This window comes from Flavobacterium sp. KH_035, assembly GCF_057839565.1.
Window position 1 is genome coordinate 403,700 of sequence record NZ_CM174492.1, and the last position, 57,671, is coordinate 461,370.

Annotated in this window: 53 protein-coding genes (2 of these 53 running past the window's edge); 26 read left to right on the forward strand and 27 right to left on the reverse strand. The window is 35.4% G+C overall.

The annotated features are described in order from the left end of the window. The 3 genes from AC3IS6_RS01935 to rlmB all read left to right on the forward strand — a co-directional run. On the forward strand, window positions 1-831 hold the final stretch of the coding sequence (locus AC3IS6_RS01935; protein WP_489163147.1) for a SusC/RagA family TonB-linked outer membrane protein. 2,253 nt of this gene lie to the left of the window's left edge; the window shows 831 of its 3,084 coding nt (coding positions 2,254-3,084); its start codon lies beyond the left edge, outside the window; the stop codon is at window positions 829-831. Window positions 832-848: 17 nt separating this feature from the next. Beyond that, window positions 849-2,291: a SusD/RagB family nutrient-binding outer membrane lipoprotein gene (locus AC3IS6_RS01940; RefSeq protein ID WP_489163149.1), complete on the forward strand. Its 1,443-nt coding sequence runs from the start codon at window positions 849-851 to the stop codon at window positions 2,289-2,291. Between the two features lie 86 nt (window positions 2,292-2,377). Next, window positions 2,378-3,112: a 23S rRNA (guanosine(2251)-2'-O)-methyltransferase RlmB gene (rlmB, locus tag AC3IS6_RS01945; RefSeq protein WP_173967227.1), complete on the forward strand. Its 735-nt coding sequence runs from the start codon at window positions 2,378-2,380 to the stop codon at window positions 3,110-3,112. A gap of 146 nt (window positions 3,113-3,258) precedes the next feature. Here rlmB and AC3IS6_RS01950 read toward each other — a convergent pair whose 3' ends face one another. Beyond that, window positions 3,259-4,023: a rhomboid family intramembrane serine protease gene (locus AC3IS6_RS01950; RefSeq protein ID WP_489163151.1), complete on the reverse strand. Its 765-nt coding sequence runs from the start codon at window positions 4,021-4,023 to the stop codon at window positions 3,259-3,261. A gap of 218 nt (window positions 4,024-4,241) precedes the next feature. On the opposite strand from AC3IS6_RS01950, the gene AC3IS6_RS01955 reads away from it, so the two are divergent. Then, window positions 4,242-5,519: a replication-associated recombination protein A gene (locus tag AC3IS6_RS01955; protein WP_489163153.1), complete on the forward strand. Its 1,278-nt coding sequence runs from the start codon at window positions 4,242-4,244 to the stop codon at window positions 5,517-5,519. A gap of 14 nt (window positions 5,520-5,533) precedes the next feature. On the opposite strand, the gene AC3IS6_RS01960 is transcribed toward AC3IS6_RS01955, so the two are convergent. The 4 genes from AC3IS6_RS01960 to AC3IS6_RS01975 are packed head-to-tail and all read right to left on the reverse strand — an operon-like array spanning window position 5,534 to window position 8,133. Beyond that, window positions 5,534-6,280: a hypothetical protein gene (locus AC3IS6_RS01960; protein ID WP_489163155.1), complete on the reverse strand. Its 747-nt coding sequence runs from the start codon at window positions 6,278-6,280 to the stop codon at window positions 5,534-5,536. Window positions 6,281-6,282: 2 nt separating this feature from the next. Next, entirely contained in the window at window positions 6,283-6,969 is a 687-nt protein-coding gene (locus AC3IS6_RS01965) for a YjjG family noncanonical pyrimidine nucleotidase (protein ID WP_489163157.1), read from the reverse strand. Between the two features lie 3 nt (window positions 6,970-6,972). Then, a complete protein-coding gene (gene radC / locus AC3IS6_RS01970; protein ID WP_489163158.1) occupies window positions 6,973-7,662 on the reverse strand; it encodes a RadC family protein in 690 nt (229 codons plus the stop codon). Between the two features lie 3 nt (window positions 7,663-7,665). Further along, the gene (locus AC3IS6_RS01975; RefSeq protein WP_489163160.1) at window positions 7,666-8,133 is read right to left on the reverse strand and encodes a GNAT family N-acetyltransferase; all 468 of its coding nucleotides are present in this window, start codon (window positions 8,131-8,133) and stop codon (window positions 7,666-7,668) included. A gap of 127 nt (window positions 8,134-8,260) precedes the next feature. Here AC3IS6_RS01975 and AC3IS6_RS01980 point away from each other — a divergent pair, with 127 nt between their 5' ends. After that, on the forward strand, window positions 8,261-8,890 hold the full coding sequence (locus AC3IS6_RS01980) for a DUF1287 domain-containing protein (RefSeq protein WP_489163162.1): 630 nt from the start codon (window positions 8,261-8,263) through the stop codon (window positions 8,888-8,890). Between the two features lie 75 nt (window positions 8,891-8,965). Here AC3IS6_RS01980 and AC3IS6_RS01985 read toward each other — a convergent pair whose 3' ends face one another. Next, a complete protein-coding gene (locus AC3IS6_RS01985; RefSeq protein ID WP_489163164.1) occupies window positions 8,966-10,327 on the reverse strand; it encodes a UDP-N-acetylmuramate--L-alanine ligase in 1,362 nt (453 codons plus the stop codon). A gap of 212 nt (window positions 10,328-10,539) precedes the next feature. On the opposite strand from AC3IS6_RS01985, the gene AC3IS6_RS01990 reads away from it, so the two are divergent. Then, window positions 10,540-16,878, forward strand: coding sequence for an alpha-2-macroglobulin family protein (locus tag AC3IS6_RS01990; RefSeq protein WP_489163166.1), 6,339 nt, complete (start codon window positions 10,540-10,542; stop codon window positions 16,876-16,878). A 164-nt stretch (window positions 16,879-17,042) separates the two neighbouring features. Here AC3IS6_RS01990 and AC3IS6_RS01995 read toward each other — a convergent pair whose 3' ends face one another. From AC3IS6_RS01995 to hpt, 5 genes are all read right to left on the reverse strand, one after another. Beyond that, window positions 17,043-19,187, reverse strand: coding sequence for a S46 family peptidase (locus AC3IS6_RS01995; protein ID WP_489163168.1), 2,145 nt, complete (start codon window positions 19,185-19,187; stop codon window positions 17,043-17,045). 174 nt (window positions 19,188-19,361) lie between these two features. After that, window positions 19,362-20,363 carry a GTPase ObgE gene (gene obgE / locus AC3IS6_RS02000; protein ID WP_173967217.1) on the reverse strand — a complete coding sequence of 334 codons (1,002 nt, stop codon included), beginning with the start codon at window positions 20,361-20,363 and terminating at the stop codon, window positions 19,362-19,364. Between the two features lie 101 nt (window positions 20,364-20,464). After that, window positions 20,465-21,739 (reverse strand): hemolysin family protein, encoded by a 1,275-nt coding sequence (locus AC3IS6_RS02005; RefSeq protein ID WP_489163171.1) that lies wholly within the window; start codon window positions 21,737-21,739, stop codon window positions 20,465-20,467. 213 nt (window positions 21,740-21,952) lie between these two features. Further along, window positions 21,953-22,525, reverse strand: coding sequence for an adenylate kinase (locus tag AC3IS6_RS02010; RefSeq protein WP_264525365.1), 573 nt, complete (start codon window positions 22,523-22,525; stop codon window positions 21,953-21,955). A 74-nt stretch (window positions 22,526-22,599) separates the two neighbouring features. Continuing rightward, window positions 22,600-23,130: a hypoxanthine phosphoribosyltransferase gene (hpt, locus tag AC3IS6_RS02015; RefSeq protein ID WP_173967214.1), complete on the reverse strand. Its 531-nt coding sequence runs from the start codon at window positions 23,128-23,130 to the stop codon at window positions 22,600-22,602. Window positions 23,131-23,315: 185 nt separating this feature from the next. Here hpt and AC3IS6_RS02020 point away from each other — a divergent pair, with 185 nt between their 5' ends. The 7 genes from AC3IS6_RS02020 (at window position 23,316) to AC3IS6_RS02050 (ending at window position 30,562) form a co-directional block, all read left to right on the forward strand. Beyond that, on the forward strand, window positions 23,316-24,590 hold the full coding sequence (locus tag AC3IS6_RS02020) for a PQQ-dependent sugar dehydrogenase (protein ID WP_489163174.1): 1,275 nt from the start codon (window positions 23,316-23,318) through the stop codon (window positions 24,588-24,590). Between the two features lie 162 nt (window positions 24,591-24,752). Beyond that, window positions 24,753-25,307: a hypothetical protein gene (locus AC3IS6_RS02025; protein ID WP_489163176.1), complete on the forward strand. Its 555-nt coding sequence runs from the start codon at window positions 24,753-24,755 to the stop codon at window positions 25,305-25,307. A gap of 277 nt (window positions 25,308-25,584) precedes the next feature. Then, window positions 25,585-26,733: a 5-(carboxyamino)imidazole ribonucleotide synthase gene (locus AC3IS6_RS02030; protein WP_489163178.1), complete on the forward strand. Its 1,149-nt coding sequence runs from the start codon at window positions 25,585-25,587 to the stop codon at window positions 26,731-26,733. 95 nt (window positions 26,734-26,828) lie between these two features. Continuing rightward, entirely contained in the window at window positions 26,829-27,047 is a 219-nt protein-coding gene (locus AC3IS6_RS02035) for a hypothetical protein (protein ID WP_489163180.1), read from the forward strand. 70 nt (window positions 27,048-27,117) lie between these two features. Next, window positions 27,118-27,600, forward strand: coding sequence for a 5-(carboxyamino)imidazole ribonucleotide mutase (purE, locus tag AC3IS6_RS02040; RefSeq protein WP_489163182.1), 483 nt, complete (start codon window positions 27,118-27,120; stop codon window positions 27,598-27,600). Between the two features lie 130 nt (window positions 27,601-27,730). Beyond that, a complete protein-coding gene (locus tag AC3IS6_RS02045; RefSeq protein WP_489163184.1) occupies window positions 27,731-29,758 on the forward strand; it encodes a M3 family metallopeptidase in 2,028 nt (675 codons plus the stop codon). A gap of 144 nt (window positions 29,759-29,902) precedes the next feature. Next, the gene (locus AC3IS6_RS02050; protein WP_489163186.1) at window positions 29,903-30,562 is read left to right on the forward strand and encodes a SanA/YdcF family protein; all 660 of its coding nucleotides are present in this window, start codon (window positions 29,903-29,905) and stop codon (window positions 30,560-30,562) included. A 110-nt stretch (window positions 30,563-30,672) separates the two neighbouring features. On the opposite strand, the gene AC3IS6_RS02055 is transcribed toward AC3IS6_RS02050, so the two are convergent. The 12 genes from AC3IS6_RS02055 to AC3IS6_RS02110 all read right to left on the reverse strand — a co-directional run bounded on the left by AC3IS6_RS02055 (window position 30,673) and on the right by AC3IS6_RS02110 (window position 42,333). Beyond that, window positions 30,673-32,142, reverse strand: a complete 1,470-nt coding sequence (locus tag AC3IS6_RS02055) for a hypothetical protein (RefSeq protein ID WP_489163188.1) — start codon at window positions 32,140-32,142, stop codon at window positions 30,673-30,675. A 167-nt stretch (window positions 32,143-32,309) separates the two neighbouring features. After that, on the reverse strand, window positions 32,310-32,723 hold the full coding sequence (locus AC3IS6_RS02060; RefSeq protein ID WP_281922791.1) for a DUF1842 domain-containing protein: 414 nt from the start codon (window positions 32,721-32,723) through the stop codon (window positions 32,310-32,312). Between the two features lie 28 nt (window positions 32,724-32,751). After that, a complete protein-coding gene (locus AC3IS6_RS02065) occupies window positions 32,752-34,581 on the reverse strand; it encodes a hypothetical protein (RefSeq protein WP_489163190.1) in 1,830 nt (609 codons plus the stop codon). 257 nt (window positions 34,582-34,838) lie between these two features. Continuing rightward, entirely contained in the window at window positions 34,839-36,038 is a 1,200-nt protein-coding gene (locus AC3IS6_RS02070) for a phenylacetate--CoA ligase family protein (protein ID WP_489163192.1), read from the reverse strand. 9 nt (window positions 36,039-36,047) lie between these two features. Continuing rightward, the gene (locus tag AC3IS6_RS02075) at window positions 36,048-36,962 is read right to left on the reverse strand and encodes a glycosyltransferase family 2 protein (protein ID WP_489163194.1); all 915 of its coding nucleotides are present in this window, start codon (window positions 36,960-36,962) and stop codon (window positions 36,048-36,050) included. Between the two features lie 7 nt (window positions 36,963-36,969). Continuing rightward, on the reverse strand, window positions 36,970-38,196 hold the full coding sequence (locus AC3IS6_RS02080; RefSeq protein WP_489163196.1) for a hypothetical protein: 1,227 nt from the start codon (window positions 38,194-38,196) through the stop codon (window positions 36,970-36,972). 49 nt (window positions 38,197-38,245) lie between these two features. Further along, on the reverse strand, window positions 38,246-39,058 hold the full coding sequence (locus AC3IS6_RS02085; RefSeq protein WP_489163198.1) for a hypothetical protein: 813 nt from the start codon (window positions 39,056-39,058) through the stop codon (window positions 38,246-38,248). Window positions 39,059-39,115: 57 nt separating this feature from the next. Further along, the gene (locus tag AC3IS6_RS02090; RefSeq protein WP_489163200.1) at window positions 39,116-39,694 is read right to left on the reverse strand and encodes a hypothetical protein; all 579 of its coding nucleotides are present in this window, start codon (window positions 39,692-39,694) and stop codon (window positions 39,116-39,118) included. A 1-nt stretch (window position 39,695) separates the two neighbouring features. Continuing rightward, the gene (locus AC3IS6_RS02095) at window positions 39,696-41,126 is read right to left on the reverse strand and encodes a radical SAM protein (RefSeq protein WP_489163202.1); all 1,431 of its coding nucleotides are present in this window, start codon (window positions 41,124-41,126) and stop codon (window positions 39,696-39,698) included. 77 nt (window positions 41,127-41,203) lie between these two features. Then, entirely contained in the window at window positions 41,204-41,377 is a 174-nt protein-coding gene (locus tag AC3IS6_RS02100; RefSeq protein WP_017495080.1) for a DUF1843 domain-containing protein, read from the reverse strand. Between the two features lie 73 nt (window positions 41,378-41,450). Next, a complete protein-coding gene (locus AC3IS6_RS02105; RefSeq protein ID WP_173967198.1) occupies window positions 41,451-41,627 on the reverse strand; it encodes a DUF1843 domain-containing protein in 177 nt (58 codons plus the stop codon). Window positions 41,628-41,676: 49 nt separating this feature from the next. Beyond that, window positions 41,677-42,333 carry a hypothetical protein gene (locus tag AC3IS6_RS02110; RefSeq protein ID WP_173967197.1) on the reverse strand — a complete coding sequence of 219 codons (657 nt, stop codon included), beginning with the start codon at window positions 42,331-42,333 and terminating at the stop codon, window positions 41,677-41,679. 332 nt (window positions 42,334-42,665) lie between these two features. Here AC3IS6_RS02110 and AC3IS6_RS02115 point away from each other — a divergent pair, with 332 nt between their 5' ends. The 7 genes from AC3IS6_RS02115 (at window position 42,666) to AC3IS6_RS02145 (ending at window position 47,595) form a co-directional block, all read left to right on the forward strand. Then, window positions 42,666-43,169, forward strand: a complete 504-nt coding sequence (locus AC3IS6_RS02115; RefSeq protein WP_489163205.1) for a GbsR/MarR family transcriptional regulator — start codon at window positions 42,666-42,668, stop codon at window positions 43,167-43,169. A 67-nt stretch (window positions 43,170-43,236) separates the two neighbouring features. Beyond that, window positions 43,237-43,575, forward strand: a complete 339-nt coding sequence (locus tag AC3IS6_RS02120; RefSeq protein WP_489163207.1) for a hypothetical protein — start codon at window positions 43,237-43,239, stop codon at window positions 43,573-43,575. Beyond that, the gene (locus AC3IS6_RS02125; protein ID WP_489163209.1) at window positions 43,572-44,309 is read left to right on the forward strand and encodes a YqjF family protein; all 738 of its coding nucleotides are present in this window, start codon (window positions 43,572-43,574) and stop codon (window positions 44,307-44,309) included. The genes AC3IS6_RS02120 and AC3IS6_RS02125 overlap by 4 nt, the downstream gene beginning before the upstream one ends. A gap of 29 nt (window positions 44,310-44,338) precedes the next feature. Next, window positions 44,339-45,157 carry a thiol-disulfide oxidoreductase DCC family protein gene (locus AC3IS6_RS02130; RefSeq protein WP_489163211.1) on the forward strand — a complete coding sequence of 273 codons (819 nt, stop codon included), beginning with the start codon at window positions 44,339-44,341 and terminating at the stop codon, window positions 45,155-45,157. A gap of 104 nt (window positions 45,158-45,261) precedes the next feature. After that, entirely contained in the window at window positions 45,262-46,170 is a 909-nt protein-coding gene (locus tag AC3IS6_RS02135) for a TIGR01777 family oxidoreductase (protein ID WP_489163212.1), read from the forward strand. Window positions 46,171-46,434: 264 nt separating this feature from the next. Beyond that, a complete protein-coding gene (locus AC3IS6_RS02140; protein ID WP_489163213.1) occupies window positions 46,435-47,133 on the forward strand; it encodes an SRPBCC family protein in 699 nt (232 codons plus the stop codon). Between the two features lie 63 nt (window positions 47,134-47,196). Further along, window positions 47,197-47,595 (forward strand): DUF1090 family protein, encoded by a 399-nt coding sequence (locus tag AC3IS6_RS02145; RefSeq protein ID WP_489163215.1) that lies wholly within the window; start codon window positions 47,197-47,199, stop codon window positions 47,593-47,595. A 68-nt stretch (window positions 47,596-47,663) separates the two neighbouring features. Here AC3IS6_RS02145 and AC3IS6_RS02150 read toward each other — a convergent pair whose 3' ends face one another. Continuing rightward, window positions 47,664-48,476 (reverse strand): UbiA prenyltransferase family protein, encoded by an 813-nt coding sequence (locus tag AC3IS6_RS02150; protein ID WP_489163217.1) that lies wholly within the window; start codon window positions 48,474-48,476, stop codon window positions 47,664-47,666. Between the two features lie 135 nt (window positions 48,477-48,611). On the opposite strand from AC3IS6_RS02150, the gene gcvP reads away from it, so the two are divergent. From gcvP to AC3IS6_RS02180, 6 genes are all read left to right on the forward strand, one after another. Further along, window positions 48,612-51,461, forward strand: coding sequence for an aminomethyl-transferring glycine dehydrogenase (gcvP, locus tag AC3IS6_RS02155; RefSeq protein ID WP_489163219.1), 2,850 nt, complete (start codon window positions 48,612-48,614; stop codon window positions 51,459-51,461). A gap of 324 nt (window positions 51,462-51,785) precedes the next feature. Next, window positions 51,786-52,844 (forward strand): 3-oxoacyl-ACP synthase III family protein, encoded by a 1,059-nt coding sequence (locus tag AC3IS6_RS02160; RefSeq protein WP_489164906.1) that lies wholly within the window; start codon window positions 51,786-51,788, stop codon window positions 52,842-52,844. A gap of 216 nt (window positions 52,845-53,060) precedes the next feature. Next, the gene (locus AC3IS6_RS02165) at window positions 53,061-53,588 is read left to right on the forward strand and encodes a methyltransferase (protein WP_489163221.1); all 528 of its coding nucleotides are present in this window, start codon (window positions 53,061-53,063) and stop codon (window positions 53,586-53,588) included. 92 nt (window positions 53,589-53,680) lie between these two features. Next, window positions 53,681-54,529 (forward strand): glycosyltransferase family 2 protein, encoded by an 849-nt coding sequence (locus AC3IS6_RS02170; RefSeq protein WP_489163223.1) that lies wholly within the window; start codon window positions 53,681-53,683, stop codon window positions 54,527-54,529. Between the two features lie 80 nt (window positions 54,530-54,609). Further along, on the forward strand, window positions 54,610-55,359 hold the full coding sequence (locus AC3IS6_RS02175; protein WP_489163225.1) for an MlaE family ABC transporter permease: 750 nt from the start codon (window positions 54,610-54,612) through the stop codon (window positions 55,357-55,359). Beyond that, window positions 55,356-56,117, forward strand: a complete 762-nt coding sequence (locus AC3IS6_RS02180) for an ABC transporter ATP-binding protein (RefSeq protein WP_489163227.1) — start codon at window positions 55,356-55,358, stop codon at window positions 56,115-56,117. The genes AC3IS6_RS02175 and AC3IS6_RS02180 overlap by 4 nt, the downstream gene beginning before the upstream one ends. 101 nt (window positions 56,118-56,218) lie before the next feature. Here AC3IS6_RS02180 and AC3IS6_RS02185 read toward each other — a convergent pair whose 3' ends face one another. The 3 genes in view from AC3IS6_RS02185 to AC3IS6_RS02195 are tightly spaced (at most 58 nt apart) and all read right to left on the reverse strand, a layout consistent with a single transcriptional unit that may run on beyond the window. After that, the gene (locus tag AC3IS6_RS02185; protein ID WP_489163229.1) at window positions 56,219-56,815 is read right to left on the reverse strand and encodes a SprT-like domain-containing protein; all 597 of its coding nucleotides are present in this window, start codon (window positions 56,813-56,815) and stop codon (window positions 56,219-56,221) included. A gap of 58 nt (window positions 56,816-56,873) precedes the next feature. After that, window positions 56,874-57,551, reverse strand: a complete 678-nt coding sequence (locus AC3IS6_RS02190) for an SDR family NAD(P)-dependent oxidoreductase (protein ID WP_489163230.1) — start codon at window positions 57,549-57,551, stop codon at window positions 56,874-56,876. A 35-nt stretch (window positions 57,552-57,586) separates the two neighbouring features. Further along, window positions 57,587-57,671, reverse strand: the 3' end of a protein-coding gene (locus AC3IS6_RS02195; RefSeq protein ID WP_489163232.1) for a M20/M25/M40 family metallo-hydrolase. The gene runs 893 nt beyond the window's last position; only the last 85 of its 978 coding nucleotides appear in the window; the start codon falls outside the window, past its right edge; it ends in the stop codon at window positions 57,587-57,589.

Below are 57,671 nucleotides of genomic sequence, written 5' to 3' on the forward strand. Positions count from 1 at the left end.
GCTACAATTATCAATAGTGGACAAACTAGCTCTAAAGGTTTTGAAGTTATGTTAAGAACAACGCCTATTCAAACAAAAGATTTCAAATGGGATGTGTCTTTCAACTTCAGCAGAATTAGATCACATGTTGACGAAACTTTTCCAGGTGTAGACAGAATTTTCCTTGGTGGTTTTGGCGGAAACCCTGCAATTTTTGCCGTAAAAGGAGAAAGATTAGGTACTATAGTTGGAACAGGGTACGCAAGAGATGCAAACGGAAAAGTATTGGTAGATGACGATGGAATCCCTTCTGTATTAGATGGTCAACTTCTTGGACATACTGAAGCAGATTGGACTGGTGGTCTAAGTACTGCCATTAACTACAAAAATATTTATTTTACAGCACTTGCCGACATAAGACAAGGTGGTTATTTATACAGTGGAACTGGTGAATTGTTAGATTTTTATGGTGTTAGTAAAGAGACATTAAATCGTAACGATGACTATATTTTCCCAGGAGTAAATGCTACTACAGGAGCCCCAAATGATGTCGTGGTGAAACGTGATGCAAACTGGTATGGATTAGGCGCTTATCCAAACGAACAATATGTTTACGAAAACAATTGGGTTAAACTAAGAGAAGTTACTCTTGGATACTCTTTCAAGTTAAAAGACAAATATATTCGTTCTCTAGATTTGGGAGTATATGGTCGTAATTTATTTATCTGGACAGATGTTCCTCATATCGATCCGGAATCAAGCTCTTTTGGAACTGGTAATGCACAAGGTGTTTCCAGATTTGCATTCCCAACTACAAGAACTTTTGGTTTCAATCTAAAAGCGCAATTCTAATACTAAAATTAATGAAAATGAAAAAAATTGACAACAAATATTTTAAGCGAATATTTCATATCGGCTTAATTACATTGGCGGCGGTATTTGTATCTTGTGAAAATGAGTTAGACATAAACAATGACCCAAACAATCCAACGGTAGTGCCATTTGCAACATTATTATCAGCTGCCGAAGTTAACTTAGCTTATACTCTTGGCGGAGACGGTACAAGAATGCCTGCAAGTATTGTACAGCATTATTCCGGACATAGAGGGCAGCCTTTAAATTTTGGACAATACAACATTACATCAGGAGATACTGATGGTTTATGGGCAAGCATCTATGACATATTAATCGATTTAAGATCAATTGAAGATCAAACTAAAATTTCAGGGGACAACATTTACCTTGGAGCTTCCCAAATTCTTCAAGTTTACACTTTCAGTGTAGCAACAGATCTTTTTGGAGACATTCCTTACACCCAAAGTTTAAAGGGAGCATCAAACATTACACCTGCTTATGACAAACAAGAAGCAGTCTATACTTCTTTACTTACAATATTAGATCAGGCAATCGTAAACGTAAAAAGTAATACTGGCGCCAAACCAGGAACGGCCGACTTATTATACAACGGTGATGTTGCGAAATGGGAAGCCTTTGGAAACTCTTTAAAACTAAGATTATTAAATCACCTTAGTAAAAGAAATCCAGGACAAGCGTTGACATTTTTACAAACTAACCCAAAACTAATTAGCTTAAATTCTGGCAATGCAAAAGTACCGTTTGGAAACATTGCAACTAATGCAAATCCAATTTACCAATTTGATGTTTTATCAGGTAGAAAAGATCAGGCAGTATGTAGCACAATTGTTAACAACATGAAAGCTTTAAGCGACCCTAGACTTACTCTATACTTCTCACCTGTTAAAAACAACGGATCAGGTTTACAGGGGCAATACTTAGGTAACCTTCCGGGTCAGGATTTAGACGATTCAGGAGAAAGTCTATTCTCTCGTGTAGGATCAGCTTACGCTTCAATTAACTCTCCTGTTACTCTTATTAGTGCTGCAGAAGTTGAATTCATCAAATCTGAAATCTATTTCAGAGCTAATGATCTGGTAAATTCAAAAATAGCTTATGATAAAGCTATAGTAAACGACTTTACTGCAATAGGCGCTGCTGACGTAGCTACTTACACTGCTAACCCATTAGTTGCTTACAATAATACATTACAAAGAATCATGACCCAAAAATGGATCACGATGTATCAAGCATCATATGAATCTTTTGTAGACTGGAGAAGAACAGGATTCCCAGTTTTAACTCCACCTACAACCAACCGTACTAGCGGAGTTACTCCAAGAAGACTACCATATCCTCAAAAAGAAATTAATGTTAACGGTGCTTCTTTAGCTGCTGGACCTGGAGTTCCGATTCCTTATGTTACATTAACAACAAAAGTGTGGTGGGATAATTAATTCTCAACATTTATAAGCATATTAAAACCACTCTGTTCAGTCAGAGTGGTTTTTTTTTATCCCAACATTATGCCTATATTTGTCCCATGGAAAAAGAACATCAAATATTTGGAATTAGAGCCATTATAGAAGCCATTCAGGCAGGAAAAGAAGTTGATAAAGTATTTATTCAAAAAGAGATTTCCGGAGAACTAATGAAAGATCTAATGAAAGTGATGAAACGCGCTAACATTAATTTCTCTTATGTACCTGTAGAAAAACTAAATCGTCTAACTCCCAATAATCACCAGGGAGCAGTAGCAACCATCTCCCCTATTGGTTTTATAGAATTGGAACATTTAGTTGAATCAACAATCGAATCCGGATCAAAACCTTTATTTTTAATACTGGATCAAATTTCAGACGCAAGAAATTTTGGTGCCATTATCAGAACTGCTGAATGTACGGGCGTAAACGGAATCATTGTACAGAAAGCAGGCTCGGCTCCGGTAAACGGAGACACTGTTAAAACTTCGGCAGGAGCAGTATTTAATGTTCCTATTTGCAAAGTTGAACACATTAAGGATGCAATTTTTTATCTTCAGGGATCAGGAATCAAAACGGTTGCGGCAACTGAAAAAACGGATCAGAACATATACGACATTGCATTAAATGAACCGGTAGCTATCATTATGGGTTCTGAAGACAGAGGTATAAATCCTTCTGTGCTAAAAATTGTAGACGAAAAAGCAAAATTACCTATGTTTGGATCAATTGGATCTTTGAATGTTTCTGTTGCCTGCGGTGCATTTTTATATGAAGCTGTTCGCCAGAGAAGTTAAATAATACAAAGAATTGAGAATTATGATGACAAATTAATGTCTTCAAAATATACTCCTAAAATATTCTTTCTTAAACCTGTAGCTTAATTGTATTATTGTTAATTACAAACTTAAGCTACGGGTAAAATAAACATTATCACCCAACACTACCTATCCTCCTCTACCTCAGACTTTGTCAAAATATAGTTAACTGAAACATCCGAATTAAAATAAGTCACTAATCCTTCCTGCTCTTCCTCTACAATCTCTGTATTTACGAAATTTCCATTTTCATCGAAATGCTTCATGAAAGGATCTTCTTCAGGATTAAAATCCGGCTTCTGCCATTCATAAACAACAGGCTTTGCGTACTCCGGAGTTTTATACATTAAGGACATTGCAAATCCGGTAATAAAACCTGCCAAATGTCCTTCCCAGGAAATGGTTTTATCTACCTCCGGAAACACGTACCAAATCATTCCGCCATAAAGCAAAATAACAGATAACGAAAGCGCTACCAGTCGATAATACCCTGTTTGAATTCCTTTAAAGAAAATAAAACTTACCAAAACATAAATCAATCCGCTCGCGCCTATATGAAAGTTTTCGCGACCAATAATCCAAGTTATGAATCCTGAAAACAATATACCATAAGCGATAACTGCAGAGGATTGCTTTGGATAAAAAAATTGCAGTGCAGCTAATAATACAAGAAGCGGTATGGAATTGTTGTATAGATGACTCAAATTTTCATGAATAAAAGGACTGAACAAGACACCTTGCAGACCTAAAAAATCCCGGGGATAAATGCCGTATTGATAAAAGTCAAAATCAAAGCGTATCTGAACCCAGTAAACAATCCACAAAAAAAGAACAAAAAATACCGGAAGTGCTATAACTGCAGTCGTAAATTTAAAGTGGTTGTCGTTCATAATTTATCAGTTAATTTTAAATGATGACATCAAAAAACTATCCAATTACAATTTACTGATAATTTGTCAGTTGACAAGAACATTCTCAAATGCCTTTTTAGCCCTGATGGAAGCGGTATTCTTTTGTGTCCGCCGCGGTGGACGCAAAAGATAAAGCAGACCGCAGGAATAGCTTCTAAAAACTATAAAATTAAAACTGAAAATAGTAATTTTACAAAATGGAAGCACCTTTAGCCGAGCGTATTCGCCCACAACATTTAGAAGATTATATCAGTCAGAATCATTTGGTTGGACCAAATGGGTCCTTAACGCAGCAAATTTCAAAAGGAATAATCCCATCATTGATCTTCTGGGGGCCACCGGGGACGGGAAAAACTACTTTGGCACAAATCATTGCGCAAGAATCGAAGCGTCCGTTTTATATCCTGAGTGCCATCAATTCAGGTGTAAAAGACATTCGTGATGTAATCGAAAAAGCCAAACAAAGCGGCGGATTGTTTACGGCTAAGAATCCTATTTTATTTATTGACGAGATACATCGTTTCAGCAAGTCACAGCAAGACTCCCTTTTGGCTGCTGTCGAAAAAGGCTGGATTACACTTATTGGCGCGACGACAGAGAACCCAAGTTTTGAAGTCATTCCTGCATTATTGTCACGTTGCCAAGTCTACATTCTAAATGCTTTCACAAAAGCCGACTTAGAGGCTTTACTGTACCGTGCCATAAAAACAGACACTTATTTAGCTTCTAAAAACATTACCCTAAAAGAAACCGAGGCTTTACTTCGACTTTCTGGAGGAGATGGACGAAAACTACTCAATATTTTCGAACTTGTTATTAATGCTTCAGCCGGTGATGAAATTATTATTACCAACGATCGCGTTTTCGAATTAGTTCAGCAAAATACTGTATTGTATGACAAAAGCGGAGAACAGCATTACGATATTGTTTCTGCTTTTATAAAATCTATTCGCGGAAGTGATCCGAATGGGGCTGTTTATTGGCTGGCCAGAATGATTGAAGGTGGTGAAGATGTGAAATTTATTGCCCGAAGAATGCTTATTCTCTCCAGTGAGGATATTGGAAATGCTAATCCGACTGCCTTTATCATGGCTAACAATACCTTTCAGGCAGTAACGACAATTGGATATCCGGAAAGTAGAATTATACTGAGTCAATGTGCCATTTATCTGGCAACCTCTCCTAAAAGTAATGCCTCGTACATGGCTATTGGCAATGCACAGCAATTGGTAAAACAAACCGGAGATTTACCAGTTCCCATTCACTTAAGAAATGCACCAACCAAACTTATGAAAGAACTTGGCTATGGTGACGATTATAAATATTCGCACGATTATGCCAATAATTTTGCCGAGCAGGAATTTTTACCTGATGTGATAAAAGAAACGGTTCTTTACAATCCGGGGCACAATTCAAGAGAGAACAGCAACCGCGAATTTTTAAAGAACCGTTGGAAAGATAAATACGGCTATTAAAACCATATCATATTTTAGAATTTAACTGAAATTTTTTCAGAAACTAACTGATCATTTTTATAGTACTCAAAAAACCATTGATTGTCTTTTGCATTCAAAGATCCCTGAATACCATCTTTTATAGCAATAAACGAGTCAGGACGTGATGTTTTTAACAACTTCATAACTACTTTTGGTGTTTTATCAATTAACTGATAACCATTTTCTGTTGGCTGAGCATACAACAAATTAGGATCTTTCATATCGGCTACCGGAGCTGCTTCTACAACTTTCGTTGTAACAGCTGATGCTGTTAGCGGAGTAGCAGGAATCGAAGTTTTTGCTGTATTGACACTTTTACCGCTATATTTATAACGCAAAGCGTTTATCGAAACAAATGCAAGATCAAGACACTCTCTATAAGCCGTTTCATACTCTTTCTCTTTACTTTTTCCTATTGCTGATGTAAAAATTACTTTACCATAACAATCTTTAAATTCTACAAAAAGCTTAGTGATTAAAAATCCACTTTCTTTCTTCACATCGGCATATAAAAGATCACAACGATCACCAAAGCCTTCCGGCAACACCTCATTAGCATAAAAAGCCTGAAAACCGGCTTTGTTTAAATTTGCCTTTGTCATTGTTGACGTTCTATACTGGTTTTCTGTTTTAAGAAAATCATATTTTAGCGGCACAATAACAGCTTTGTAATCATTAACCGATTGTGAAAATCCGATAACTGATGTAAGAAATGCAAGCAACAAAAATTTTATTCTCATAATTATAAATATTTTTTAAGTTCTAATAAATGATTCACTTGTTTGATATTTTGCGGAGCTTCGATTCTTTTTTCATTAAAAAAAATAGCATCCAGACCCGCATTTAATGCGCCATTGACATCGGCATCAAGACAATCACCAATCATAATGCTACTGTCTTTCGAAGCTTTTGCAATGTTTATCGCATAATCAAAGATAATACTATTTGGTTTTTTCACACCCGCCAGTTCAGAATTTGTTATAGTTTCAAAATAACCTGAAAGTGCCGCATTATTAATTTTCTTATCCTGAACATTTGCAAAACCATTCGTAATGATGTGTAATCTATATTTTGGCTTTAGATATTCTAAAACTTCGATTGCTCCTTCGAAAAGATAATTATTGTCGGTTAAAAACTCAATATAATCATTAGCAATTTCATTGATACTTTCATCTGATATAACATAATCCAAAGCATCAAAAGAAAACTTCAATCTATTGTAACGCAGCTCCAGATGCGTTATTTTATCGTTTTGATAAAGTTTCCAGCATGCTTGATTTATTGGAGCATACTTCTCAATAAAGTCCTGTGTTTTAATCTCGGGGTATTTACTTTTAAAAATTCGATCAAAAGCCATTTCAGAGTTTTTATCAAAATCCCAAAGTGTGTGATCTAAATCAAAAAAGACATCAGTAATAGTGGTATTCATAATTTATAAAATTCCTTGATCTACAAAACTATAATATTTTGTTTCAGTAATAATCAAATGATCCAAAACTTTAACATCTAAGCTCTCGCCTGCTAATTTTATTTTTTTTGTAATCTTTTTATCGGCATCACTCGGCTCCAAATTTCCAGATGGGTGATTGTGACACAAGATCAATCCGGTAGCACCAATTTCAAGTGCTAATTTAAAAACAATACGCACATCGACAATAGCCCCCGTAATTCCACCTTTACTTAACTGGGATTTAGAAATTACTTTATTTGAATTATTCAGAAAAAGCACCCAAAATTCTTCGTGCGGTAACTCTCCAATTATGGGCTGCATAATATCAAAAACTATTTTGCTGGAAGTGATCGTTAAGTACTCTTCTATTTTTTCAGCTCTTCGGCGTTTCCCCAGCTCTAAAGCAGCAATTATCGTAACAGCCTTAGCTTCCCCTATCCCTTTAAAATTCATTAGTTGGGTAACTGACAATTTAGCTAAAGAATTCAAACTTTTTGCACTTGCCAAAATACGCCTGCTTAAGTCAACAGCAGATTCACTGCGACTCCCAGAACCTATTAAAATAGCAATCAGCTCAGCATTACTTAACACCTCTTTACCTTTAAGCCGTAATTTTTCACGCGGTCTGTCATCTTCAGACCATTTCGAAATTGGAGAATAAGTTGTACTCATTTCTTATACAGTTGTAATAATTTTACTCATGCAAATACTATTTTCTAAACCTATATAAGGAACATAATTCTCAATAATACGAAAGCCCGCATTTTGATATAAATTTATAGCCTCGGTCTGTTTGTGAAGTGTTTCTAAAATCATAAACTCAAAGCCCTGCTTTTTCGCCTCTGCTTCCAATTCATTAATCACCAAACGAGCCAATCCTAAACCACGAGCCTCCGGTAGCACAAACATTCTTTTTAATTCTGCTGCATTTTCACTGTACTTTTTAAAACACCCACTTGCTACAACTTTTTCGTCTAAATAAACAAGAACAATATTAGGGTTAAATTCTATTACATTATTTCCCCAATACTCCTTTTTCAGCTCTGGATAACGTTCCCATAAAAAAGCATCAAATACTTTGATCAAGGATACAAAATCAGGATTTTCACTTGTTGTTTTTACAACTTTTACACTTGCATTCATTTTACAATACTCTTAGATGGCTAATATATAAAAAATAAGAAAAATCATTCATACAAAACAATATTAATCGCAAATTAATTTATTTGAACTAAGCAGATAGTTTGTCAAAATGTTTAACTTTAAATGCATGAAAATAATGTGTCTTTTTCCTATCCTTTTCTTACTCATCGCCTGTAACCAAAAAGAGCACAAAACGACTGCAACAGAAAGCTTGTCATCTGCGGTTCCAAACACTTTTTCCGAAAAATTATCCAATGCGGCATTACTAATTATTGATTCCTCAATAGACTATGACCCCGCCTACTTTTCAATAAAATACCCCAATGGAGATATTCCTTCGAACAAAGGAGTCTGTACAGATGTTATAATTCGCTCTTATCGAAAATTAAATATTGATCTACAAAAAGAAGTACATGAAGATATGGTTACAAATTTCGAAGCATATCCGTCTTTACAAAAGTGGGGACTGACTTCAACCGACACCAATATAGATCATCGAAGAGTTCCAAATTTAGAAGTTTTCTTTGAACGAAAAGGTAAAAAGCTTCCTGTCACTCAAGATGCAAATGATTATAAAACAGGTGAAATTGTCACCTGGCTAATTAACAACAAACTAGACCATATTGGAATTGTTACCAGTAAAAAATCAGCAGACGGAAAACGTAACTTAATTGTCCACAATGTTGGTAGCGGGCAAGTTCTTGAAGACTGTTTGTTTCGGTATAAAATTACCGGACATTATAGCTATTGGAAATAAACATCCGCAAAAAAAATCTAAAAAAAATGCCAACTGCAAAATTGCAATTGGCATATTATCTAATTTTCAAATTGACTAATTAATCAGCCCTTTTACGTCATCAAAATTCAAACCTCCGTAATTTCCAGAACTCATTAGCAATAATGCCGAATTTTCAAGATTCAAATTGAACAGATATTCTTTGAACTCAGCAGGATTTGTATAAATAATCAAATCTTCGCGATTAAAAGAATTTGCAATTTGTTCGTAAGTAACTTCTTCTAGTTGTTTAATTTTTACGGCATCAGGCGAATAGAATACTACCGCTACATCTGCATATTCAAGAGCTCCTTCGTATTCTTTGAGAAACTCTGCATTCAAACTGCTATAGGTATGCAATTCCAGACAAGCTACTAAAGTTCTGTTTGGATATTGCTCTTTTACTGCTTTTGTAGTCGCAGCGACTTTACTTGGGGAGTGTGCAAAATCCTTGTACGCTACTTTTCCTTTTCCTTTTCCTTCAGCAATTTTCTCCAATCGTTTTGAAGCTCCTTTAAAACTGGCAATTGCTTCGTAAAAATCAGCTTCATCAACACCCATGTTCTGACAAATCCATTTGGCTCCCGCCAGATTGTTCAAATTATGTGCTCCAAAAACTTCAATTGGCATATCGCCTTCGGGAGTTTCTAATAAAGTTACTCCATCACTTACTGTATACTTTGGTGTAGAATAGGCTAATTTTCGAATCGGGTTTGTAGCGGCTTCCGCAACACGTTTTACTTCCGGATCATTTTCGTTGTACACCAAAATACCTCCATTTGTAATTTTCCCAATAAAAATTTCGAATTGTTCAACATAATTCTCATACGTTGGAAACACATTGATATGATCCCATGCAATTCCTGAGATCAAAGCAATATTAGGTTGATACAAATGAAATTTTGGACGTCTGTCTATTGGAGAAGATAAATACTCATCCCCTTCTAAAACCATAAAATCATTCTCTTCAGTAAGATGCACCATAGTGTCAAAACCTTCCAACTGTGCTCCAACCATATAATCGACTTCAATATTATGATAATGCATTACGTGCAAAATCATCGAAGTTATTGTTGTTTTTCCGTGAGAGCCTCCAATTACCACTCGGGTTTTATTCTTAGACTGCTCGTACAAAAATTCCGGATACGAATAAATTTTCAAACCTAATTCCTGCGCTTTTAGCAACTCCGGATTATCCACTTTCGCATGCATCCCAAGGATTATGGCGTCAATATCAGCAGTAATTTTTTCAGGAAACCAACCCAGTTCAGCCGGTAAGATTCCCTTTTTTTCCAATCTTGATTTTGAAGGTTCAAAAATAGCATCATCACTTCCTGTAACCTGATATCCTTTATTGTGCAATGCAAGTGCTAAATTGTGCATGGCGCTTCCGCCTATGGCGATGAAATGTGTTTTCATTGAATACGTTAAATCGTTTGTTTGTTGAACTGTTTATTCGATAAAACGAAAATAGAATTCAACGCTTAAATCGGTTAATTATTTTTCAAAAATAAGGAATTATAAAATGTCTCATTTGCTTTTAGGGATAAATTAGTAATTTGTACAAAATTTATTTGAGTACTGTACCAACCTTTAATAAAAAACAACACTCTCTTTATTAAAACTAACTTATGAAAAATGTACTATTTGTTTTCTTACTGCTTTCAACCGCATTATCTGCACAGCAAAATGACAAAAAATGGATAAAAGTTTCCTCTTATGAAAATAATGGTAAAATCAAATCTGCTACTAAAGTTGTAAATCAGATCTATAAAAAAGCGGTTGCTCAGAAAGATGAAGTACAAATGATAAAATGTTTTTTTCATCAATCGAAGTATCTGCAGGTAGTTGACGAAAGTGCTAAAAAGAAAATTTTAACTAATCTTAAAACGGATATTAATCGTGTCTCTATCCCTTCAAAAGCAATTTTGAATTTGATTTATGCGAAATGTCTAAATGAATATTCAGATGAAGAGTATGTAGCTTTTACTGTTGATAAGACTGCAGCTATTATCGAAGAAGAAGCGTATGCTGTAGCTGATAGTGTTCTGATTCCTTCAATTGAAGACTACAATCTTCAGTCTGATAAATTGACAGCCGAAAAAGAAATCATAACCATTCTGGAAAAAACATTAGAAAATAAAAGTGTTTTAAAGGCAACTCCTTTAATAAAATATCAGGCAATTTTTGAATTTTTAACGATCGAAAAATTAAAAACTGAAAACGTGTATGATTATCTCCTGAAAGAAAACATCTATTTTTTTAGTCACAAATCTCATCCATGGCAAGCTGAAAGCAGTGAAATTGAAAACCATAAAAATGAGCTTTTAGGAAATTCCGCAGATTTTTTAAAGTTTAATTTAAATATAATAACAGAAGAAAATCTTAAAAAGATTTTGGAACTGCATCAAAAACTGGAATTAAGTAACCCATCTTTAGAAAATCAATTTGACCGAATTATTTACTGCAGTGATTTCCTGCCACAATCTAAAGATGACCTCAAAAAAGTTTTAGATAAACTTGAGAAAGAATCCAATGACATAATTCTTACACAAAAAATTTTATTAAAAAAAGCTGAAATTCTAGCTGACCAGGCATCAAAAGAATTACATCCTGATTATAATATTGAAGCTGTAAAAATATATGATAGCATTATAAAACTAAATAGCGAAACTAATACGGCGCAATCTGCTTTGGACGAAAAGCGAAACATTACCTCAAAATCACTAAGCGTTGAACTTCAAAAATACAGTTACAACAATGAGAACACAAGAGCATCAATTACTTACAAAAACATAGATCGTTTAAATATCTCTTTTTATAAAATAGATCAGAAAAAGATAAAAGAATTAACAGCCGAATCTCAATACAACCAGGATAGTATCAGTGAAATAATTATAAAGAACAAAAACAAAATTGCGTTTAGAGAATATCAGCTTCAAAATAAAAAAGATTATTTTCAATACACCACAGAAGTCCTTTTACCAAATCTGGAAACAGGCAGCTATTTAGTTTATTTTGAAAGTAATTTAAATACCCTGGATGAAAAAACTTATGCATTTCAAACTATTACAATTTCTAATTTAAGTATTCTCGCATCTCAGGAAGATAATAAGAAAAACTTTCAGGTTCTGGATAGAAAAAATGGAAAACCTCTTGAAAATGTAACAATCAAAACATCTCGTTACAATCTTAAAACAGATCTAAACGGATTGGCTTCTTACACAGAGACAAATATTAATTATGATGAAGATAAAGATGATGAAGAAGATGAAGAAGATGATGAATATATTGAATTTTCATTACAAAATGACACCATTACAATTGAGGAAAACTATATTCGACATACAATACAATACACCCAAAAAGAAGATAATACCTTTAATGGCAAAGTAGAATTTTACCTGGACCGAGCTATTTATCGTCCGGGACAAACCGTTTATTATAAAGGAATCGCAATTCAAAAGAAAAAAAGCAAAACAAGCACTGTCTCAAATACTACTTTTAAAATTTTAGTGAAGGATACAAATTATCAAATCTTTAAAGAATTTGAAATTATTACTAACGAATTCGGTTCATTTTCAGGAGAATTCATACTACCTAAAAACAGTTTGACAGGTAATTTCAATATTTATGCGGTTAAACCTGATGAGGCTACAAAGGAAGATATTGATTTAAAGAACAAACCAAATTTAACCTTTTGGGATAGCGTAATTCTTGAAAGCTCACAAACTAATTTTAAAGTCGAAGAATACAAACGTCCAAAATTTAAAGTAGATTTTGACCCTAAAAAAGAAAACTATCAGGTCAATCAATCTATTAAAGTAAAGGGAACTGCAAAAGCATTTTCCGGAAGCAATATTTCTGACTCAAAAGTTACGTATAAAGTAAATAGATTTACAAATTATTATAGAAATTATTACGGACAAGAACAAAATGAAACCATCGCAACCGGCGAAACTAAAACAGATGCTTCAGGAAAATTCGTGATTGAATTTATTGCAAAACCTTCACAAAATGCGATAAAAGAACAATTACCCATTTTCAATTATAGAATTACTGCTGATGTTACTGATGTTAATGGCGAAACTCATACTTCTGAAACAATCATTAAAGTAGGGTTTCATGACTTGATTATTAATGCGAACATTCCAAGTCAAATTGAAACAAAAAACAAAAATGAAGTTACACTTACGAGCACTAATTTAAACGGAGAATTTTTAGCAGCAAAAGGAGACTTTAAATTATACTTTCTAAGTCCGTTGTCTACTAAATTCAAGGAACAAATCTGGTTCAAACCAGAAATAGAAACCATTTCAGAATCTGATTTTGAAAAACTATTTCCATATGAAATTCGCGAGACTAAAACAGATAAAACAAACGAAACTTTATTGTTTTCAAAAAAAGTAGATACAGAGAAAGACAAAAAAATAACTCTTGATTTTATTTCAAATTACAAATCAGGGAATTACAAAATTGTTTTCTCTGCAAAAGACACCTTTAATAATCCGATAGAATCGGTTTCTACTTTTGAAGTCAAGCAAAGCAAAGACAAATTTAATCCAAGTAAATTATTTACTGCAGAACAAATTAACGCTGATCCTAAAAAAGATGGCTTTGTCGAAATTAAGCTCTCTTCTGTAATTCCCGATTTATATATTATTACAAGCGGAAATTATGGTAATCTAAACTATTTCGAAAACACATATCATATAGAAAATAATGAACTAACGATCAAAGTTCCTTTAAAGAAAGAATTCGAAAAATCGATTCGCTTAAGTTTTCAAAGCATTTTTGAGAACGAAATTTTTAATGATGAGCTGGAAATACTTTTAAAAACAGAAGAATCTAAACTAGAATTGCTAATAGAAAGTTTTAGAAATAAAATTGAACCGGGAAGTAATGAAACGTGGTCGTTTCAATTAAAATCAATTAACACAAAAACTGAGGCCGAAGTACTAGCCTCAATGTATGATAGTTCACTAGATCAATTTACTAAAAGAGACTGGAATATTTTAAATTTAAATAATTACCGATACAATACATCAAACATAAAATCAGGTTTAGGTTTCGAAAAAATGCATTCTTATTTAAAAAACATGAATAGAGTACTACATACGCATAAATACTTTCAGGAAGACACACAATTAAACTGGTTTGGTTTTGGCTTCAATAATAGTCGATACGGAGATTCGCTCCAAATAACCGGAGTAGAGATTAAAGACAAAAAAATAGGGACCGAAACGATTAAGGGAGATCCTGATGCTGTTTTAACCATTGATGTACCTGTAGGAGCGGGAGCTCCCGTTGCTATTCTTGCAGAACAATCGGTTAAAATTGACCAAGTAAAATTTATAAAACCAGAATATTCTCAAACCAATAAAACTAAATTTATTACTGGAAAAAAAACAATAAAAGGGTTGACATCTTTGGCTATGGGTGAATCTACACTATATGTAGTTGATGGGGAAATTTCTAACGAAGAAACTGTAAAAAATCTGAGCTCCTCAGAAATAATTTCAATTAACACATTAAAAGCCGACATAGCAACTGCACTTTATGGAAGAAAAGGCGTAAACGGAGCCATAATCATTACCACCAAAAAAGCCTTAGAAGCCTTAACACAAGTAAAAACCAGAAAAAATCTTTCTGAAACCGCTTTCTTTTTACCTAATTTAAAAACAGATTCTACCGGAAAAGTAAGTTTCAACTTTACATCTCCGGAAGCTTTAACTTCTTGGAAACTTCGTTTATTGGCTCACAATAAAGATGCTGTTTCCGGTTATTTAGAGAAAAGCGTCATTACTCAAAAGGAATTAATGGTTCTGCCGAATTTCCCTCGCTACCTCAGAGAAAAAGATACTATAGTAATTAGTGCTAAAATTTCGAATGTTACTGCCGAAGCAAAAACCGGAATCGCCAGTTTACAATTTTTTGATGCTGTAACCATGCAGCCCATCGACGCCAAAATGCTCAACGCAAAAAATGTTAGAAATTTTAATGTCGCTGCTTTTGGAAATACAACCGTAACCTGGACGATTTCTATTCCAGAAGGTTTGCAAGGCGTTCAATATAAAATTCTGGCTAAATCAGGTAATTTTTCTGACGGAGAAGAAAACATGCTTCCGGTTTTGACAAACAATATGCTTGTTACAGAAAGTATTCCTATCTGGGTTCGTGAAAACTCTACAAAAGAATATACGTTTAACAACCTAAAAAACAACAATTCAACAACTTTAAAGAATCACCAGTTTACATTCGAATATACTTCGAATCCATCTTGGATAGCCATTCAGTCTTTGCCTTATTTAATGGAGTACGAGCATGAATGTGCGGAACAAACTTTTGCCCGTTTTTATGCCAATGCTTTGGCTTCGGAGATTATTTCAAATAATCCGAAGATTGCAACTGTTTTTGAAAATTGGAGAAAAAATGGACAACTAACGTCTAAACTAGAAGAAAATGAAGAATTAAAATCGATTATTCTTGCTGAAACTCCGTGGCTAAATGATGCGCAAAGCGAAGATGAAAAGAAAAAGAATCTGGCACTTTTGTTTGATCTGGAGAAAATGAAAACTTCTCAAGAGGTCACTTTCGAAAAATTAAAACAAAAACAAAAAGCATCCGGAGGATTTTCATGGTTTGAAGGAAGCGATGAAAGCGAATACATTACCAGACATATTCTGGCTGGTTTAGGTCATTTATCAAAGTTGACCAAAACCAGTGATGACGATAAGATAGACCAAATTGCAAAAACGGGGATTCCGTTTTTAGACAATAAATTTTTAGAATACTATAAAAACAGAACCAAAGATTTAAAACCTGCGGAAAAGCTAATTTGGATCAACCCATATTCTGATCTTCATTATTTATATACCAGAAGTTTTTATCTAGAGAAATATCCGCTTTCAGACACTTTAAAGAAAGCCACCAAACTTTATTTGGAAGCAGCTAAAAAAGATTGGCTAAACTATTCTATTTATGAAAAAGGACTGGCTGCATTAACTCTGAATCGTTTTGGAGAAAAAGAAACCGCTAAAAAAATCGTAGAAAGTCTTAAAGAAACATCTTCAAACAACGAAGATTGGGGAATGTACTGGATTGCCAATAAAGCAGGTTGGAATTGGTATCAGGCACCTATTGAAACTCAATCTCTATTAATTGAGGCTTTCGCCGAAGTAAATCAGGACACCAAATCAGTAGATGCAATGAAAGTATGGCTATTAAAAAACAAACAAACTAAAAATTGGCCAACGACTAAATCTACTACCGAAGCTGTTTATGCTTTATTAATGCAAGGAAATGACTGGTTAAGTGTGAAAGACAATACCATTATTAAAATTGGAGATGAAAAAATTCTAACTAAAAAACTGACTGAAAATGAAAAAGAAGCTGAAACCGGTTATATTAAACTAAGCTGGAAGGCCGATGAAGTTAAAAAAGAAATGGCTTCGATCAGTATTCAAAACAAATCTAAAGTTCCTGGTTTTGGAGGTATTTATTGGCAGTATTTTGAAGATTTGGATAAAATTAAAACCAATTCAGGATCAGTCCTGTCAGTCTCGAAAGAATTATATTTAAAGAAAAGCACATTAAAAGGAGAACAATTAGAAAAGATCAGTTCTAAAAACTCTTTAAAAATTGGAGATTTAGTTACTGTACGATTAATCATTACGTCAAAAGAAGACATAGAATATATTCATTTAAAAGACATGAGAGCTTCTTGTTTTGAACCAGTAACTGTGCTTTCTCAATATCAGTATAAAGATCGTTTGGGTTACTATATGAGTACAAAGGATGCAGCAACTCACTTTTTCTTTGACCGAATCAATAAAGGAACTTATGTTATAGAATATGATATAAGAGTAAACAACAGCGGAGAACTCTCTAACGGGATTACAACAATTCAAAGTATGTATGCCCCAGAGTTTACAAGTCATACTAAAGGAATTAGAGTAAAAGTGAATTAACAACCTGTATAAATTCCAGAAAATAAAATTCCAAAAAAATGCTGCAAAGAATTTCCACCACGAATTTTATTTAATTAATCCGTGAATTCGTGGCGGAAAAAAGCACAAAAAAACCGACAGATTCTTGAAATCTGTCGGTTTTTATTTTTATTTAGAAGCCAGAATTATTTAATAATGGTCATTTCGTCGATAATGTTTTTAGCTCCGGCGTATTTGTCAATAATCCAAAGTACGTAACGAATATCTACGTTAATTGTTCTTTGTAATTTAGAATCAAAAATAACATCTCCCGCCATGGCTTCGATGTTTCCGTCAAAAGCAACTCCAATTAATTCTCCTTTTCCGTTTAATACCGGAGAACCTGAGTTTCCACCTGTAATATCGTTATCTGTTAAGAAGTTTACCGGCATATAACCTGCTTTATCAGCATACTGTCCAAAATCTTTTGCTTTGTTTAATTCTAATAAACGTTTTGGCAAGTCAAATTCCTGATCTCCCGCTTTATACTTTTTCACCATACTTTCCATGGTAGTATAATTGTTTATTTTAGCATCATTACGTGGATCAGCAGGCAAAGCTCTTACTTTTCCGTAAGTTAATCTCAAGGTAGAGTTAGCATCTGGATATTGAATTGCATTCAATTTAGATTCTCTTAAACCTTCTACCAATTTGCGGTAAGCGCTTGCAAAACCATCATCGGCTTTCACCTGATCGTCTGTTTTAGAACGGAATTTTGTCATTAAGTCGTTAGAGATAATATACAAAGGATCGTGTACAATCGCTAATGGTTTAGGATTAGCCATAAATGCCAATACTGTTTCTTTCGAAGTAAAATAACTGATTTCAGTTGCTTTTGCTACATCAGCAGTAAAATCACCATTGTTCTCTGATTTCATTTTAGCAATCTGTGTCGCTAAACCATATTCAGCAGCTTTAGAAGCATATAAATTCAACTGTGCTGTTAACACATCTTTTTCAAGAGGTGCATAAAATTCACCATAAATACTTTCGATCAATGCGTTGATCTTTGGCAACATTTCTGCTTTTTTAGCGTCGTTTTCGTTGTAGTAAGCGATCAGTGCATTTCCTAAATTAGAAGGCCCGCCAGCATAATTTGAGGTACGCAAAAGCTGTGTTAAGTAATTATCGTGGATTGCTTTTAGATTTGTAGCTCTGTAATAATCATTAATCGTTGGAATTACATTCTCGTACTTTTCTTTGTTAGCCGGCTTAGTAGCCCACTCATAGAATTTATCTTCCTGTGCCGCTTTAATCTCTGCTGTCCCCGCTTTTGTTAAAGCATCGATCATACCCTGACGGTTTTTCCAGTAGTTTGCTGTAGAAGCATATTTAGACGCGTATTGCAAACGAACTGTTGCATCTTTGTCCATATACTTTTTCATTTGATCCATTCCGGTTTTAGCACCTTCAACCCATGCAGGGTAAGCAAACTTAACATTTTGCTCAATTCCTCCAGCTGGCATCCAACGGTTTGTTCTTCCAGGATATCCTAAAATCATCGCAAAGTCATTCTCTTTAACCCCTTTAATACTTACTGGTAAGTAATGTTTCGGTTTCAAAGGCACATTGTCTTTAGAGTAAGCTGCCGGATTTCCGTTTTTATCTGCGTAAACTCTGAACATAGAAAAATCTCCTGTTTGACGAGGCCATTCCCAGTTGTCCGTATCTCCACCAAATTTACCAACACTTTCAGGTGGTGTTCCTACTAAACGAACGTCTGTATAATCCTGGTAAACGAAATAGTAATATTCATTTCCCTGAAAGAAAGGACGAACTGAAACGGTATATTTTCCGCCTTCGTTGTTTTCCTTTTCGATCAAAGCCATTTCTTGCTGAATCGCTTTGTTTCTTTCAGTCTCAGTCATTTTATCGTTTACTTTTGATAAAATTCTTTTAGAAACATCGTCCATACGCACAAAGAAACGCACGTATAGTGATTTCGGTTTCATTTCGGCACTTCTTTGTTTTGCCCAAAAACCGTCTTTCAAATAATTTTGTTCTGCTGAAGAAAGTTCTGCAATTGCATTGTAACCACAGTGGTGATTGGTTAAAACCAATCCCTCTTTAGAAACGATTTCTGCAGTACAACCTCCGTTAAATTGTACAATAGCATCTTTTAAACTATGATTGTTGATACTGTAAATTTCTTCGGCTGTCAATTGCAAGCCCATTTTTTCCATATCTCTATGGTTCAATCTTTCGATAAACATCAAAAACCACATTCCTTCGTCAGCCCTTACAGGAAAAGCCATCAGACACATGGTCAAGAATAAAACTATTTTTTTCATGTTATTTTGTTTAAGTGACGCGAATATAACTCATTTTCATAATTATATTATTGCAGTCCATCCTGAAATTAAATATCTCAGCAAATTTTTAGCATTTCATTACGAATTTAACATTATATAAAACAAAAAAGGCGCTCTGTTTCCAGAACACCTTTTGTACAAATTGTATTTTTTTTAGTCGTTAAGCATCTTCCAAAGCTTATCTTTTAAATCGGTTAAACCTTGTTGGGCCACAGATGAGATAAACATGTATGGAATATCTTTGAAAGCGACATCTAATTCCGTTTTCAATTCGGCTTTAAGTTCGTCATCCAGCATATCACATTTCGAGATTACCAAAAGACGTTCTTTGTCTAACATTTCAGGATTGTACTTGGTTAATTCATTGACCAAAATATCGTATTCCGCTTTAATATCCGGTGTATCAACCGGAACTAAAAACAACAATGTTGAGTTACGCTCGATATGACGCAAAAAGTAATGACCTAGCCCTTTTCCTTCAGCGGCACCTTCGATGATTCCAGGAATATCGGCAATTACAAACGATTGATAATCTCTGTAAGCAACGATTCCTAAGTTTGGTTTTAAGGTTGTGAAAGGATAATCGGCAATTTTTGGTTTCGCTGAAGTCAAAACAGACAGTAAAGTTGATTTTCCGGCATTTGGAAAACCTACTAAACCAACATCCGCCAATACTTTAAGTTCCAGAATTACATCCATCTCGACACCTGGTAAACCTGGCTGGGCATAACGTGGTGTCTGATTGGTTGAACTTCTAAAGTGCCAGTTCCCTAAACCTCCTTTTCCTCCTTTTGATAGAATTCTCTTTTCACCGTCTTCGGTGATTTCGAATAAAGTTTCTCCAGTTTCTTTGTCTTTTACAACGGTTCCTAACGGCACTTCAATAAATTTATCATCTCCATCAGCACCAGTACTACGATCTCCTCCACCGTCTCCACCGTGACCTGCTTTAATATGTCTTGCAAACTTTAGATGAAATAACGTCCAAAGTCCTTTATTTCCAACTAAATACACGTGTCCTCCACGACCACCATCTCCTCCGTCAGGACCTCCCTTTTCAATAAATTTCTCTCTATGTAAATGCGTAGATCCTTTTCCTCCTTTACCGGACGAAACATAAATCTTAACATAATCTACAAAATTTCCTTCTGTCATTTTTACTTGTTTATGTGTAGTTTCAAGTTTCAGGTTTCAAGTTTCAAGTTGCGCAACGCATAACCTGAAACTTGAAACTTAAAACTTAAAACAAATTCTCTCTACTCTTTAAGCGCTTTTACCAGCACTTTATCAATCTTTACGCCATCCATATCGATTACTTCCAGCACAAATTTTTGCCAGATTAATTTTTCGCCTTCTTTTGGAATATGCGAAAGCTCTGTCATAATCATTCCGCTAACCGTATTTACTTCGTAATCGTTCGTTAATTCGTCTAACTCAAAATAAGTTAAGAAATCATGTAACGAATAATGTCCGTCAACCAACCATGAACCGTCTTCTCTTTCAATTAATTGGAATTCATCTTTATAAAAATCAGATGCATCTCCTACTAAAGCTTCCAAAATGTCATTCAAAGTAATAATCCCTTGAAAAACACCATATTCATCAGAAACTAAAGCATAATGAATTCCCGTTTTTTTGAAATTCTCCAATGCTTTGTATGCTGTTGTTTGTTCCATTAAATAAGGTGCATCTATCATAATTCCCGCCAACTCAAAATGTTCGCTTTCGATATTTGCAAATATATTCTTTAGGGTTACAACCCCCACAATATCATCATAATTGTCTCTGTAGACTGGATAAACGGTGTGCAAATCCTGCAAAACCAACTCCTTAATCTTTGCTTTATCTGCATTGAAAGGCAGCATATCTACCGACTTCCGGTGTGTCATCAATGAATTTACTTTCCGATCACCAATATGAAAAACACGTTCTACAATGTCCTGTTCAATTTCCTGTACTTCTCCACCCTCAGTTCCTTCTTTAATAATCGCTTTAATCTCTTCCTCTGTTACCTTACCGTCAGCGGTTGGCTTAATTTGAAGAACATTCAATAAAAAATCCGTCGAAGAAGTAAGCAACCAAATAAATGGTGCCGTAATGATCGAAATGGTCTTCATTGGCAAGGCTACCATTTTTGCAATCGCCTCCGGATAATTTAAACCAATTCGCTTTGGCAATAATTCTCCTAAAACCAAAGAGAAAAATGTCAAAACTACGACAACAATTCCCACCGCAACTGAATGCGCATAGGGTTTCAAAAATTCAAATCCGCTAACAAAAACCTCAACATCCATTGTTATTTTATCGCCACTATAAATACCGGTCAAAATACCGATTAAAGTGATTCCGATTTGCACGGTTGATAAAAACTTATTCGGAGAATTGGCCAAATCGAGTGCTATCTTAGCACTATTATTTCCTTTTTTTGCGGCAGTTTCAAGTCTGTTTTTCCGGGCCGAAATCAATGCAATTTCTGACATGGAGAAAACACCATTCAATAGTATTAGAAAAAATATTATTAGTATTTCCAATTTTTGGTTTATTCGTTATATAATCGTCCTCATCAACATAATCTGTAATCTTAAATATTTCGCCTGAGACCACTCAAAAGAGCCTTGTCTTAAAAAAAACTAATTTTTCTTGCCAGAAAACAGCGCCCCATGGAAGCTTGTTTTATGATAAGAAAAATAGTTCTTTTGAAATCCCGATAGCAATCGGGATGAAACGGCAGCTGGAAAAAGCTTCTACAAATTATCTATAACTGACGTTAATCGCTCTGTAATTTCTTCGATAGTTCCGATACCGTTTACGGCGTGAAACTTATTTTGTTCTTTATAATATCCAATTAGTGGAGCCGTTTTTTCATTATACTCCTGGTATCTTACACGAATTTTCTCTTCGTCCTGATCATCAGCTCTTCCACTTGTTTTTCCTCTTTCTAATAAACGGGCTACTAAAATTTCATCATCCGCTTCTAATGCGATAGTTGCCGTAACACTTGATCCAATTGTTGGTAAAAATTTATCTAAGGCTTCAGCCTGATCTAAAGTTCTAGGATAGCCATCGAATAAAAATCCCGCCGTATCAGGATGTTTTTTTACCTCATCAATTAACATTGCAGTAGTAACTTCGCAAGGAACTAATTCCCCATTATCCATAAAAACCCTCGCTTTTTTACCTAAATCTGTATCATTTTTTAAATTAAAACGAAAAATATCTCCTGTTGAAAGGTGCGTTAATTTGTACTTTTCTTTTAAAAATTCTGCCTGAGTTCCTTTTCCTGCTCCCGGCTTTCCAAATAAAACAATGTTAATCATAATATGAGTGAGTGTTGTGACTTCTATTTTTAATAAGAAGTTTTAAATGAATATATAGTTGTGTGTGTTTAAATTTATTCTGCCAATTTATAAACCTCGGGCAAATTTCTTCCTAAACCATCGTAGTCCAATCCGTAACCTACAATGAATTTATTTGGAATTCTGATTCCGATATAATCTATTTTGATGTCTTTTTTATAAGCTTCCGGTTTGAAAAACAAAGTAGCAATTTTAAAATGCTTTACATTTTGCTGTTTAAACAGTTGTTTTAATTCCTCGATTGTATTTCCTGTATCAATAATATCTTCAATAAGAATAACGGTTCTACCCGACAAATCCTGATTGATACCAATTAATTCTTTTACCGTATTCGTACTTTCAATTCCTTCGTAAGATGCCATTTTGATAAATGAAACCTCACAAAGGCTTTTATATTTTTTCAGAAAATCGGCAACGACCATAAATGCTCCATTTAAAACACCAATAAAAATTGGGGTATCGTCTCCAAAATCATCTTCTACCTGTGCCACTATTTTAGTTAAAGCAAAATCAATTTCTTTGGCCGAAATAAACGGAACAAATTGTTTATCGTGAAGTTGTATCATTATTTTTTACATTTAAAATAATGGGCAAAGATACAGAATTACAACCAAACTGTAAGTATCAAAATATACTGCACACATATTTTTTTAAGAATGTTAAATATCACTTAATATTTAGAAATCTTTTCTTAAAAAAAGACCTGAATTTATTAAATTACTGAATTTTAAAACCTTAACCCCAAACCACCATGAAAATTACGACGCAACTCCTTTCGCTTTTCCTGTTAACCACCTTAACAGCCTGCAACGGGCAAGTAAAAAAAGAAGAGAAAGATGCTTTATCCACACAGCTTCCAACTATTGTAAAAACCGCTATTGGGGATCTCGTTTTACCACCTCCCTATGCAACCGAATCGAAAACAAACAGCAGTAAGGTACTTAAATGGCCGGAAGGACAAACACCAAAAGCACCCGAAGGCTTTACCGTTACAAAGTTTGCCGACGGTTTTGAAAATCCCCGTTGGACGTATATCGCTCCAAACAATGATATTTTTGTAGTCGAGAGCGGAACCAGAACGAGCAAAAATCAAATTATAATTCTTCGTGATAAAGATAAAGACGGAAAATTCGAGACTCGGGAAGTTTTTCTAAAAGACCTCAACAGGCCCTTTGGCATGTTAATCCTCAAAGACTTTTTTTATGTTGCCAATACAGATGGTCTATACCGTTACCCATATAAAAACAATCCTTTAAAATTAGAAACCCCAGGGACAAAAATCCTTGAACTTCCTGCAGGAGGCTATAACAATCACTGGACCCGAAATATTATTTCAAATCCTGAAGAAACAAAAATTTATGTATCGGTAGGTTCCGGAAGTAACGTAGGAGAAAACGGTATGGATAAAGAAGTGCGTCGTGCCGCCATTTTAGAAATTAATCCTGACGGAACCGGTGAGAAGATTTACGCATCGGGAATCAGAAACCCTGTTGGAATGGATTGGAATCCTGTAAACAAAGAACTTTGGACAGCTGTTAATGAACGTGACGAATTGGGTGACGACTTAGTTCCCGATTATATCACCTCTGTAAAAAGAGATGGCTTTTATGGCTGGCCTTACTCCTACTACGGAAACATTCCTGATCCTCGAATGAAAGGAGAACGCAAAGATTTGGTTGCAAAAGCTATTGTACCCGATGTTCCTGTTGGTGCTCATACTGCTTCTTTAGGATTGGCTTTTTACACTAAAAATGTTTTCCCCGAAAAATACAAAAACGGAGCTTTTGTGGGACAGCACGGGTCATGGAATCGTGCCAAAATTTCCGGATATAAAGTTGCATTTATTCCTTTTTCCAATGGAAAGCCTTCAGGAAAACCCGAAGATTTTTTAACCGGTTTTATCGCGAATGCTGACAAAGCAGAAGTTTATGGCCGTCCGGTTGCTGTAACGGTTATGCAAGACGGATCTCTTTTGGTCAATGATGACAGTGGAAATACGATCTGGAAAGTTAGCTATAAAAAATAAATCCCAAATTTAAGATTTCACTGAGTAATACGAACTTCATTTCCAGACAGCTTATCGTCTGGAAATTCTCTTCTCACGTTATTCTCTTTAGGCCTTCCTATAAATTATTATAAAACTATTACATTAAATTACTTATTTTAGACCTGTATTAAACCCTTCAAAATGGCTTCTCAATTACAAACAAAATTAGATTACGTAAAAGCTTATAGAGAAAATCGCCTTAATGTTGCAAAAGAGGTTCTAGAAAACCACTCCTTATTTAAAGAACTTGTCACGATTTGTTTTTCCCCAGCAGACAAAAACAATCACAAAGCCTGTTGGATTCTGGAATTTGTTTCTTACGAAGAATTGATCTGGTTACAACCTCATCTTGATTTTTTCTGCTCCAATCTTAAGGTTTTAAAAGACGAAAGTGCTATTCGTCCTATTGCAAAAGTGATTCAGTTACTTGTAAAAGCTCATTATAAAAAGACAGAAAACGGTATTTCACTTTCCGAAGCGAATCTGCAAGATTGTATAGAAGCTTCATTTGACTGGCTCATCAATGATGTAAAAGTGGCTACAAAAGCCTATTCGATCAGAACTTTGTATGTTTTAGGCAATCATTACGACTGGATACATCCTGAGCTGCAAATTATTCTGAATAAGGATTATGGTGATCATTCGGCAGCCTACAAAGCCGTTGCCAAAGAAGTTTTGAAGAAAATAGAAAAATAATCTTGTCATAGAATTTCAGTTGGAACTTTGAGAATCCTGATAGTTATTGGGATTGTATGCTTTACGTTTATTTTTTTAGCCACAGATTAAAAGGGTTAAAAAAAATTTATATGCCACGAATTCCCCTAATTTTCGCGAATTTTTTCGCAGTGCTTTTAAGAACTTTTAATTCGGGGAATTCGTGGCAAAAAAATATTCTCATTCTATATCTCATGAAATTCGTGAAATTCGTGGCAAAAAAAAGATTAAAAAGTATCTTTGCAAAAACACAACTACAATGAATTATTTTTCTTCTGATTTTAAATTAGGAATATTAGGCGGCGGACAATTAGGCAAAATGCTTTTGTTCGACACCAGAAAATTTGACATCCAGACTTATGTTCTCGATCCGAGCGACGAAGCTCCGAGTAAAATTGCCTGCAATAAATTCTTTCAGGGTGATTTAATGGATTATGAAACTGTTTATAATTTTGGAAAACAAGTTGATGTTCTGACTTTTGAAATCGAATTGGTCAATCTTGAAGCTCTGACGCAGTTAGAGAATGAAGGTTTAAAAATCTATCCTTCTCCAAAAACCTTAAAAGGAATTCAAAACAAAGGAATTCAGAAACAATTCTACGCAGATCACAATATCCCAACAGCACCCTTTGAGCGATTTGAAAATTTAGAAAGTCTAAAGTCTAAAATCCAAAACCTGAAATTACCATTTGTGTGGAAATGCACTGAATTTGGTTACGACGGAAATGGTGTAAAAGTAATTCGTCAGGTTTCTGACTTAGACAATCTTCCAAATGTAGAATGTATTGCTGAAACGATGATTCCGTTTAAAAACGAATTAGCGGTTATAGTATGCCGAAATCCATCAGGAGAAATTAAAACATATCCAGTTGTTGAAATGGAGTTTCACCCGGAAGCCAATCAAGTAGAATATGTAATCTGCCCTGCCAGAATTGACGAGAAAGTAGCCGAAAAAGCCAGAGCTATTGCTTTAAATGTTTCGGAAAAATTCAATCACGTTGGCCTCTTGGCTGTTGAAATGTTTCAAACTAACGACGATGATATTTTAGTAAATGAAGTTGCTCCGCGTCCGCACAATTCAGGACATTACTCCATCGAGGCCAGCTACACCTCTCAATTTGAAAATCACCTGCGTGCAATTCTGGATCTTCCATTAGGGAATACCGATAGCAAAGTTGCAGGAATTATGGTTAATTTAGTAGGTGCCGAAGGATTCTCCGGGGATGTTGTTTATGAAAACATCGAAACTATCCTGGGATGGAACGGTGTTACCCCTCATATTTATGGTAAAAAAGAAACTCGCCCTTTCCGAAAAATGGGCCACGTAACGATTGTAAATGAAGACATGTCTGAGGCGAGAAGAATTGCCGAGGATGTTAAGAATACGATTAGAGTGATTAGTCTTTAGTTGCAGTTTACAGTCACCATAAAAACCTGAAGCAGAACAAGTAGTTTTCAGTCGTAGTTTACAGTTTACAATAACTTGAATCAAAAGTATTACAAATGGGATTTCTTGATCTTCTTGAGTTATTAAATAATGCTTCGAAGGCAGGTAAAACACAAAATTTAATTAAAATTTGCTTTGAAAAGTTTATTGATAAAAATGAATATATTGGTGAGAGAATCAAAAATTTTATTGGATTCTTATTTATAACATTGTTCTTAATTGTATTAGGTTTTGGAATTATGTTTTTAATTTTTAACAACATAAAACAGTCTTAAACAAGTAACTTCAAAATTTCAGTTTTGATCAACCTGAAACTTGAAACAAAAAATATAAAACAAAAAACACATGAGCAAAGTAGCCATCATAATGGGAAGTATCTCAGACATGCCAGTCATGCAGGATGCTATCGACATATTAAAACAATTTAATATTGAAATTGAAGTAGATATCGTTTCGGCACACAGAACGCCTGAAAAGTTGTTCGATTTCAGTAAAAATGCACACACTCGCGGTATTTCGGTAATTATTGCCGGTGCTGGAGGAGCTGCACACTTACCAGGAATGGTTGCTTCAATGTCGCCACTTCCCGTAATTGGAGTTCCAGTGAAGTCAAGTAACTCTATTGACGGTTGGGATTCGGTTTTATCGATTCTTCAAATGCCTGGCGGAGTTCCTGTTGCAACAGTAGCTTTAAACGGAGCCAAGAATGCCGGAATTTTAGCGGCACAAATCATTGGAAGCCACGATAAAAAAGTACTTGACACTATTATTTCCTATAAAGAAGAATTAAAAGCTGCAGTTAATAAAGCAGCTGAAAGTCTTAAATAGTTCTTAGTCTCAGTTCTCAGTCACAGCAAGCACTGAAAACTGAGAACTGAGACTGAATACTCAAAAAAAAAATAAACTCTTTAGTCTTAGTTCGCACTGCTTACTGAGACTGAGACTGAAAACTAAAAAAATGAGCATTTTAACACAACATTTTGACACCAAACACAATACAGCACCCTTTTCGCAAATTAAAATCGAGGATTATGTTCCTGCTTTTAACGAAGGAATTTCTTTGGCTAAGGCCGAAATTGATGCGATCGTAAACAATCCGGAGGCACCCACTTTTGAAAACACGGTGGTAGCGATGGATTTTACAGGTGATGTCCTGGATCGTCTGTCCAGTATTTTCTTCAATTTGAATTCGGCAGAAACAAGTGATGAGATGCAAAAAATTGCGCAGGAAGTTTCTCCTTTGCTTTCAGAATTCGGAAACGACATTACCTTAAATGCGGCATTATTTGCTAAAATTAAAACCGTTTATGATCAAAAAGAAAAGCTGAATTTAAATCCGGAGCAAACTACGCTTTTAGATAAAAAATACAAAAGTTTTTCAAGAAACGGAGCCAATTTGCCTGAGGACAAAAAAGAAAGCTTACGCGAAATAGATAAAGAACTGTCAAGACTAAGTTTGCAATTTGGCGAAAATGTTTTGGCCGAGACCAATGCTTTCGAATTGCATTTAACAAATGAAAAAGATCTGGCAGGTTTACCGGAAGGAACTATCGAAGCCGCAAGATTATTAGCCAAAAGTCAGGAAAAGGAAGGCTGGATCTTCACTTTAGATCATCCTAGTTATATTCCGTTTTTGACTTATGCCGACAATCGCGAGTTACGTAAAAAAATGGCAATTGCCTTTGGAGCAAAAGCTTTCCAAAATAACGAATTTGACAATCAGGAAAATGTCCTGAAAATCGCCAAACTTCGTTATGAAAGAGCCAATTTATTGGGTTATAAAACCCATGCACATTTTGTTCTCGAAGAGAGGATGGCTGAGAACCCGGAAAAAGTTTTCTCTTTCCTTAATGATTTATTGGCAAAAGCCAAACCGGCAGCTCAGAAAGAATTTGCTGAATTAACGACTTTCGCTAAAGAGCTGGATGGAATCGAGCAGTTAGAAAAATGGGATGGTGCTTACTATTCTGAAAAATTAAAACAGCAGCTTTTTAATTTAGATGATGAAAAACTGAAACCTTATTTCCAATTAGAAAAAGTTTTAAACGGAGCTTTTACTGTTGCCAAAAAATTATACGGATTAACGTTTACCGAAGTTTTTGATATCGACAAATATCATGAAGAAGTTACAACATACGAAGTAACCAATGCAGATAACAATTTAGTTTCGATTTTCTACGCCGATTTTTTTCCGAGAAAAGGAAAACGTAACGGTGCGTGGATGACCTCTTTCAAATCACAATCTATAAAAGAAGGTGTAAACGAAAGACCCCATATTTCGAACGTTTGTAACTTTACAAAACCTACAGAAACAAAACCTTCGTTATTGACTTTTAATGAAGTTACTACTTTATTCCACGAATTTGGTCATGGTTTACACGGAATGTTAGCCAACACCACTTATCCAAGTTTATCGGGTACTTCGGTGTTTTGGGATTTTGTAGAATTACCAAGTCAGATTATGGAAAACTGGTGTTACGAGCCGGAAGCTTTGGCTTTGTTTGCGAATCATTACGAAACAGGGGAAATTATCCCAATTGAATATGTTCAGAAAATAAAAGAAAGTGCCAGTTTTCAGGAAGGTCTTGCTACTTTACGTCAACTAAGTTTTGGATTACTGGATATGGCATGGCACGGACAAGACCCAACAAACATCACAGATTTAAAAACTTTCGAAACAGAACAATTTGCCAACACACAATTGTACCCTGATGTAAAAGAAAATGCAATGAGTACTGCTTTTTCACATATTTTTCAGGGTGGATATTCTTCTGGATACTACAGTTACAAGTGGGCTGAAGTCCTGGACGCTGATGCTTTTGAATACTTTCAGGAAAACGGTATCTTCAATCACGAAGTCGCAACAAAATTCAAAGACAATGTACTTTCAAAAGGAGGAACAGAACATCCTATGATTTTATACAAACGTTTTAGAGGTCAGGAACCAAAACCCGAAGCTTTATTAAAAAGAGCAGGATTGCTTTAAGAGTATTAGACTTATTAGAGTATAGGATATACTTAAAACCGAGGTAGGAATACTTCGGTTTTTTTGATTCGATCCGAACACAAACACCAAAGATAAATTTACTTATCTTCACAATTCTTTTAACCTTAATCTTAGAAATTCAAAGTGAAAAAACTTCTCAAAAACCTAATTTACCTTTCTATCCTTGGGGTTATTGTAATCGTTTCTGTGAATATATATGTAAAATCATCCACTGATGATTTTATTTATTCTACTACAACTCCTCTTCCAAAAAATGAGGTGGGAATTATTTTCGGGGCCGGAATCAATGGAGATCAGCCCAGCAAATATCTAAAAGACCGTCTGGACGCCGGGATTCTATTGTACCAAACACACAAAATAGAGAAGATTTTACTTTCCGGTGATAATGGCCGTGATGAATATGATGAGCTAACAGTGATGAAAAATTACTGTTACAAACACGGAGTTGATACTACTAAAATCTACGTCGATTATGCGGGTTTCGATACGTACTCGACCATGTATCGTGCTAAACATATTTTCAAGGTGAAAAGTGCTACTCTCGTTTCGCAGAAATATCATTTGAACCGGGCTATTTATATCGGCGTAAAACTTGGCATAAAATCGGTTGGTTTTTCTGCTAATAAAGGAGAGTATCTGGGTTATAAATACGTGACTTTTCGGGAATACGGTTCTATTTTCAAATCTTTTTTTGATCTTATGAGAAATCGTGAGCCTCGCTTTTTAGGAAATCCAATTGACATAAACGGGGTTTCCAATTATTCTAAAGAAGATAAAAGATAGGGAGACCAACGTTTCCTTTTTCAGTACTACTGATTTTTAATCCCTTAAAAGCAAAAAGAGGAAATTTCACAATGGTGAAACCTCCTCTTTTTTTACTATAAAATCAGCAATTACTTGGTCGCTTTAATAAATTCTTCAAGCTGATCCATTTTCGCTGCATCGATCTCCTGAATACGTCTCTCGCGTGAGATACCCAAAACATTCGCATTCTTAGCAGTGCCTGCCGGTTTTGTAAATTGTAAATAATCGGCAAACAAATGACTTAAAAACAAAGGTGATTTGCCAGGTCGTGTTTTGTCACTGTTGGAAGCCTGATGACAATAAAAACAACTTACCAAAGTACCACTATTAATCTTATGTATGTCATCCTGAAAAGTTTGCGTGTATGTTTCCATCGTAATGTTCGCCAGATTTACAGAACCTCTGGCTAATGCACCCGGAATTGCGCTTGAAATGTTTTTTGTTACAAGTGTTTTCACCTGATCTTCAGGAGAAACTCCGTCAAAATCCAGCCATACAGAGCCATTGTAAAAATAATTTCTAAAAACATCTTTCAATTTAGAGTCCACACATTTATTGATATTCTCAATATTATTAAAATTAGCAGGCTCTTTTTGACTTGTTGCCATAAAGTCGCCTGTGTTTAAATCCTTAGGCACTCCATATTCATAAAGAATAAATGCTTTGTTAGGAAGAACCGGCGAAGTGGCCCCTCGTAACCATCGGATGCCGTTGATATCTTTTTCGGTACCTTTTTCATAAAACAACTTTTCAGTTGCTGAGGTTACCAAATTGTTTTTCTTATCGTAAACAGGTGCCATATCCTTATGTTCAAAAGTGGCCCAAATAAACTCAGGATGATTTTTTACAATTCCAACCACATGCATTCCTAACAGTGCCATCGTTTTTTTAACGTATTGTCCTTTGCTGTTTTTAACGGCCGCAGTAGTTGTAAAGTAATCTTTTTGTTGTTCTTTAACAATGGCATCGATACTGATCCAAGAGACTTTTAGTTCTAAAGCCCCAACCGGAAAGGTCTCTGAATTTGAAACGGGCAATTTTCCATTGTTGATTAAAGAGGCAGCCGAAATGGCTTTGTCTTTGAGCAGTTTATTCACGTGAATCGAATAATACACTGTGTCCGCAACCTTATTAAATTTAGGATTAGAAAGTAGTACCCCTTTGAAACCTGCCTGATTAATGGAACTCAAGGTTAGTTTTATTCCCAGCTGTGGTGCAACATCCTCCATTTCCGGGCTTACAATATCCAGCGAATCTATGAAAAAAGGATTCCCGCTTGGCAACGGCTTTGTTACCCACAAAAATTTCTGCCAGGACCACTGGTGAAAATCACAATTGGTAGTATTGTCTGAGTCAAATGGACTGCCGTCACCTTCTTTTGGTGCAGGTGTTTGCTCGTGAGGAAACCAACTGGTCTCGCATTCACAAGAATCAGGCGTCGCACTGGTAGCATAAACTCCATCCACTCCTTTTTCGTTGTTCTTGTAGTAGAAAAACACCCCAAGACTGGCTGCGATCGCAACAAGCAGCAGGGCAATAATAATCTGTTTTTTTTTCATTGTTTTGTTTTGTTTTTGATTTGTATGGTTATTCAAAAAAGCAGCTTTTTTGAAGGAATAAAAAAGATCGCCTAAAGCAGGCGATCTCTTATATCTAATTGGTCCAGAAATTTTTTTTGCAGATTTTCAAAATTCCTGTATAGAATTGTTTGGAGAGAATTTTATTCCTAAGCCAATTCCTCTTTCAGATTCTTTGCTGCCTTTACCGGTGCTTTTGTAACAGTGTGCTCGTAGTAAGAGAACCCACCTGTTCCGTTCCATGCATTATCGATAGCTAAATGAGCATCAAAGTCTGCTAAAAAAGCTCCAATTGCCGGAGGAGGGAAAGACTGAACATATTGTCCTTGTAAACTAACTACCTGAGTCACTTCACCAAATCCTGTTGGATAAATTTTACCTCTTACCTGAACCACGATATGGCTGTCAGGACCGGCTACCGCCTGAGTAATTACTACTGTACCTGTAACTGAATGTTGTGACGGTACAACAACTAAACTAAATGATGCAACTGGAGCACCTGGTGTTCCAACATTTCCGATTGTGCCTTTTGCTAAATAAGCACCTGCTAATAAATTTGACATAACTTTTGGATTTAGATTTTTCTTACTCTTATGGCTTTTCAGAGACCGCCTCGTTTTTTTTAGTGGGTTCTGCTCCACTTTTATTCAACTTTATTTTTGTTCCTGGAGCTTCAACGCTTATTTTCACATTTACCTCTCCTTTATTGTCTGTCAGACCGGCGCCATACAGTCCTTTCAAATCATCGTTGATGCATAATTCCAACGTTCCAACAACTCCGGGTGGCGTGCTTGCTCCCAGTCCGATTAAGAAAACGGTATCTCCTACTTTACCTATAAGAGCACCTTCGTTTTTACCTGGAAGGGCATATCCGGGTTTGGCTTCAATAAAAGTTGGGTTTCCAGCTGAATTGTATAACTGACCGTTGTTGATATTTGGATTTGCCGTCCACAGACCATCCACATACTTGATGGTGGCCACTCTCTTCTCATTCAGTCGAACACCTGTGTTAAGCCATGGATAGGAGTCTGTACCTGAAACAGGTTTTGCTTTTACTGTAAAATCGACTGGCGGCACTGCAAAATTGCAAGGCGGAATTGGCGTTCTGAATTCTTCATAATCAAAGTAATCTGCCAGAGCAAGACTGGTTCCTAAACCTACACCTGATTGTGATTGCATAAAGGTTATCGGACGGCTGCTGTTTCCGGTTGAATCTAAGGGGCTGTACCAGGTCCACAGATAGGTAGAATCTGGGTAGTTATTCCCTGAAGGCGGAAATAATACTCCTACAACCGTCACTCTGTTACCCGGACAAAGTACAGGATTACTGATAATGGTCGCCTGAATGCTCCCTTTTACTGCCGGAATCTGAACCCAGTTTGGCGGCTGCTGCGGAAATGGAAACCTTGCAAAACCAATAGCTTCTGTTATTTTGTCTCCAACATAATTAATTAAGAAACCGTTACCACTGTTTGGCGGTGGTGTTATTCCTGCCGGGGTAGGTCCTGTAAGAAGGGCTTGCTGGGCAGTAAAGGGGTTCGTGGTATTGTACGTATATTTCATCAGTGTACTCTGACTTCTATCTGATGAAACCTTATATTGTGCCGCATCTCTCCAATTGTATAAAACTCTTGTAGGCAGCGGATTGAATGCTGAGTTGACCGGTGTCATAAAAACGCTCATTCCAAAATTGGTATTCCAGGTAAACAGGTTGTATCGGTTCGGGTTACCAAAAGAGAAACCTTCTACTGCCGGAGGCACCAAAGGGTTGTTTAACGGATTGCTTGGTAAGCGGTCAAAATTGGAAAAATAGGTGAACGAAAACATTTGAAAAAGTGCCAGCTGATTAACATCTCCCAGACCAGGCCTTGCAACAGGCCCTTGCCCGAACATAAGACGTACCGGAAAATTAGTACCATGATCAAACCACATCCAGGTAGCAGGTGACGGGTTGCTATTGCCCACCGGAATTTTCCACCAGTCTACTTTCTGTGCTTTCATCCAGTTTAGGTAACTGGTTCCCGAACATTTAGCTTTATCGGTTGCGTTTCCAAACCAATCTGTAGTTGGAATTCTCCAGCCCAGATTTATAGGAGTATAACGAGTTCCATCTGTAGATACTTCCGTTTGAGTTGGAGTAACTCTGTACCACCATCTTCTTCCGGAACTGCCTACCAGCAGAGCATTTAATCCAAGCCCTTCTGCGTAATAAACAGTGGCTGTACAAATTTCAAAAAATGGACTCGCTAGGTCCGCGGGGGTGCTGTTACTTTGTGGGGGGCTAAAAGGGTGAAGTACACAGGTACATTTCCAAAATTGTGGAAGTCGGGGTTTCTGGCCAGAAAAAGGCTCCAAAACAGGGTATCTCGAATCTGGGATCGGATCCACGCAGGTTGACGTGGAAGAGGATAAATCTTTCATGGTAATTAGTTTTTGGGGTTGTTATTTTTTATTCTTTGCTTTATTCAGATTTTTTTATCGGAGATTGTATCTTGCTGATTGTGTTACAAATAGCCTTTTAAAATCATCATTTTTTATTTTGCCGAATAAAATTACAATGCTTATCAAGTCTTAAATAAAAAAATGTCATGAGACTGGTTTTTTTATCCATAAAGCAAGTAATCAATGGAATAGAACTGTTTTTTGAAAGCCAATGAAAGAAAGTGATTCCTAAAAAATCATCTCAAATCTAAGAGTACAGGTGTTTTAGTTGTATTGGGATCGATGTACAAATCTGCTGCGTTAACCAGCAGAACCTCAACTTCCATACACCATTCCTCGTAGTTGAGTAGTTTTTTTAATACTGCACATTTTTCACTGATAAAATCCTGTCTTTTATCTTCCGAAACATTTTGCACCATTAACATCCGAACTACTTCCTTAAAAGAGGCATTCGTCGACAGTTGAATCTGAAAAGCATCGGTCTCACTTGTCAATAAAAGAAATTCGTCTAAATCGTAATGCTGCTCACAAACTATAAATGATTTGGTTTCTCTGGATTTCAGTTCGAGAAAAGATTTTCCTTCCAGCTCCACCCATCGGCCTAAGTCGCCAATTGCATATCTGAAAACCGGAAATCTTTTGCGGAAGGTATTGGTAATTGCAAGTGTGCCGTATCCGTTTTCATCGGGATTTATAATTTCAACTATAATACCTTTAATAACCGAAAATAAAGAGGGGGTTTTAGTACAATGCGACCAGGCCCAAATTCCGGTTTCGGCAGAGCCATACATGGAATAAACTTGTTGAAAACCGAGTGTCTTTTGTAAAAAATTTTGTGTGTTAGGTCTTAAAAACTCCCCTGCATAAAATAAGTTTTCGATCTCTATTTTTCTGTTGTTCTCTTTTAAATACTGAGCAAAACATAATAGTTTTGAAGGAGTTCCAAATATAAAATTTGGTTTAAAATGATGGGCTGCCTGCTCCATGTCTTCATAACTGGCATGTGCACTTAAGGCTAAAGTTGTTGCCTGGCATTTCTCTAAAATGTCATCCATAATGGCCGCTGTACGGTACATATCAGAATAACCAAAAATGTTCAGGGCAATTGTTTCAGGCGTAAAAAAGTTGTTCTTGGTGAGCTCAGATGCCAGTGCAAGACGTTGATTGTGATTTTCCTGTATATCGACCGGAAATACCAAAGGCTTTTGAGTGCTTCCGCCTGAGCGTACCAGATATACCCCCGTTTTTTCATCCTGAAGTTTAAAATTTGTATTTAAAATTGGCATTAACTCTTTTTTACTTAACATAGGGGCTCCTGCTGCAAAGTCATTTCCTTTGTAGAATTCGATATATAAAGGATTCTGTTTCGCCAATTCAAAATAATTTTGAAATACAGCGTGATCAATTTTGGCAGGAATACAAACTGGGGACATCATGAGGTGTTTTTATTTACTTCGTGTTTTTAAATAATAGCTGTTCTTAATCAAGAGTCTGCAATGATGAAAGAGAAACAAGCCTTTTTCCTTCCAGGAGGGTAATCGTTTCATAGCGTGGGACAACCATCTTTGGGACAACATTCCCATTAATTGCTGATCGTATCGATTGGTACTTTCCCGATATCGTCGTATTGAAACGGGAATCTCTAATTCTTTCCATGTCAAATAACGAATCCGGGACAAACTGCCGTCAACCTCTCGTACTTCGATACAGGTTTTATTCAATAAACCAACCCGTGAAGATGTAGGCGTATTTTTTAAAACGCGATACCAAAAATCGATTCCTTCATTTAAAGAAACGTCAACCTCGTAACGGATGTTCGTCAGCCGGTTTTTCCGAACTACCACATTGCTCCCAACACCCATAATAAAATCAGGAGAACTAACGGTGTGCAAGGGATCAGTCATTACAAACAAATCATTCGAAAGGGAAATCAATTCTTTTTCAAAGGATTTAATGTTTGGCATATAATAATTAGAAGGGACAAGTAAAATTCCAAGAACCAAAACATCTATATTCTCCTTCTCCATAATCGTACTAACATCGCTTAAACAGGAAGAAACATAACAATCATCGGCATCCAAAAAACTAATCAGGTCTCCTGTTGCCAATTCGATTCCCATATTTCTTGCGTTTCCGGGACCTTTGTTCTCTTTTAATTCAATAATATGAACCTTTGTTTGCAGAAACTGTGGCGCAAAAAAGGAGAGTGCTTCTTTGAGACTAACAAGACTCTGGTCCGTACTAAAATCATCGACTATGATAACTTGTGCTGCTTTTTTATCCTGAAAAGCCAGAGAACGAATCGTATCATAGACATACGCCTCTTTATTATAAAGCGGTATAATAACTGTATGTTTCATGCCTTTACTACTGAACTATTGGATAAATTAAGGCTCTCCCCTGATGTACATTTACAACCGATTCGTCAGATCCCCTAAATATGCCGGACCCGTAAGTTTTGTCGTCTTTACACAGCAACATCCCTACTAAATAGATCTGGCGATTATTTTCGGTATCGTTAAACTCTTTCTGATCCACAAAATGCTGAATCAGGTATTTGTCCCAATTTTCTCGGACAATCCTATTCCAGTTTTCGTTGGTACATTCGCTTTTTACGTAAGCCCCAATTCCCCTTCCGCCGCTATTTAGTTTTAAAATCAGGTTTTGCTCTGTATCCGTAAAAGCATCGCAGTCCGCAGGATCCGTAATCACAAAACTCGGGATGAGGTAATTTTTCAAAAAATTATAATCTTCCTCACTCAAATAATCCTGCATGATCTGAGCATCGTACATTACGGCCAGAACTCTTTTATCATGAATTAAGATTAAGGTTCGAATATCATTGAAGTAACTATTTTCTTCGATTAATTTATCCAGTACCTCGGGGCTTATTTTTTTTAGTTCTTCCCGATCCATTTCCAGTATAAATTGGGAAACTGCTACTCCGTTTACCGTTATTAAATTATTTGAAATGATGAGGTCCTGAGGTTTTGCAGAAATTAGCTCAATATCTAATTTTGCTAATTCTCTTTGGGCATTAAAAATATCGCTGCCTTTTTCATCATCGTGAATGAGCGCTACTTTTCGATGGGGAGCAAACCGATGGGAAAGATCGTCGATAAGATTTTCTAAATCGGTACCGCTGATATGCACTTTTTCATTATGTGAATTGGTACGATTGTGTATCAATTGTGAATAATAACTGAGCATCCAGCCGTTAAGCGGATATCGTGCCCCTATTTCACAAATCTTAGGCTGATCGTTTGTATCATATAAAAAATCAGGGCGATAAAAGCCCTGATTATAGGTCTGGCTATTACTTTTTTTCAATATACCTTCAAGGTCATTATCCAGTTGATAATAGTTCCGAATTCGGCTGTCTTCAAAATAATTTAAAACAATTGCTTTAGAGGCTTTGCTTAAAACAGCGCACAAACGATCCATTTCTTCATTGTACTCCGGATGAAGGACTACCGAGGAATTGGCAAAAGAATCTCTGTGTAAAATGTTACCCTTTTGAAAATATTCAAAAAACAACTGATTCCATTTTTCCTGTTTATCAGCTTGATTTTGTTGCAGCTTAATTTTTGACATACGGCGTTGAAGTTTATTTTTTTGTAATAAGTAGTTTTGGTATGTGGATTTAAAAACTCAATTCTGCAACCTCCAAAAGATCTACCATAACAGCTGATTTTTTAGATAAATAGTCGTTAACAATTACTTCAAGATCGTACGATTCAAGATTGATATTCATTGCCTTGGCGTAGTGAAAAATGGAACTAACCGCAAAAAAGAAATGATTTTTCTCCGTTGGTCCACAATGAACGCTTATCCAGGCCAGTGTTTTATCACATTCTTCTTCGGTGTAACCATAATGATTAATCAGCCATGATTGGAATTTTGGTAATATCAATTCTACTTCTCCATGCGTATAAATTTCATGTATCAAAGTGGTCAGCAAAGCGATCATGATGTCTTTATTTCGCAATGAATTTTGATCTTTCCATTTTTTAAAATCACTGGCACTTTGATTTAAATAGCGGCGTGAAAGCCAATCATCATCAGTACAAATTGTAGTTGCCATGGTGTAAAACATTTGTGAATGTAAAATTCTGCCCACAACTGCCAGATCTTCATCTACAATTCTATTTAAACTGGTGATAGACTGTAATAGTGCTTTTTCATCTCCAATAGGTTGATTTTTATGAACCAGCATTGTCATACGGTTGCTGATTCCGGCAACTGTCATTGCGCTGTTATTGGTTTGGCTCCAACTGTGAAAAAAACGCTGTAAACGATCTTTATCCTGAACTTTGGAAGTCAACTGATTAAAACTTTTTTCAATTTTTGAAAATGATTCCTCCTGATTTGGCAGAAATTTTAATAATTGATCTTTTAAATGTGATTCCTCCATCCCTTCAAGAACCGGAAGAATAATTGAACTTAAACTAGCCATAACTCTTTTGATTTAAATTATTAATTGATTTGATTTTTATTATTAGTTTGGTGGGTTTTAATGAGCAGGTTTAGAGCGGTAATATTTAATTTTTCTGATGACATCAATATCTTTAAGGTAATATTGTTCCAGCCAATCGGCTTCGTCAAAAGAACTGCAATGGGATTCTGCAATTACGATAATGTCTTTCTTCAAAGAAATCTGATAGAGTTTGTCTAATAATTCAGCGTATTGAAAATCATGAAGAGGATTGTACAAATAAAAAACATTCCCATCAGAAATATCAGCCTTTAAGAGATCGGCGGAAACGGCCGTAACATTAGTGATTCCTTCTTTTTCGATTAAATCAACACAAACTTTATTTCGCTCTTCAAGAATTTCTATTCCCTTAAACTGAACATTTGGATATTGTATCGCACCGTATAAAATAATATTCCCGTAACCAGAACCTAAATCATAAAATACAGTTTTGTCCGTGATGGTGATAGGATCAAAAAGGTCATCTAAAAAACTGGAAGATCCATACCTGTACGAATTTAAACCGTACTTAATGGTAATTTCCGAGAGACTTAAACCTTCTTCAATATGATGCGAGTACTGCTCAATTTCGGATTGAATATTTTTTAACTGCTCCATATTATTTCATCATTAGGAATTCCAGTTTTTCCAGCGAGCGTTTTGCTGTTTCCATTTTAGCGGCATATTCCTCGTTTACTTTTTTTACGTCGCTATTGCAAAAACTGCAAACCTCTTCTTCTTCATAGACATAATTATCACATCCATTGCATAACTTCAGTGCTTTTGGAATTCTTGGTACTCTGGCAATAGGACCAGTAACCTGAATTGGAGCTTCACTAGTTGGGGATTGTATTTCTACGATTACTCCGTTTTCGTCTTCCACTATAATTTCAAAAAGTCCCATATCGAAAGATTCGCCTGGTGCTTCCTGTATTTTTCTTATTCGTTCCTTAAGGCCTTTCTTCTTTAATTCCAGAGCACGATGATGGCAAAAAGGATTGTTCCCTCTCTTGCCAAACAGTACATGGCTTGTCCAGGTACAGCCTGCCAGACAGGAAGATTCATAATAGCAGCCTTTACAGCCACCCCATAATTCTTCTTTATTTCTATATCTGGAGAAAACCATTTCTTCGCTATATTTCCAAATGTCTTCCAGAGCCATATCTTTTACATTTCCGCCCGTATAGGCACTTGTTGGTAATGATGGGCAGCCTTTTATTTTTCCATCTGCTTCAATCCCTATTCCTGTATGTCCAGCCGAACATCCTGTATAATATTTTTCATTGCCTTGTCTCCAAATGTGTTCATACGGTCCAAAATAACCAATGTTATTTCCGGCCTGTATTAAAATATTATGCGCTAAGGCTTTTCTGTAGATGACGATAAGGTCGTCGTAAAAATCAATTAATTCATAAGGCTGAACGATCAATTCGTCTGAGTGATCAACGGCATTTCCCATAGCAACAGCAAGTTGTATCTGCCAGTTTTTAACATTATTTTCAATCAAAACATCCAAAAGCTCATTCATCTCATTTTTGCTTCTTTTTGTAATTACTGTATTTACACTAGAAGTTATATTGTGTTTTTTAAGTAGTGCCAAGCAATTAACAGCATGTTCAAAAGAATCTCTTCTTCCTCTTATTTTATTGTGAGTATCCGGCATTCCATCAATAGAAACACCTATATTATTTATTCCTGCTTTTTTTGCACTAATGATTCGTTCTTCGTTTAAATTATAAGCGCCTGACTGCATCGAACATTCGATTCCGCTTTGATGTATTCTTTCGATAATCTCAATCCAGTCTTTTCTTAAAAAAGCTTCCCCGCCAATAATGGAAATTTCTCTTGTACCAAGACGTTTAAGACTATCAATAACATCAAAACATTGTTCTGTAGTTAGTTCGCCCGGTCTTACTTTTCCAGCTCTTGATCCGCAATGCGAGCATTTCAAATTACATGCTAAAGTAATTTCCCATACTACATGAACCGGAGTAGCTGTTTCATAATCATCTCTTACTCTGTATCGTGTCGAAGTCTTAATAGTATCCATCTTAGTTTTATTTACGGTTTGACAATTAATTAAAAGACGGTTTAAGAAGTAAAACTTGATAAACCGTCTTTTTTAGATTACCTTTTCTTTTTCAAGGCATCAATTGCATCAAGCAATTCTACCAATGCTACATGCAAATCTTTTTGTTCTCTTATGGTTTTCTTAGCTTGTTCAGCCACCGCAACCATTTTTTCTAAATCATTTGAAGCAATCGCTTCTCTGATTCCCACTCCGTAAAGTACTGTTGCCATAATATTTTGTTTTTTAGTTGTTCCTACTCTTTAGGTTTTTCAGATCCCCCCTTGTTTTTCTGTACAAGTCAGATTATTTTTTCTTCTTTAAAGAATCTATCGCGTCTAACAAGTCCAGTAAAGCAACTGTCAGATCTCCCTGATCTTTTATTGTTTGCTTCGCTTGTTTGGCAATAGCTTCCATCTTGGCCAGATCATTAGAAACCAGAGCTTCTCTGATAGCAACACCATAAGGCATGATTACTCCCATAGCTATTATTTTTTAGTTATTATTTGTTTCGTTTGAGGATTAATATTTTTTAATGCTCACTAGGTCCAAATTGCTGTAAAAAAAGAGCTGGTTCATTTGGATCCAAACAAGTCAGATGCCCTATAGTCACTGTTTGGCCATCTTTGTTTTTTCCAGTAATCATGATGTTTTTCAATCCTGCTCTTAATCTTCCTAAACGGTTACCTTCAATTACATCAACTCCCATTTCATGAGGAGTACCAGTTCTGGTAGCAATAATATTACCCGAACCATTTTCAATTATTATTCTCTCACCAATTGCTGGCGCCGGAAGTATCTGAGTTACTGTAATATTTGTAAGCGGCCCTAATACAATATATGGAGGTATACTTCCAACATTAATAGCTTCAGATTCTCTTACCCCTATTGTTATGGTTCTTCCGAACTCTATGTCACCAGTTGTGCTTGTGCTATACATCCATGGAGTTGTAAATGGAGTACCATCTTCAGTCTCTCCAGTTGCTAAATATCTCTGATGTATACCAATACTAGATTTTTCAGGGGCTAAATCAAGATTGTAGAATACAGATCTTCCAAGTGTTCCAACCGCGTAAGTTCCGCTGGCTCCTTCGATAACAGGAAGAATAACAGGTCCAATCCCTCCACCATTCCAATCAATGTAAGGGTAGACTTTCACATTTTTAACTTTTACAGGTATTGCTTGCATAATAATAGTTTTTGTCCTACTCATAAGGCTTTTCAGATCCGCCTTCGCGTTTTACTGTGCGAAACAGTTCGTTTTTTTTAGTGGGTTCTGCTCCACGGTAGCAAACTCAATTCATCAGCTGATAATGAATGACTTAGAAAATATTTTTTCATTAATTTTCTATATCAAATCTATTTTAGATATGAAGATGTGGGAGAAAAAATGTTATAAGATGAGAATTCTCTGTCATAAAACACCTAAAAATAAGACATAAGATAATTCTTAAAAAAACCTCATCAAACAAACTTTCATTTATTTTTGAAAGTTTAAAAACTTTTACCTACATTTGTTTCATGGAATTCAAAGAAGCAAAAAATAAGTTCGTACAAACCTGGGGAGCATTAGGTTCTCAATGGGGGATTAATAAAACCATGGCACAAATCCATGCTTTATTAATGGTTTCGAACGAGCCTGTTTCTATGGAAGATATAATGGACGAATTGCAAATTTCGAGAGGAAACGCGAGCATGAACCTAAGAGCCTTAATGGATTGGGGGATTGTTTATAAAGAATATAAAGCCGGAGAAAGAAGAGAGTTTTTTACTGCCGAAAAAGATCTGGACGAATTAGCCGTTAAAATTTCAAGAGAAAGAAGCAAAAGAGAAATCAAACCTGCTCTTAAAATTTTAAAAGAAGTTTCGACAATCAATGCAAAAGATTCCGCAGAAGAAAAACACTTTGTAGATCAAACTACTAAATTGTATGATTTCGTTTTAAAGGCAGATAATATGTTAGACAAAATGACGGAATTCAATGAAAATTGGTTGGGACGTTTGGTCCTAAAAATTATGAAGTAAAGTTCAAACTAAAAAAATTTCATCATAACTTTCATTTTTTTCTGAAAGTTTAAAATAAACAATAATTATGAAAACAATAAAACAACTCAATACTTTTGCGATAGCACTTCCGTTTTTAATTTTAATTACTTATCCTATTGCTAAAGAAGGTGCTTTCTTTTTTTCTTTACTTTCAACTATTCTTACCGGTTTAATTCAGGTTTTAATAGGAATAAAAATGATTCTTAAAGAACCTCACAACCGATATCTTCAAGTTTATATAATTGGAGTTCTTTTATATTTTACCGTATACTTTATCTCTTTGTATTTCCGTATCTATCAAATATTGGATAATTTTTTACTGGGCGTTCCTCCCTTACTGGCTATCTATCTTTCAGTACTAATCTATAAAAAAGAAAACCTATGAATTTCTTAAAAGCAGAATGGAAAAACTTAGCACTTTTTAATTACGAAATTGATGTTGAAATTTTAGAAAAATATATTCCAAGTGGAACTGAAATAGATATCTGGAGCAACAAATGTTATGTGAGTTTCGTTGGTTTCATGTTTAAGAACACAAAAGTTTTAGGATTAAAAGTTCCGTTTCATATCAATTTTGAAGAAGTTAATTTAAGGTTCTATGTAAAACGTTTTGAAAATGGAGAATGGAAACGCGGCGTTGTTTTCATAAAAGAAATTGTTCCTAAAAAAGTTATCACTTATATGGCTAATACTTTGTATCAGGAACATCATGAAACTCAAAAAATGAATCACAGCATTATTGACAACGAGAACAGTACTATTTTCATCTATCAATGGAAAAAGGAAGAAAAATGGAATACAATTCAGCTGGAGACTAAAAAGAATTTAACCGAGATTAATGTTGATTCTGAAGCAGAATTCATTACAGAACATTATTTCGGATATACCAAAATTGATGAAGAAACGACTTTTGAGTATGAAGTGCAACATCCGAGATGGGAACAATTCGAAGTTTTAAATCACAATATTGATATCGATTTTCAAAAAACATACGGAAAGGATTTTCAGTTTCTTCAAAATGCAAAACCTGCTTCAGTTTTCTTAGCTAAAGGTTCAGAAATTACTGTTCAAAATAAAAGAAAATTGCAAATCATTCCCGTTTTAGAAGAAATGTACTAATCAATTCCAAACCTTTAAAACCAGAAAACATGAAAACGCTAGAAAACCAAACCTTACTTTACGATGAAGATTGTCCGCTTTGCAACTTGTACACTACCGGCTTTGTAAAAAGCGGTATGTTAGATCAAAACGGAAGAAAATCATATTGCAAGTTATCTGAAGAGGAACAAAATTTTGTAGATCTCAAACGCGCGCCAAATGAAATTGCATTAATTGATAATAAAACCAAAACGGTACTTTACGGTGTCGATAGCTTACTGAAAGTTATAGGATACTCTTTTCCGTGGATCGAAAAAACGGGGAAAGTGAAGCCCATTCATTTCATCCTCAAAAAACTGTACTCTTTTGTTTCCTATAATCGAAAAGTGATAATTCCAGGAGAAGTAAAAGAAGAAAACAAATTACAATGCACCCCTGATTATAATTACAGCTATCGCTTTCTCTTTATAGCATTTGCTTCAACAATAACGACATTCGTATTGTTCCAATATTCCAATTTGATTTCAATTCTGCCCCAAACCAATATTCTGAGGGAGGCTGTTTTAACCTTAGGTCAAATTGTATTTCAAAGTATGTTTATGCTAAAAACAGATCAAAAGACTTTTCTCAATTACATTGGAAATTTAATGACCGTTTCTTTAATGGGTTCACTCATCCTATTACCCATTTTGATCGCAAATCAATTTGCAAATATTCCTGATCTTTTAGTTCTAGCTTGGTTTGGGATAACCGTTTTTATTATGTTTAAAGAACATTTTAGAAGAATCAAAATTTTAAAACTTCCAAAATATCTTTGCCTCACCTGGATATTGTATCGAATAATTGCTTTATTATTAATTTTGAACTAATTATGTTAGTCCCACAAATTTCATGAATTTTTGCGAAATGCTTTTTTACCTGATTACTTTCGCAAAAAATAATTCGTGTAATTCATGGTTAAAAACACTCAAACATGAATAAACTTATAATCGCAGCCGGGACAGGATTTCTAGGTCAGGTTTTGGTCAATCATTTCAAAAACAAATTTGAAGAAATCGTAATTCTGACCCGTGAAAAATCTCAAATCATTGATGGTATCAGATATGTAAACTGGAATGCCAAAACTTTTTCGGGTTGGGAAAATGAACTGGAACATGCAACGGCATTAATTAACCTTGCAGGAAAATCTGTTGATTGTCGTTACACCCAAAATAATAAAAAAGAAATTTTACTTTCCCGAATCGAAAGCACTAAAATTTTAAACAAAGCTGTTTTAAAATGCAAAAATCCCCCTAAACACTGGTTGAACTCCTCTACTGCTACCATTTACCGATTTTCTCTCGATAAACAAATGGATGAAACAGAAGGAGAAATAGGAAATGATTTTTCTATAAATGTCGCTCTTTCCTGGGAGAAAGCCTTTTTTAAAACCGAAACTCCCAAGACATTAAAAACCGCCTTGAGGACTTCAATCGTTCTGGGCAAAAAAGGCGGTGCTTTTATTCCGTTAAAAGCTTTGGCGAAAATTGGTTTTGGAGGAAAACAAGGAAAAGGAAATCAATTTGTAAGCTGGATTCATGAAGATGATTTTGCGAATGCGGTCGAATTTATCCTTGAAAAAGAAATGACCGGAGTTATAAATATTGTAGCACCAAACCCCATTCGTAACATAATCTTTATGAAGACGTTACGAAAATCTGTTGGTTTTCCTTTTGGAATTCCAATCAATACCTCCTTTCTTGAAATTGGATCTTACTTTATTCGTACAGAAACCGAATTGGTTTTAAAGAGCAGAAATGTAATTCCGAAGCGACTTTTAGAAAAAGGTTTTAAGTTTAAGTTTGAAAATATTGATCCGGCTTTCCAAAATCTCTTATCCTAAAAGAACCAAAGTGGTGTACTCAAACCAGAAAAGCTACGAAAATCACTCTGTGCTAAATCTCGTATAGTCCCTACAGGACAGTTTTTCGGAGCGGAGTAACTTTTTTACCAATATGTAATCTCTCCGAGATTAATTCGCCCATCTATTTAATTGTAATTAATCGTTACATTTCAATCCGTTAAACTGCTTCTTTAGAAGCAATATAATGATAAAATATCCTATCTAGAAAAAATGTCCAGTAGCGACTTTAAGAACCAATTAATCTTGGAGAGATTACATATGGGTAACGCTCATATCCCCAACCTAAAAAAATGTCTCGTAGGGACTTTACTAAATCAATTAATCTCGGAGAGATTACATATTGGTAACGATCATATCCCCAACCTAAAAAAATGTTCCATAGGAACTTTACTAAGTCAATTAATCTCGGAGAGATTACATATTGGTAACGATCATATCCCCAACCTAAAAAAATGTCCCGTAGGGACTAAACAATTGATAACGCAAATGACAGTCATAAACCTAACAACCCGAATAAAAGCATCACAAAAAAAAGTTTTCGATGCTGCACGAAATATTGATATTCATCAACAGTCTGCCAGTAAAACAAGTGAGATTGCAATTGCAGGAACATCAACTGGTTTAATAAATCTTGGTGAAACCGTAACCTGGCGAGGGAAACATTTCGGCTTTTATCTTACGCACAAAAGCAGAATTACTGAGATGAAATTCTACGATTACTTTATTGATGAAATGGAGGAAGGAAAATTTAAATCCTTCAAACACGAACATTTTTTTAAAGAAGAAAATGACCTTACCATTATGAAAGATAAACTACAATATGAAACACCTTTTGGAGTGTTTGGAATACTGTTTGACTATTTCTTTTTGAAAAAACACCTTACCAATTTTCTTTTGGAAAGGAATAAAATGCTCAAAATAGTTTCGGAAAAAGAATTTTAAATTTCTTACTTTTATAGTCAGACACAATTTTTAAAAATACGTAAGTAAACTAAAAGGAAAATTATGACATTAAAAAGGAAAATACTATCCGTTGCATTTTTTGCTATTTCTTTCATTGGATTTGCACAAAGCAATTGTGCAACATTAAAAGGCTGTGAAAGAAAACTATGTGAGTTGAACATAAAATTGATTGCTGCCAAAAAGGCCGGCAATCAAAACCAAATAAAAGGAGTTGAAGAGGCTATCACGAAAACTCAAAAAAACTGTACTACAAAAACAGTAAACAAAGACCTAAACAAAAAAGTTCAGGAAAAACAGCAAAAAGTCAAAGAAAGAACTGATGCCCTCAACAAAGCCATAAAAGATCAGGAAAGCAAAGAAAAAATTGATAAAAAAAGAAAGAAATTAGCCGAAGCTAAAGCCGACCTGAATAAGGCCCTCGCAGAACAAAAAACGAAATAAGACTTTATTTCACTCTTAAAAAAAACTGATGTTACCGCATCGGTTTTTTTATTTTATGAGAAACTACTTTAAAGAAACAGTATCATCAGCCACCAAAAAATCGGAACACTTTCGACCCAAAACGAAGTATAATATTTAGAGCGCTCCGGATTTGCAAACGCAATAAATAACATTAATATAAGCACCATGATCAGATTAATAAAAACATCATGATAATTAAAAGTAGAAACAAAAACTTCCAAAACCCAAAAAGGGACCAGCAATAAAAAACCTAAAACTTTGGTTCGCTTTACCCCGATCGTTTGCGGGACAGTCTGTAAATGCGGATCATCATTGGCTAAATCAATAATTTCAAAAACCAAAACCAGGACAAAAACCAAAATGAACCGCTGAATACATTTTATAAAAAAATCACTCGTAAAAGGAATCCCTGCATTTATTAACGGCAAAACCAATGTAGTCCCTACCCAGCAAATCGCGACAATATAAATTTTTACCCCTGCCCAATTTCGTGCATTTCTTCGATTCGGAAAAAAAGGAAGTGTATAAAGAGCCGTTATCAGAAAAATCACAATCGAAACAATTTGAGTAATTCGTTTCAACTGAAAAAAATAATAGCCCACTAAAAAGAGTGAAATAAAACTCAAAACAGCGATAATTTTCAGCTGATTCCCGATCAATTTTCTTTTAACACGAACCAATGCATCGTATTTAACAAAATTATATCCCACAATTGTTCCGAAAAAAGCAAACATTGCCATTGGGTTACTATACTGAATATGAAACACATGAAACGTTATTTGCACTAGTGCGTAACACGACAAAGCCACATGAATACTGCTATTCAGGTAAAAATCGACTATCTGCTTTAAAAGTTTCATATTTCAAATCTAATCAATTATTAAGAAACCATATCTTTAATTGAAAATTTCATAAAAAATGAAGTTAAAAATGTGCAATAAATTATTATTAATACTTAATTTTGCGCGACTAAAAAACAACACTTTTACTACTATATGAAAACAGATGCTTTTGCTTTAAGACACATTGGTCCAAGAGAAACAGATCTTCAACACATGTTACAAACTATTGGAGTTGAATCGATCGAACAACTTGTTTATGAAACTCTTCCGGATGACATTCGTTTAAAAGCACCCTTAAACTTAGATCCTGCGATGACCGAGTACGAATTCGCAAACCATATTCAGCAATTAGGAAAGAAAAATAAAGTATTCAAATCATATATTGGTTTGGGTTATCATCCAACTATCGTTCCGGCTCCAATTCAAAGAAATATTTTTGAGAATCCGGGATGGTACACTGCTTATACTCCTTATCAGGCTGAAATTGCTCAAGGCCGTTTAGAAGCGATTTTAAATTTCCAGACTACTGTTATTGAATTAACAGGAATGGAAATCGCAAATGCTTCTTTATTAGATGAAGGAACTGCTGCTGCAGAAGCAATGGCGTTACTATTTGACGTTCGTACACGTGACCAAAAGAAAAACAATACAAACAAATTCTTCGTTTCTGAAGAAATTTTACCACAGACTTTATCCATACTACAAACGCGTTCGACTCCTATTGGAATTGAATTAGTAGTTGGAAACCACGAAGCATTTGATTTTTCAAATGACTTTTTCGGAGCTATTTTACAATACCCAGGGAAATATGGTCAGGTAAATGACTACAGTTCTTTTGTTGCTAAAGCAAAAGAAAATGAAATCAAAGTTGCCTTTGCTGCCGATATTTTATCATTAGCAACCCTGACTTCTCCGGGAGAAATGGGTGCAGCTGTAGTGGTTGGAACTTCACAACGTTTTGGTGTACCAATGGGCTATGGTGGTCCTCACGCTGCTTTTTTCGCAACTAAAGAAGAATACAAACGATCTATGCCGGGTCGTATCATCGGAGTATCTATCGATGTAAACGGAAACCGTGCTTTGCGTATGGCTTTAGGAACTCGTGAACAGCACATTAAACGTGAAAAAGCGACTTCAAATATTTGTACAGCTCAGGTTTTATTAGCGGTTATGGCCGGAATGTATGCGGTTTATCACGGCCCAAAAGGATTAAAATACATTGCGAACAAAGTACACGCATCTGCAGTTACTGCTGCTGAAGCTTTAAATAAGTTAGGCGTTTACCAAACCAACACTGCTTACTTTGATACTATTTTAGTAAAAGCTGACGCTCAAAAAGTAAAAGCTGTTGCGGAGAAAAACGAAGTAAACTTCTTCTATCCTGATGCCGAATCCATTTCGATTTCATTTAACGAAACGACTTCAATTTCGGACATCAACCAAATTATTTCCATTTTTGCTGAAGCTTTAGGAAAAGAAACTTTTACCGTTTCTGAATTATCTGCGGCAAGTCAGTTACCGGCTTCATTAGAAAGAACGTCTCCTTTCTTAACACATGATGTATTCAACAACCATCATTCAGAAAGTCAGTTGATGCGTTACATCAAAAAATTAGAACGTAAAGATTTATCATTGAATCATTCTATGATTTCATTAGGTTCTTGTACAATGAAATTGAACGCAGCTTCAGAAATGTTACCTCTGTCAATGCCAAACTGGAACAGCATTCACCCTTTTGCACCAGTAGAACAAGCTGAAGGTTATATCACAATGCTTAAAAAATTAGAGCAGCAATTAAATGTAATTACCGGATTTGCCGGAACAACATTGCAGCCTAATTCAGGAGCTCAGGGAGAGTATGCAGGTTTAATGGCTATCCGTGCTTACCATTTATCAAGAGGCGATAGTCACCGTAATGTATGTTTAATTCCTTCATCAGCTCACGGAACCAATCCTGCTTCTGCAGCTATGGCCGGAATGAAAATCATTGTTACTAAAACTACTCCGGAAGGAAATATTGATGTAGAAGATTTAAGAGAAAAAGCAATTGAACACAAAGATGATTTATCTTGTTTGATGGTAACCTATCCTTCTACTCACGGAGTTTTCGAATCTTCAATCATTGAAATCACTAAATTAATCCACGACAATGGCGGATTAGTATATATGGATGGCGCTAATATGAATGCTCAGGTTGGATTAACAAATCCGGCTACAATTGGTGCTGACGTTTGTCACTTAAACTTACACAAAACATTCGCTATTCCACACGGTGGTGGTGGACCTGGAGTTGGACCAATCTGTGTGAATGAAAAACTTGTTCCATTTTTACCAACAAACCCAATCTTAAAAGTAGGCGGTGAACAAGCTATTACAGCTATTTCATCTGCTCCTTACGGATCAGCTTTAGTATGCTTAATCTCTTACGGTTACATCACAATGATGGGAGCTGAAGGATTAAAAAGCGCTACAGAGCATGCTATCCTAAACGCGAACTACATGAAAACCAGATTTGAAGGACACTACCCAATTCTTTATACAGGAGAATGCGGAAGAGCTGCTCACGAAATGATCTTAGATTGCCGTTCGTTTAAAGAAAACGGAATTGAAGTTGGTGACATCGCGAAGCGTTTAATGGATTATGGTTTCCACGCTCCTACAGTTTCTTTCCCGGTTGCCGGAACTCTAATGATTGAACCTACAGAATCTGAAGATTTAGCAGAGTTAGATCGTTTCTGTGACGCTCTTATTTCAATTAGAAAAGAGATCGAAGCTGCAACAGCAGATGATAAAAATAATGTATTAAAAAATGCACCTCATACATTAGCAATGTTAACTAATGATACTTGGGATTTCCCTTATTCAAGAGAAAAAGCAGCTTACCCATTAGAGTATATTGCTGACAATAAATTCTGGCCATCAGTTCGTCGCGTAGACGATGCATACGGTGACCGAAACTTAGTGTGTAGCTGTGCTCCTATTGAAGCTTACATGGAAAACTAAGAAATAAATTTTTCTTTACATACATACTTAAACCCGACAGGTTTCAAAACCGTCGGGTTTTCTATTTCAAACACTTTTTCACGCTTATGTTTCATTTATAACAAATCGAAAAAGTTTCTGTTTTAATTAACTAAAGCAAGCCAATATACCCTCAATCGCAAACGTTTGAAATCTCGATAAAATCTAAAATTCATTAGAAAATAAACAATATATGTCGCAAAAAATTATTATTCCACAATTATATGCATGCATAGTATTTTTTATGATAGTTATCATGATTTTATTTATACTTTAGCAATAAATTTACCGGACAATAAAGGAATAATGAAAATAAAAATAATAGGTATAGGAAGTTACATTCCTAATAAAGAAGTAAGCAATACTGACTTTGGCGATCATGTTTTTTTAAATGAAGACGGAACTCCTTTTGGTTACCCTAACGAAGTTGTAATAAAAAAATTTAAAGGCATTACCGGAATCGAAAATCGCCGCTACGCCGAAGACCATCATACCTCATCTGATCTTGCCTTTTTTGCCGCCGAAAGAGCGCTTGAAAATGCAAAGATCGATCGCGAAACTTTAGATTACATTATTTTTGCGCATAACTTTGGTGATGTAAAATCAGGAACACATCAAACTGATATTTTACCGAGTTTAGCAACACGTGTAAAAAACAAATTAAATATTAAAAACCCGAAATGTGTAGCTTACGATATTCTTTTTGGGTGCCCAGGCTGGATTGAAGGTGTTCTGCAAGCGAATGCTTTTATAAAATCTGGTATGGCAAAAAGAGTTTTAGTAATTGGTGCCGAAACCCTTTCAAGAGTGGTTGACGATCACGATCGCGATTCGATGATTTACTCTGATGGAGCAGGTGCTTCAATTTTAGAAGCTTCTGATGATGAAGCCGGGTTGTTATCTTACGAGAGTGCTACTTTTGCCAATGAGGAAGCGAACTACCTGTACTTTGGAAAATCATACAACCCTGATTTAGATCCAGACATTAAATACATCAAAATGTACGGACGTAAGATATACGAATTCGCCTTAAGTCAAGTTCCATGCGCTATGAAAAGCTGCTTAGATAAAAGCGGAATCGCTATCGATGAAGTCAAAAAAATTCTGATTCACCAGGCCAACGAAAAAATGGACGAGGCAATTATTGCCCGATTCTATAAACTATACGACAAAACACCTCCTGAAAATGTTATGCCAATGTGCATTCACGATTTAGGGAACTCCAGCGTTGCGACAGTACCCACCCTTTACGACTTATTGATTCAGGGTAAACTGGAAAATCATGAAATAAACAAAGGAGATGTTGTCATTTTTGCCTCTGTCGGAGCAGGAATGAATGTCAATGCATTTGTTTACAGGTATTAGTCGCAGTCTCAGTATTCAGTCGCAGTTCACAGTCAACTGAATACTGAGACTGAATACTGAGACTGAGACTGAGACTGAGACTGAGACTGAATACTGAGACTGAGACTGAGACTGAACACTAAAAAAGTCCGCATTATAAGATGCGGACTTTTTTAGTATATTTGTGCCCTAATTATAAATCAAGAACGAGAGATTGTTTCGTTCCTCGCAGCGACTATGTACGAAAAAACGTTTCCGAATAAAAGATTCAAACTTACTTTAGAGTTTTTACAAAAACACGTTAAAACATCAGAAACCATTTTTGATTTTGGTGTATCAAATCCATTCTCTAAAATAATGGAAGAAAATGGTTATACTGTAAAAAATACAAAAGGCGAAGATTTAGACAACGATCAAACAGCTTTGCAAACGGAAGAATATACTGTTTTTACCGCATTTGAAATCTTCGAACACTTGCTAAACCCTTACACTATTCTACAAAACGTAAAATGTGATAAGTTAGTAATATCGATCCCATTGCGTTTATGGTTTTCATCCGCATATCGTTCTAAGACTGATATGTGGGACAGACATTATCATGAATTTGAAGACTGGCAACTGGACTGGCTTTTAGAAAAAACAGGCTGGAAAATAACCGACCGCCAAAAATTTACACATCCCGTAAAAAAGTTTGGATTCAGACCTTTACTAAGATATTTCACGCCAAGATATTATATTGTTGTAGCGGAAAAAATAAAAGCCTAAAGTCAAATTCCAATAAAAAAAATCCAAATTCCAATTAAGCCCGTTTTGATTGGAATTTGGAATTTAAAGAATTGGAATTTAAATTGAAAATTATGAAGTATTACATCGTCATTCCGGCTCACAACGAACAAGATTTAATTGGCTTGACCTTACAGTCTTTGGTTTCACAAACTGTTTTACCTTCAAAAATTGTAGTGGTAAATGACAACTCAACGGATAAGACAGAAGAAATTGTATTGGGTTTTGCAAAAGACCATCCTTTTATTTCTATTGTAAATAAAACGTCAGATGCAATTCATATGCCCGGAAGCAAAGTTATTCAGGCTTTTCAAAAAGGTTTTGAAACTTTGGGTTCAGAATATGATATTATTGTAAAAATAGATGGTGATCTCATTTTTCCTGCCAATTACTTCGAAACGATTATTACCCATTTTCAATCTGATTCGAAAATTGGAATGGCGGGTGGTTTTTGTTACATTGAAAAAAATGGCGACTGGATTCTCGAAAATCTTACCGACAAAGATCATATTCGCGGAGCATTAAAGGCGTATCGCAAAGCTGCTTTCGAGCAAATTGGAGGTTTAAAACCTGCTATGGGCTGGGACACCGTAGACGAATTACTTTGTAAATATTATGGATGGAAGATCGTTACCGACTCTTCTTTACACGTAAAACATCTTAAACCAACAGGCGCAAATTATAACAAAACAGCCCGATACAAGCAAGGTGAAGCTTTTTTCACTTTAGGATACGGCTTCTGGATTACAGCAATCGCATCGGCTAAATTGGCCATGATGAAGAAAAAACCGCTCCTCTTTTTTGATTATATTCAAGGATTCTGGAAAGCAAAAAGAGCCAAAACCCCACTACTGGTTACCCCTGAACAAGCTAAATTTATTAGGAATTATCGCTTTCAAAAAATGAAAGAAAAGTTAATTTGATTCGGAAAACAACCGAAAAGACTTAACTCATACCCCAAAACTCATAACTTCTTTTTACCTTAGCCAATATTTGTAAAACTATGATGCTAATTCGTTACTTATCCCAAATCGGGAGATATTTTTTAATGCTGAAAGAGATTTTCAATAAACAGACCAAGTGGTCTGTTATGCGACAATTAATTTTTAAAGAAATTGATGATTTAATTATAGACTCTTTAGGTATCGTTTGTTTTATCTCTTTCTTTGTTGGAGGTGTTGTTGCGATTCAAACCGCTTTAAACTTAACAAATCCGTTAATCCCAAAATATTTAATTGGTTTTGCTACGCGTCAATCCGTGATTTTAGAGTTCGCCCCTACTTTTATTTCGGTAATTATGGCGGGAAAAATGGGGTCCTTTATCACCTCAAGCATTGGTACTATGCGTGTTACAGAACAAATCGATGCATTGGAAGTTATGGGTGTAAACTCTCTTAACTATCTAGTTTTCCCTAAAATTATTGCTTTACTATTGTATCCTTTTGTAATTGGAATCAGTATGTTTTTAGGAATTTTTGGAGGATGGCTTGCAGGTGTTTACGGAGGCTTTACCACAAGTAATGACTTTATTATTGGTGCTCAAATGGAATTCATTCCTTTTCACATCACTTATGCTTTTATTAAAACTTTAATATTTGCCATGTTGTTGGCTACCATTCCGTCTTTTCACGGTTATTATATGAAAGGTGGCGCCCTTGAGGTAGGTAAAGCCAGTACAGTATCGTTTGTTTGGACTTCGGTTTCAATCATTCTTTTTAATTATATACTAACACAATTGTTACTAGGATCATGATAGAAGTAAAAAATTTAGAAAAATCATTTGGCGACAGCAAGGTTCTGAAAGGTGTTTCGACAGTTTTTGAAACTGGAAAAACCAACCTGATTATTGGACAGAGTGGATCCGGAAAAACAGTTTTATTAAAAAGTCTGTTAGGAATTCATACACCAGACAAAGGAACTATTTCCTTTGATGGTCGTATTTATTCAGAACTGGATCCTGATGAAAAAAGAGAATTAAGAACTGAAATCGGTATGGTTTTTCAGGGAAGTGCTTTGTTTGATTCGATGACCGTTGAAGAGAATGTTGCATTCCCGTTAAAAATGTTTACCAACGACAATAAGGCTAAAATCAAAGAACGTGTTGATTTTGTCCTGGAAAGAGTAAACTTAATTGATGCGCATAAAAAATTACCTTCTGAAATTTCAGGAGGAATGCAAAAGCGTGTTGCGATTGCACGCGCGATTGTAAACAATCCAAAGTATTTATTTTGCGATGAACCCAATTCTGGTTTGGACCCAAATACTTCTACCCTTATTGATAATCTAATCAAAGAAATCACAGAAGAATACAACATTACAACGGTGATCAACACCCACGATATGAACTCAGTAATGGAAATTGGCGAGAATATCGTATTCCTGAAAAAAGGTGTAAAAGCCTGGCAGGGAACTAAAGAAGAAATCTTTAGAACCGATAACGAAGCGATTGTAAAATTCGTTTACTCTTCAAATCTGTTTAAAAAAGTAAGAGAGGCTTATTTGAAAGGATAAAGCTTTTAAATTCTAATTCTCGCTGGGAAACTCAATAAAAAAAATCCAAATTCCAACTGTATAAGTATTGGAATTTGGATTTTTTTTATTGGATTTTTCTTTTAATGTATTATCTCCACTTCAGCATTTGGATTAAACAGATATGTTTTTCCGGAGCTAATCTCAATACATTCAAAACGCTTGGTTCTAACGGCCAATTTCTTGAATATTTTACCGTTTTTAATCCTGAATACACTTCCGTAGGGAATTTCAAAAATATAGCTCTTATCGTTGGCTGCATCGTATTGTTTTAAGGCCAAAGACAAAGTGGTATCGGTATCACTGCTTGCCGAAGGGTTCTTAAAATGCCTTGCTAACAAAGGCAATAATGAACCTGGGAAAATTTCGGGACGAATAAAGGGAACCATCATCCTTTGAAAAGTAAACTTCCATTCGTTACCATGAGGTTTTATTTTTCTTCCAAATTTCTCAAATGCAACCAAATGCGATATTTCATGAATGAGCGTAATTAAAAAGCGATATTTATTCAAACTCGCATTCACCGTAATTTCATGTTTACCACTTGGACCTCTTCTGTAATCACCATGACGCGTCTGACGCTCATTGACGATTTTCAGATGAACCTGATTGGCAACAATCAAATCAAAAACAGGCTTTACAGCATGCTCTGGTATGTATTTAGCTAAAGTTTCGCTCACTTCAAGTTAAATGTTATTTGTAAAAAGTTAGAAGTTTTCTTCAATTTGGAATTTAAAATTACGGATTCGTTGAGGAAACTTCCAGCACCTTTCCGTTGAAATATTTATTTCCGTTGAGTGTAAAATCATTGATGTATGTTGCCATTCCTTCGGCAGAAATTGGCGCCTGATAACCCGGGAAAGCTTCATTTAACATTTCTGTCTGAACCGACCCCAGAGCCAGCACATTAAATGAAATCCCTCTTTCTTTGTATTCTTCTGCCAATAATTCAGTCAAAGTAATTACAGCTCCTTTACTGGAACTATAAGCTGCAAGACCTGCAAATTTCAAACTTCCTCTTACCCCTCCAATAGAACTAATGGTTACCACATGGCTACCGCTTTGAAGATAAGGAAGACAAATACGCGTTAAGTTAGCAACAGCAAAAACATTCACTTTATAAATACTTTCAAAATCAGCCTGAGTGGTTTCGGCAAAAGGTTTTAACAACAATGCACCGGCGTTATGTACCACTGCATCAACCCTTTTCCAGGAAGAAGAAAGAAACTGATCTACTTCCGCCAAAGCAGTTTCATCTGCCAGATCAACAGACAGACAGCTAATATTATGATGTTCTAAAAGTGTAGTAGGTATTTTTCTGGAAATTGCCAGAACCTGATGACCTGCATTGGCAAACTGCAATGCTAATTCGTAACCAATTCCACGACTGGTTCCGGTAACAATAATATTTTTCATAAAGCAAAAATAAGCAAATCGAATAAAACGACAGATTAATTATTCATTGTAATTTCTTCCGTTGGTGTAATCGTAATTTTAGTTACGGCCGGCAAAAATTCCTGAATAAAAGAGGTCATA

Coding starts and splice junctions, on each gene's coding strand:
- hpt (WP_173967214.1), bottom strand. CDS start 23,130: ATGATACAACTTCACGATAAACAATTTGTTCCGTTTATTTCGGCCAAA.
- AC3IS6_RS02075 (WP_489163194.1), bottom strand. CDS start 36,962: ATGAAACATACAGTTATTATACCGCTTTATAATAAAGAGGCGTATGTC.
- AC3IS6_RS02065 (WP_489163190.1), bottom strand. CDS start 34,581: ATGAAAGATTTATCCTCTTCCACGTCAACCTGCGTGGATCCGATCCCA.
- AC3IS6_RS02110 (WP_173967197.1), bottom strand. CDS start 42,333: ATGCAAGCAATACCTGTAAAAGTTAAAAATGTGAAAGTCTACCCTTAC.
- AC3IS6_RS02180 (WP_489163227.1), top strand. CDS start 55,356: ATGATAGAAGTAAAAAATTTAGAAAAATCATTTGGCGACAGCAAGGTT.
- AC3IS6_RS02145 (WP_489163215.1), top strand. CDS start 47,197: ATGACATTAAAAAGGAAAATACTATCCGTTGCATTTTTTGCTATTTCT.
- AC3IS6_RS02045 (WP_489163184.1), top strand. CDS start 27,731: ATGAGCATTTTAACACAACATTTTGACACCAAACACAATACAGCACCC.
- AC3IS6_RS02125 (WP_489163209.1), top strand. CDS start 43,572: ATGAATTTCTTAAAAGCAGAATGGAAAAACTTAGCACTTTTTAATTAC.
- AC3IS6_RS01965 (WP_489163157.1), bottom strand. CDS start 6,969: ATGAATACCACTATTACTGATGTCTTTTTTGATTTAGATCACACACTT.
- AC3IS6_RS02010 (WP_264525365.1), bottom strand. CDS start 22,525: ATGATTAACATTGTTTTATTTGGAAAGCCGGGAGCAGGAAAAGGAACT.
- AC3IS6_RS02030 (WP_489163178.1), top strand. CDS start 25,585: ATGAATTATTTTTCTTCTGATTTTAAATTAGGAATATTAGGCGGCGGA.
- AC3IS6_RS02130 (WP_489163211.1), top strand. CDS start 44,339: ATGAAAACGCTAGAAAACCAAACCTTACTTTACGATGAAGATTGTCCG.
- AC3IS6_RS02190 (WP_489163230.1), bottom strand. CDS start 57,551: ATGAAAAATATTATTGTTACCGGAACCAGTCGTGGAATTGGTTACGAA.
- AC3IS6_RS02095 (WP_489163202.1), bottom strand. CDS start 41,126: ATGGATACTATTAAGACTTCGACACGATACAGAGTAAGAGATGATTAT.
- AC3IS6_RS02170 (WP_489163223.1), top strand. CDS start 53,681: ATGAAGTATTACATCGTCATTCCGGCTCACAACGAACAAGATTTAATT.
- AC3IS6_RS01985 (WP_489163164.1), bottom strand. CDS start 10,327: ATGAAAACACATTTCATCGCCATAGGCGGAAGCGCCATGCACAATTTA.
- purE (WP_489163182.1), top strand. CDS start 27,118: ATGAGCAAAGTAGCCATCATAATGGGAAGTATCTCAGACATGCCAGTC.
- gcvP (WP_489163219.1), top strand. CDS start 48,612: ATGAAAACAGATGCTTTTGCTTTAAGACACATTGGTCCAAGAGAAACA.
- AC3IS6_RS01995 (WP_489163168.1), bottom strand. CDS start 19,187: ATGAAAAAAATAGTTTTATTCTTGACCATGTGTCTGATGGCTTTTCCT.
- rlmB (WP_173967227.1), top strand. CDS start 2,378: ATGGAAAAAGAACATCAAATATTTGGAATTAGAGCCATTATAGAAGCC.
- AC3IS6_RS02025 (WP_489163176.1), top strand. CDS start 24,753: ATGGCTTCTCAATTACAAACAAAATTAGATTACGTAAAAGCTTATAGA.
- AC3IS6_RS02105 (WP_173967198.1), bottom strand. CDS start 41,627: ATGGGAGTAATCATGCCTTATGGTGTTGCTATCAGAGAAGCTCTGGTT.
- AC3IS6_RS01950 (WP_489163151.1), bottom strand. CDS start 4,023: ATGAACGACAACCACTTTAAATTTACGACTGCAGTTATAGCACTTCCG.
- AC3IS6_RS01990 (WP_489163166.1), top strand. CDS start 10,540: ATGAAAAATGTACTATTTGTTTTCTTACTGCTTTCAACCGCATTATCT.
- AC3IS6_RS02035 (WP_489163180.1), top strand. CDS start 26,829: ATGGGATTTCTTGATCTTCTTGAGTTATTAAATAATGCTTCGAAGGCA.
- AC3IS6_RS01940 (WP_489163149.1), top strand. CDS start 849: ATGAAAAAAATTGACAACAAATATTTTAAGCGAATATTTCATATCGGC.
- AC3IS6_RS02165 (WP_489163221.1), top strand. CDS start 53,061: ATGTACGAAAAAACGTTTCCGAATAAAAGATTCAAACTTACTTTAGAG.
- AC3IS6_RS02100 (WP_017495080.1), bottom strand. CDS start 41,377: ATGGCAACAGTACTTTACGGAGTGGGAATCAGAGAAGCGATTGCTTCA.
- AC3IS6_RS01980 (WP_489163162.1), top strand. CDS start 8,261: ATGAAAATAATGTGTCTTTTTCCTATCCTTTTCTTACTCATCGCCTGT.
- AC3IS6_RS02070 (WP_489163192.1), bottom strand. CDS start 36,038: ATGATGTCCCCAGTTTGTATTCCTGCCAAAATTGATCACGCTGTATTT.
- AC3IS6_RS01975 (WP_489163160.1), bottom strand. CDS start 8,133: ATGAATGCAAGTGTAAAAGTTGTAAAAACAACAAGTGAAAATCCTGAT.
- AC3IS6_RS02090 (WP_489163200.1), bottom strand. CDS start 39,694: ATGGAGCAGTTAAAAAATATTCAATCCGAAATTGAGCAGTACTCGCAT.
- AC3IS6_RS02150 (WP_489163217.1), bottom strand. CDS start 48,476: ATGAAACTTTTAAAGCAGATAGTCGATTTTTACCTGAATAGCAGTATT.
- AC3IS6_RS01955 (WP_489163153.1), top strand. CDS start 4,242: ATGGAAGCACCTTTAGCCGAGCGTATTCGCCCACAACATTTAGAAGAT.
- AC3IS6_RS02055 (WP_489163188.1), bottom strand. CDS start 32,142: ATGAAAAAAAAACAGATTATTATTGCCCTGCTGCTTGTTGCGATCGCA.
- AC3IS6_RS01960 (WP_489163155.1), bottom strand. CDS start 6,280: ATGAGAATAAAATTTTTGTTGCTTGCATTTCTTACATCAGTTATCGGA.
- AC3IS6_RS02080 (WP_489163196.1), bottom strand. CDS start 38,196: ATGTCAAAAATTAAGCTGCAACAAAATCAAGCTGATAAACAGGAAAAA.
- AC3IS6_RS02120 (WP_489163207.1), top strand. CDS start 43,237: ATGAAAACAATAAAACAACTCAATACTTTTGCGATAGCACTTCCGTTT.
- AC3IS6_RS02085 (WP_489163198.1), bottom strand. CDS start 39,058: ATGGCTAGTTTAAGTTCAATTATTCTTCCGGTTCTTGAAGGGATGGAG.
- AC3IS6_RS02160 (WP_489164906.1), top strand. CDS start 51,786: ATGAAAATAAAAATAATAGGTATAGGAAGTTACATTCCTAATAAAGAA.
- AC3IS6_RS02020 (WP_489163174.1), top strand. CDS start 23,316: ATGAAAATTACGACGCAACTCCTTTCGCTTTTCCTGTTAACCACCTTA.
- AC3IS6_RS02060 (WP_281922791.1), bottom strand. CDS start 32,723: ATGTCAAATTTATTAGCAGGTGCTTATTTAGCAAAAGGCACAATCGGA.
- AC3IS6_RS02135 (WP_489163212.1), top strand. CDS start 45,262: ATGAATAAACTTATAATCGCAGCCGGGACAGGATTTCTAGGTCAGGTT.
- AC3IS6_RS02115 (WP_489163205.1), top strand. CDS start 42,666: ATGGAATTCAAAGAAGCAAAAAATAAGTTCGTACAAACCTGGGGAGCA.
- AC3IS6_RS02175 (WP_489163225.1), top strand. CDS start 54,610: ATGATGCTAATTCGTTACTTATCCCAAATCGGGAGATATTTTTTAATG.
- obgE (WP_173967217.1), bottom strand. CDS start 20,363: ATGACAGAAGGAAATTTTGTAGATTATGTTAAGATTTATGTTTCGTCC.
- radC (WP_489163158.1), bottom strand. CDS start 7,662: ATGAGTACAACTTATTCTCCAATTTCGAAATGGTCTGAAGATGACAGA.